This window comes from Caballeronia sp. AZ1_KS37, from assembly GCF_023631165.1.
Classification (GTDB): Bacteria; Pseudomonadota; Gammaproteobacteria; order Burkholderiales; family Burkholderiaceae; genus Caballeronia; species Caballeronia zhejiangensis.
The window spans coordinates 57,672-113,841 of record NZ_JALQDP010000002.1 but is presented as its reverse complement, the minus strand read 5'-3'; the positions used below and the strand labels follow the sequence as shown (position 1 = coordinate 113,841).

Annotated in this window: 54 protein-coding genes, 1 tRNA gene, 1 other RNA gene and 1 riboswitch (1 of these 57 running past the window's edge); of the genes, 29 read left to right on the top strand and 27 right to left on the bottom strand. The window is 64.4% G+C overall.

From position 1 onward, the window contains the following. Positions 1-103 (top strand): IS3 family transposase (locus tag NCS00_RS03685; protein WP_250439142.1); only part of this gene is annotated, 103 nt, incomplete at its 5' end. A 67-nt stretch (positions 104-170) separates the two neighbouring features. On the opposite strand, the gene NCS00_RS03680 is transcribed toward NCS00_RS03685, so the two are convergent. Then, complete coding sequence (locus NCS00_RS03680; protein WP_250439140.1) at positions 171-4,328, bottom strand: translocation/assembly module TamB domain-containing protein; 4,158 nt, start codon at positions 4,326-4,328, stop codon at positions 171-173. Between the two features lie 32 nt (positions 4,329-4,360). Next, complete coding sequence (locus NCS00_RS03675; protein ID WP_250439137.1) at positions 4,361-6,094, bottom strand: autotransporter assembly complex protein TamA; 1,734 nt, start codon at positions 6,092-6,094, stop codon at positions 4,361-4,363. A 333-nt stretch (positions 6,095-6,427) separates the two neighbouring features. Between NCS00_RS03675 and NCS00_RS03670 the strand changes: the two genes are divergently transcribed. The 4 genes from NCS00_RS03670 (at position 6,428) to panD (ending at position 8,825) form a co-directional block, all read left to right on the top strand. Continuing rightward, entirely contained in the window at positions 6,428-6,616 is a 189-nt protein-coding gene (locus NCS00_RS03670) for a DUF3460 family protein (RefSeq protein ID WP_174447747.1), read from the top strand. An 86-nt stretch (positions 6,617-6,702) separates the two neighbouring features. Next, complete coding sequence (locus NCS00_RS03665; RefSeq protein ID WP_034472990.1) at positions 6,703-7,530, top strand: segregation and condensation protein A; 828 nt, start codon at positions 6,703-6,705, stop codon at positions 7,528-7,530. 60 nt (positions 7,531-7,590) lie between these two features. Further along, entirely contained in the window at positions 7,591-8,424 is an 834-nt protein-coding gene (panC, locus tag NCS00_RS03660) for a pantoate--beta-alanine ligase (protein ID WP_008351071.1), read from the top strand. A 14-nt stretch (positions 8,425-8,438) separates the two neighbouring features. Beyond that, positions 8,439-8,825 (top strand): aspartate 1-decarboxylase, encoded by a 387-nt coding sequence (panD, locus tag NCS00_RS03655; protein WP_008351073.1) that lies wholly within the window; start codon positions 8,439-8,441, stop codon positions 8,823-8,825. A gap of 57 nt (positions 8,826-8,882) precedes the next feature. On the opposite strand, the gene NCS00_RS03650 is transcribed toward panD, so the two are convergent. Continuing rightward, positions 8,883-9,509 carry a ParA family protein gene (locus NCS00_RS03650; protein WP_008351074.1) on the bottom strand — a complete coding sequence of 209 codons (627 nt, stop codon included), beginning with the start codon at positions 9,507-9,509 and terminating at the stop codon, positions 8,883-8,885. A gap of 177 nt (positions 9,510-9,686) precedes the next feature. On the opposite strand from NCS00_RS03650, the gene NCS00_RS03645 reads away from it, so the two are divergent. Continuing rightward, entirely contained in the window at positions 9,687-10,106 is a 420-nt protein-coding gene (locus NCS00_RS03645; protein WP_034472911.1) for a PaaI family thioesterase, read from the top strand. Here NCS00_RS03645 and NCS00_RS03640 read toward each other — a convergent pair. Continuing rightward, positions 10,100-11,575 carry a cobyric acid synthase gene (locus tag NCS00_RS03640; protein WP_250439130.1) on the bottom strand — a complete coding sequence of 492 codons (1,476 nt, stop codon included), beginning with the start codon at positions 11,573-11,575 and terminating at the stop codon, positions 10,100-10,102. The genes NCS00_RS03645 and NCS00_RS03640 overlap by 7 nt on opposite strands. Before the next feature lie 56 nt (positions 11,576-11,631). Between NCS00_RS03640 and cobU the strand changes: the two genes are divergently transcribed. Genes cobU through NCS00_RS03620 form a run of 4 tightly spaced genes read left to right on the top strand, consistent with a single transcriptional unit; the run spans position 11,632 to position 15,017 of the window. Next, positions 11,632-12,180 (top strand): bifunctional adenosylcobinamide kinase/adenosylcobinamide-phosphate guanylyltransferase, encoded by a 549-nt coding sequence (cobU, locus tag NCS00_RS03635; RefSeq protein WP_008351080.1) that lies wholly within the window; start codon positions 11,632-11,634, stop codon positions 12,178-12,180. A gap of 4 nt (positions 12,181-12,184) precedes the next feature. Beyond that, on the top strand, positions 12,185-13,126 hold the full coding sequence (cbiB, locus tag NCS00_RS03630) for an adenosylcobinamide-phosphate synthase CbiB (RefSeq protein ID WP_175982790.1): 942 nt from the start codon (positions 12,185-12,187) through the stop codon (positions 13,124-13,126). Positions 13,127-13,131: 5 nt separating this feature from the next. After that, the gene (cobD, locus tag NCS00_RS03625) at positions 13,132-14,127 is read left to right on the top strand and encodes a threonine-phosphate decarboxylase CobD (RefSeq protein WP_250439122.1); all 996 of its coding nucleotides are present in this window, start codon (positions 13,132-13,134) and stop codon (positions 14,125-14,127) included. Further along, entirely contained in the window at positions 14,124-15,017 is an 894-nt protein-coding gene (locus tag NCS00_RS03620; RefSeq protein WP_250439121.1) for a cobalamin-binding protein, read from the top strand. The genes cobD and NCS00_RS03620 overlap by 4 nt, the downstream gene beginning before the upstream one ends. Here NCS00_RS03620 and NCS00_RS03615 read toward each other — a convergent pair whose 3' ends face one another. Genes NCS00_RS03615 through NCS00_RS03590 form a run of 6 tightly spaced genes read right to left on the bottom strand, consistent with a single transcriptional unit; the run spans position 15,018 to position 21,074 of the window. Beyond that, a complete protein-coding gene (locus NCS00_RS03615) occupies positions 15,018-15,587 on the bottom strand; it encodes a histidine phosphatase family protein (RefSeq protein WP_008351088.1) in 570 nt (189 codons plus the stop codon). Continuing rightward, positions 15,572-16,330, bottom strand: a complete 759-nt coding sequence (locus NCS00_RS03610; RefSeq protein ID WP_250439119.1) for an adenosylcobinamide-GDP ribazoletransferase — start codon at positions 16,328-16,330, stop codon at positions 15,572-15,574. The genes NCS00_RS03615 and NCS00_RS03610 overlap by 16 nt, the downstream gene beginning before the upstream one ends. A gap of 1 nt (position 16,331) precedes the next feature. Continuing rightward, positions 16,332-17,384, bottom strand: coding sequence for a nicotinate-nucleotide--dimethylbenzimidazole phosphoribosyltransferase (gene cobT, locus NCS00_RS03605; RefSeq protein ID WP_175982794.1), 1,053 nt, complete (start codon positions 17,382-17,384; stop codon positions 16,332-16,334). 11 nt (positions 17,385-17,395) lie between these two features. After that, positions 17,396-18,172: an ABC transporter ATP-binding protein gene (locus NCS00_RS03600; protein WP_008351094.1), complete on the bottom strand. Its 777-nt coding sequence runs from the start codon at positions 18,170-18,172 to the stop codon at positions 17,396-17,398. After that, positions 18,169-19,197: a FecCD family ABC transporter permease gene (locus tag NCS00_RS03595; protein WP_502799582.1), complete on the bottom strand. Its 1,029-nt coding sequence runs from the start codon at positions 19,195-19,197 to the stop codon at positions 18,169-18,171. The genes NCS00_RS03600 and NCS00_RS03595 overlap by 4 nt, the downstream gene beginning before the upstream one ends. Beyond that, positions 19,194-21,074: a TonB-dependent receptor domain-containing protein gene (locus NCS00_RS03590; RefSeq protein WP_250439117.1), complete on the bottom strand. Its 1,881-nt coding sequence runs from the start codon at positions 21,072-21,074 to the stop codon at positions 19,194-19,196. The genes NCS00_RS03595 and NCS00_RS03590 overlap by 4 nt, the downstream gene beginning before the upstream one ends. An 81-nt stretch (positions 21,075-21,155) precedes the next feature. Then, a riboswitch (cobalamin riboswitch) is annotated at positions 21,156-21,453 on the bottom strand. A gap of 267 nt (positions 21,454-21,720) precedes the next feature. On the opposite strand from NCS00_RS03590, the gene NCS00_RS03585 reads away from it, so the two are divergent. The 5 genes from NCS00_RS03585 (at position 21,721) to NCS00_RS03565 (ending at position 24,023) form a co-directional block, all read left to right on the top strand. Next, positions 21,721-22,089: an ATPase gene (locus NCS00_RS03585; protein WP_244807761.1), complete on the top strand. Its 369-nt coding sequence runs from the start codon at positions 21,721-21,723 to the stop codon at positions 22,087-22,089. Then, positions 22,086-22,400, top strand: a complete 315-nt coding sequence (locus NCS00_RS03580) for a cell division protein ZapA (protein ID WP_008351102.1) — start codon at positions 22,086-22,088, stop codon at positions 22,398-22,400. The genes NCS00_RS03585 and NCS00_RS03580 overlap by 4 nt, the downstream gene beginning before the upstream one ends. 105 nt (positions 22,401-22,505) lie before the next feature. After that, a non-coding RNA gene (gene ssrS / locus NCS00_RS03575) (6S RNA) lies at positions 22,506-22,687 on the top strand. A gap of 79 nt (positions 22,688-22,766) precedes the next feature. After that, positions 22,767-23,225: an EVE domain-containing protein gene (locus tag NCS00_RS03570; protein ID WP_008351103.1), complete on the top strand. Its 459-nt coding sequence runs from the start codon at positions 22,767-22,769 to the stop codon at positions 23,223-23,225. A 69-nt stretch (positions 23,226-23,294) separates the two neighbouring features. Then, positions 23,295-24,023: an SIMPL domain-containing protein gene (locus tag NCS00_RS03565; RefSeq protein ID WP_034472932.1), complete on the top strand. Its 729-nt coding sequence runs from the start codon at positions 23,295-23,297 to the stop codon at positions 24,021-24,023. Positions 24,024-24,075: 52 nt separating this feature from the next. On the opposite strand, the gene lgt is transcribed toward NCS00_RS03565, so the two are convergent. Beyond that, complete coding sequence (lgt, locus tag NCS00_RS03560) at positions 24,076-24,978, bottom strand: prolipoprotein diacylglyceryl transferase (RefSeq protein ID WP_008351107.1); 903 nt, start codon at positions 24,976-24,978, stop codon at positions 24,076-24,078. Positions 24,979-25,016: 38 nt separating this feature from the next. Further along, on the bottom strand, positions 25,017-25,934 hold the full coding sequence (locus NCS00_RS03555; protein WP_175982797.1) for a LysR family transcriptional regulator: 918 nt from the start codon (positions 25,932-25,934) through the stop codon (positions 25,017-25,019). Positions 25,935-26,041: 107 nt separating this feature from the next. On the opposite strand from NCS00_RS03555, the gene ilvD reads away from it, so the two are divergent. Beyond that, the gene (gene ilvD, locus NCS00_RS03550; RefSeq protein WP_008351111.1) at positions 26,042-27,715 is read left to right on the top strand and encodes a dihydroxy-acid dehydratase; all 1,674 of its coding nucleotides are present in this window, start codon (positions 26,042-26,044) and stop codon (positions 27,713-27,715) included. A 19-nt stretch (positions 27,716-27,734) separates the two neighbouring features. Here the strand turns inward: ilvD and NCS00_RS03545 are convergent, their stop codons facing one another. From NCS00_RS03545 to NCS00_RS03530, 4 genes are all read right to left on the bottom strand, one after another. After that, complete coding sequence (locus tag NCS00_RS03545; protein ID WP_250439115.1) at positions 27,735-31,682, bottom strand: autotransporter outer membrane beta-barrel domain-containing protein; 3,948 nt, start codon at positions 31,680-31,682, stop codon at positions 27,735-27,737. Positions 31,683-31,962: 280 nt separating this feature from the next. Next, the gene (locus NCS00_RS03540; RefSeq protein ID WP_008351113.1) at positions 31,963-32,301 is read right to left on the bottom strand and encodes a DUF2486 family protein; all 339 of its coding nucleotides are present in this window, start codon (positions 32,299-32,301) and stop codon (positions 31,963-31,965) included. A 60-nt stretch (positions 32,302-32,361) separates the two neighbouring features. Continuing rightward, entirely contained in the window at positions 32,362-32,778 is a 417-nt protein-coding gene (locus tag NCS00_RS03535) for a DNA polymerase III subunit chi (RefSeq protein WP_034472941.1), read from the bottom strand. Continuing rightward, the gene (locus NCS00_RS03530; protein ID WP_034472942.1) at positions 32,775-34,307 is read right to left on the bottom strand and encodes a leucyl aminopeptidase; all 1,533 of its coding nucleotides are present in this window, start codon (positions 34,305-34,307) and stop codon (positions 32,775-32,777) included. The genes NCS00_RS03535 and NCS00_RS03530 overlap by 4 nt, the downstream gene beginning before the upstream one ends. A 168-nt stretch (positions 34,308-34,475) precedes the next feature. Between NCS00_RS03530 and lptF the strand changes: the two genes are divergently transcribed. From lptF to NCS00_RS03515, 3 genes are read left to right on the top strand one after another with little or no spacing between them, the layout of a single operon-like run. Further along, positions 34,476-35,573: an LPS export ABC transporter permease LptF gene (gene lptF, locus NCS00_RS03525; RefSeq protein ID WP_008351116.1), complete on the top strand. Its 1,098-nt coding sequence runs from the start codon at positions 34,476-34,478 to the stop codon at positions 35,571-35,573. A gap of 4 nt (positions 35,574-35,577) precedes the next feature. Next, positions 35,578-36,726 (top strand): LPS export ABC transporter permease LptG, encoded by a 1,149-nt coding sequence (lptG, locus tag NCS00_RS03520; RefSeq protein WP_008351117.1) that lies wholly within the window; start codon positions 35,578-35,580, stop codon positions 36,724-36,726. Between the two features lie 27 nt (positions 36,727-36,753). Beyond that, positions 36,754-37,128 (top strand): sirohydrochlorin chelatase, encoded by a 375-nt coding sequence (locus NCS00_RS03515; RefSeq protein ID WP_008351118.1) that lies wholly within the window; start codon positions 36,754-36,756, stop codon positions 37,126-37,128. A gap of 257 nt (positions 37,129-37,385) precedes the next feature. Here the strand turns inward: NCS00_RS03515 and cobA are convergent, their stop codons facing one another. The 6 genes from cobA to NCS00_RS03485 form a co-directional block, all read right to left on the bottom strand. Further along, complete coding sequence (gene cobA, locus NCS00_RS03510) at positions 37,386-38,144, bottom strand: uroporphyrinogen-III C-methyltransferase (RefSeq protein ID WP_008351119.1); 759 nt, start codon at positions 38,142-38,144, stop codon at positions 37,386-37,388. Between the two features lie 26 nt (positions 38,145-38,170). Next, positions 38,171-39,484, bottom strand: coding sequence for a sulfate adenylyltransferase subunit 1 (locus tag NCS00_RS03505; protein WP_008351120.1), 1,314 nt, complete (start codon positions 39,482-39,484; stop codon positions 38,171-38,173). A gap of 27 nt (positions 39,485-39,511) precedes the next feature. Beyond that, entirely contained in the window at positions 39,512-40,474 is a 963-nt protein-coding gene (cysD, locus tag NCS00_RS03500) for a sulfate adenylyltransferase subunit CysD (RefSeq protein ID WP_008351121.1), read from the bottom strand. 65 nt (positions 40,475-40,539) lie between these two features. Then, positions 40,540-41,262: a phosphoadenylyl-sulfate reductase gene (locus tag NCS00_RS03495; RefSeq protein WP_250439112.1), complete on the bottom strand. Its 723-nt coding sequence runs from the start codon at positions 41,260-41,262 to the stop codon at positions 40,540-40,542. A 3-nt stretch (positions 41,263-41,265) separates the two neighbouring features. Next, positions 41,266-41,805, bottom strand: coding sequence for a DUF934 domain-containing protein (locus tag NCS00_RS03490; RefSeq protein ID WP_034472943.1), 540 nt, complete (start codon positions 41,803-41,805; stop codon positions 41,266-41,268). A 10-nt stretch (positions 41,806-41,815) separates the two neighbouring features. After that, on the bottom strand, positions 41,816-43,492 hold the full coding sequence (locus NCS00_RS03485) for a nitrite/sulfite reductase (protein ID WP_008351126.1): 1,677 nt from the start codon (positions 43,490-43,492) through the stop codon (positions 41,816-41,818). A 239-nt stretch (positions 43,493-43,731) separates the two neighbouring features. On the opposite strand from NCS00_RS03485, the gene NCS00_RS03480 reads away from it, so the two are divergent. From NCS00_RS03480 to NCS00_RS03470, 3 genes are all read left to right on the top strand, one after another. Beyond that, positions 43,732-44,673, top strand: coding sequence for a CysB family HTH-type transcriptional regulator (locus tag NCS00_RS03480; protein WP_008351128.1), 942 nt, complete (start codon positions 43,732-43,734; stop codon positions 44,671-44,673). A 52-nt stretch (positions 44,674-44,725) separates the two neighbouring features. Next, positions 44,726-45,886, top strand: coding sequence for an ABC transporter substrate-binding protein (locus tag NCS00_RS03475; RefSeq protein WP_008351129.1), 1,161 nt, complete (start codon positions 44,726-44,728; stop codon positions 45,884-45,886). 115 nt (positions 45,887-46,001) lie between these two features. Continuing rightward, positions 46,002-46,086 (top strand) — tRNA-Leu (locus tag NCS00_RS03470). A gap of 63 nt (positions 46,087-46,149) precedes the next feature. Here NCS00_RS03470 and NCS00_RS03465 read toward each other — a convergent pair. Both NCS00_RS03465 and NCS00_RS03460 read right to left on the bottom strand, forming a co-directional pair. Further along, positions 46,150-46,371: a hypothetical protein gene (locus NCS00_RS03465; RefSeq protein WP_144403830.1), complete on the bottom strand. Its 222-nt coding sequence runs from the start codon at positions 46,369-46,371 to the stop codon at positions 46,150-46,152. After that, entirely contained in the window at positions 46,344-46,772 is a 429-nt protein-coding gene (locus NCS00_RS03460) for a hypothetical protein (protein WP_250439110.1), read from the bottom strand. The genes NCS00_RS03465 and NCS00_RS03460 overlap by 28 nt, the downstream gene beginning before the upstream one ends. A 270-nt stretch (positions 46,773-47,042) precedes the next feature. Here NCS00_RS03460 and NCS00_RS03455 point away from each other — a divergent pair, with 270 nt between their 5' ends. The 4 genes from NCS00_RS03455 to NCS00_RS03440 all read left to right on the top strand — a co-directional run bounded on the left by NCS00_RS03455 (position 47,043) and on the right by NCS00_RS03440 (position 50,964). Then, entirely contained in the window at positions 47,043-48,560 is a 1,518-nt protein-coding gene (locus NCS00_RS03455; protein WP_250439108.1) for a hypothetical protein, read from the top strand. A 108-nt stretch (positions 48,561-48,668) separates the two neighbouring features. Continuing rightward, on the top strand, positions 48,669-49,766 hold the full coding sequence (locus NCS00_RS03450; RefSeq protein WP_250439107.1) for a TIGR03118 family protein: 1,098 nt from the start codon (positions 48,669-48,671) through the stop codon (positions 49,764-49,766). 185 nt (positions 49,767-49,951) lie between these two features. Continuing rightward, on the top strand, positions 49,952-50,665 hold the full coding sequence (locus NCS00_RS03445; RefSeq protein ID WP_008351140.1) for a pseudouridine synthase: 714 nt from the start codon (positions 49,952-49,954) through the stop codon (positions 50,663-50,665). Between the two features lie 122 nt (positions 50,666-50,787). Then, a complete protein-coding gene (locus tag NCS00_RS03440) occupies positions 50,788-50,964 on the top strand; it encodes a hypothetical protein (RefSeq protein WP_008351142.1) in 177 nt (58 codons plus the stop codon). Here the strand turns inward: NCS00_RS03440 and NCS00_RS03435 are convergent. Further along, positions 50,961-51,974, bottom strand: coding sequence for an NAD-dependent epimerase/dehydratase family protein (locus tag NCS00_RS03435; protein ID WP_008351144.1), 1,014 nt, complete (start codon positions 51,972-51,974; stop codon positions 50,961-50,963). The genes NCS00_RS03440 and NCS00_RS03435 overlap by 4 nt on opposite strands. Before the next feature lie 86 nt (positions 51,975-52,060). Between NCS00_RS03435 and NCS00_RS03430 the strand changes: the two genes are divergently transcribed. From NCS00_RS03430 to NCS00_RS03420, 3 genes are all read left to right on the top strand, one after another. Continuing rightward, positions 52,061-53,092, top strand: a complete 1,032-nt coding sequence (locus NCS00_RS03430) for a CDP-6-deoxy-delta-3,4-glucoseen reductase (RefSeq protein ID WP_008351145.1) — start codon at positions 52,061-52,063, stop codon at positions 53,090-53,092. Positions 53,093-53,368: 276 nt separating this feature from the next. Then, complete coding sequence (locus NCS00_RS03425; protein ID WP_250439085.1) at positions 53,369-54,553, top strand: acetylornithine transaminase; 1,185 nt, start codon at positions 53,369-53,371, stop codon at positions 54,551-54,553. Then, on the top strand, positions 54,550-54,972 hold the full coding sequence (locus NCS00_RS03420; protein ID WP_175982808.1) for a GNAT family acetyltransferase: 423 nt from the start codon (positions 54,550-54,552) through the stop codon (positions 54,970-54,972). The genes NCS00_RS03425 and NCS00_RS03420 overlap by 4 nt, the downstream gene beginning before the upstream one ends. A 61-nt stretch (positions 54,973-55,033) precedes the next feature. Here NCS00_RS03420 and NCS00_RS03415 read toward each other — a convergent pair whose 3' ends face one another. Continuing rightward, positions 55,034-55,744: a hypothetical protein gene (locus tag NCS00_RS03415; RefSeq protein WP_250439083.1), complete on the bottom strand. Its 711-nt coding sequence runs from the start codon at positions 55,742-55,744 to the stop codon at positions 55,034-55,036. 281 nt (positions 55,745-56,025) lie between these two features. Beyond that, positions 56,026-56,170, bottom strand: the 3' end of a protein-coding gene (locus NCS00_RS03410) for a hypothetical protein (RefSeq protein ID WP_250439081.1). Its footprint extends 497 nt past the window's final position; only the last 145 of its 642 coding nucleotides appear in the window; its start codon lies beyond the right edge, outside the window; it ends in the stop codon at positions 56,026-56,028.

Genomic DNA, 56,170 nt, shown 5'->3' with positions numbered 1-56,170 from the left:
CGGAATCAGACGCTACATTCACTACTACAATCACCACCGCATCAAGCTGAAGCTGAAAGGGCTGAGTCCTGTGATGTACAGAACTCAGCCCTTAGCGGCCTAGCCCAAAACTGTCCAACTTTGCGGGGTCAGTTCAATCGCGTGCCCTTTTTGCTTGAAGCAGACGATGCTCAGTCCGATTCCACTTCCGTCGCCGATGCCCCGAATGGCGCGCTCACGCCCGACGCCCCCGAGGCCGCCGATGGCTGCACAGTCGACGCCCGCGATGCCGACGAAGACGACGACCACAGCCTCGACCAGCGATTGAAGCGCCGCGTATAAGACAGATCGACGCCCTGATACGTCCCGCCGTACACCGTCACGGCCCAGAACCGCGACAGGTTCAGCGTCGCCTTGACCGCGTTGCTCGCCGATTGCAAGCCTTGCTCGTAGCCGATCACGAGCCGTTCGTTGATCGCCTTCGACAGCAGCACGACTTGCGGATCGGTCAGGCCCACTTCGCTCGATCCGACCGTGAACTCGTCCAGTCCGACCGTCTGCGCGATCTTCGCGCCGCCGCGGCTTCCGAGCAGCGCGAGCGCGCTCGTCATCGCGCTCTGCTGGCCGACGTTGTTGCCCTGATCGGTGCCGTGGCCGAACAGCAGCCACGAGAGCTTTTCGTTGTCTGGCACGCTCGGCTCGGAAATCAGCTTGGCGACCGGCGCCTGCACCGTGCCCGTCACCTGCACACCCGCCTCGACTTCCTGATTGCGCCGCATCGCGAGAATGTTGAGGCCGGGATTCGCCACCGGCCCGTTGAACGTGAAGAAACCGTTCTCGATGTTCAGCTTGCGCCCGAACGCCGTGTACGACGAACCCGGCGTCGTCACGCGCACGTTGCCGACCGCGCGCAGCGGCATGTTCGGCGCGCTCATCGCCGTAATCGTGCCCGCGAGGCCGAGGTCCGCACCCGCGCCCTTGAAACGGAAGTGCTGACCGAGATCGATCCCGATGTTCGCGCGCGGCGTGAAAGGCCCGACCGGCTTCTCGGTCTTCGCGGTGATCGACTGATTCTCGCCCTTGATCGTGCCATCGGGGCGCTCGATCACGACATCGTCGCCGAGAGACGGCGCGGACGATTCCGGCAGATCGATGAGCGCGTGATCGACGGTGAACTTGCCGTCGATCGCCATGCCGCCCTGCAAGCCCGCGTTCGCGATCGTCGCGCTGCCGGAGAGCATCAGCTCGCGATCCGGCGATGCGAACAGCTCCAGCTTGTCCGCGATGATGCTCGCGGTCAGATCGGGCTCCTGCTGATCGAGGCGCACCTTGCCGGTCGCGCGCAGCGTGCCGCTCGCGCCATGAAACTCGACGCGCTGAAAATCGACGAGATTCTCCGACAGCGCAATGCGGATGATGCCGTCCTTCAGTTGCACGCCCTGATCGACGACCGTCGCGGAAATGTTGTCGCCCGTCAGCGAGCCCGACAGATTCGGCTTCGCGACGATGCCCGCGATCACGAGTTTGAGCGCAATCCTGCCGCCGAGCAGATAGTTCGCGCCGAGCAGGCCGCCGGTCGTGCGCAATTCCGGCACGTTCGCGTTGATGGCGCCGGTCAGCGGCGCGTTGTCGTCGATGGTGAGCATGCCGTCGCGATTGGCGAGCGGCGTGTGCACGTTGGCATCGATCACGCCGATGCGGCTCGCCTGGGCGTGCAGCGACGCGTTCAGGCGGTTGCCGTCGGTGAAATCCGCGCGCGCGGCGATATCGGAAATGCCGAGCGCCGACAGGCCGCGCGTACCGTCGATCGTCACGTCGCCGGCGCGGCGCTTGATCTGCGCGTAGCCCGTCGCGGTCGCGCCGAGCGTGAAGTTCCAGTCGCCGTCGAAAACGAGATCGGTGCGGATCGGCGGCTCCGCGCCCGTCAGCGTCTGGCGCACGTCGAGCAGATGCGGCACCGACAGGTTCGTCAGCGTGCCGGCCGATTGCAGGCGGCCGTTCTCCATCGCGAACGATTTCAGATTCAGCACCGCGCCTTCCGCGACGAGCCGCGTCGCGCCGAGCACGAGACGCTCCGGACCGTAGCTCACCGAAAGCGGCGATTCGAGATTCAGCGACGGCGTGCCCTTGTTCGACAGCTTCGTGATCGCGCCGTCCCAGTGCGGGCCGTCGGGCGCGTCGGTGAACTTGCCGTTCGCGCCGAGCGCGAGATTCACGGGCTGGCCGCGCACCTTGCCGGTCGCCGTCACGTCGAGCGTGTGATGCGCGCGCGTGCCGTTCAGATTCGCGTCGAGATTCGCGATGTCGATGTCTTCCGTGCTCGCATCGCGCGCCTTCAGCGTGAAGACGAGCGCGCCGTTCGCGCCGTCGCGGATATCGGCGCGGCCTTCCGCGTGACCGAGCCGATTCGCGCCGAACACGAGGCCATCGGCCTGATAGTTCGCCGCGATGTTCGGATGCGCGATCGAGCCGGTCAGATCGCCGTCCGCCTTCGCCGTGCCCGCGATGCCGAAGCCGAGCCGTTCGAGCGCGGGCGCGTCGACCTTGAAGCGCAGCCGGTCGCCGGGCGCGCCGAAGCTGCCGTTCAGATCGACGTTGTTGCCCGCCACCGACAGCGCCGCCTTGCTCGGCAACAGCCGCATGCCCGCGACCTGTATCGTGCCCTCGCCCGTCAGCGGCAGATTGTCGTACATGCTGTCGGTGAGCTTGAAGGTCGCCTTGGTCGTGAGCGTCGGCGCGAGTTGCCCCGATGCCGCCAGCGTGCCGTTCACGCGCGCTTCCACGACACGCGCCGGCGCGGCCGGCTTGTTCGACGGCTTCGCGCCTTTCTTCGCCGGCGCGGGCTTCGGCGCGATCAACTGCTGTTGCAGCAGCAGCGGATTGAACTCGACGATTTTCGCCTTCAGGTCGTAGCTCGAATTCGCGTCCTTCTTCAGCACGCCGCTCGCTTCGACGCGGCCCTTCCCGACCGTGAGCTTCACGTCGTCGAGCGTGGTCGCTTGCGGATCGAGCTTCACTTTGGCCTGCGCGCGGATCGCGGCTTTCGGATCGTTCAGGTCGGCGGCGATGCGCTGCGTGTCGCCATCCAGCTCGATGCGGATCGGTCCGGCGAAATCCGTCGGGCGCAGCGTCGGCTCGATCGCGTTCAGATCGAGCTTCGCGACCTTGAGGTCGAACTTGCCCTTGCCGCTTTTGAGCGCGCCGCCGCCCGTCACCGACGCGTTCTTCAGGAGCCGCACATCGAGATCGGTGATGCTTTGCTCCGACGCGTCGAGCCGCACGTTCGCGTGCGCGTCGATGAGCGGCAGCAGCTTCTTGTCGATGGAACCGGGCTTCGCGTTCACGATCGACACCGGCCCGGCGACGACGAACGCGTTCGGGTCCGCGCCTTCGACGGGCTTCACTTCGGCGCGCACGGCGAGGTCGGCCTCGGGCGCGCCCGGCGCGAACGCCTGCGGATTGACGTGATCGAACGTGACGAGCGCCGACTTGAGCGGCACGTCCGCGAACGGCAGCGCCTCGACGTGCGCGCGTCCGTTGAGTTTCAGGCCGCTCGCATCGACGTCGGCGATCAGGTCTTCGAGCGAGCCCGAGAGCCGCGCGCTCACGTTCACCGTTTCGTTGTTGACCTTGCCGGCATAGCCCGCATCGCCGGAAAGCGGAAACGGACGCGCGCCGCCATCGAGCTTCGCCGACGCCGTCACCGCGCCGAACGGCGTGTCGAGCCGCTCTACCGCCGCTTCGTGATGCTGGCCGTCGCTTCGGCCGTGGAAAAGCAGGCGCGAGAATTCGGTCGTCGCCGTGCCCTGATGCAGACGCAGTTTCCCGACGGAAAGATCGTTGATCGCAAGTTGAATCGGAATGCGCAGATCCTTGGGCAGTTCCGTTTTCTTGCTCGGCTCGTTCGACGGCGCAATGCGCGCATCGACCGTCCCGATATGCAGATAATCGATCGTGAAGCGCAGCGGCTCGCGTGTGAGCGCCCAGCGGCCCGACACGCTATCGACCGCGATATCCGTGCCCTTGCCGTCCTTCCAGCGCACGTCGCGCAGTTGCAGGCCGGTCGCGATGGCGCCGCCGTCGAGCTTGCCGGTAAGTTGCCCCTTGAGCAGCTTCGTTGCCGCGTTCCATGCGTAGCGCGTGCCGCGCTCGGTCGTCAGCACGTAAAAGACCGTGCCGATGGCGATCCCGGCGATCAGCACGACGACGAGCACGAGCGCGCCGATCCACCGCGCCAAACGGCGCCAGCCGCTTTCGCGCGGCGGCGGTTTCTGCGCGCCGCCGTCGCCGCCGCCAACGTTTTCGGGCGGCGGCGCTTCGGCGTCCGCCTGCTTGTTCGGGTCCGTCATGCCGATTCAATGTCCTTCATCGTTCTCACGCATCAGAACGCGATGCCGAGCGTCAGATACGGTTTGATGCTCTTGTTCTTCAGCCCATACGCCAGGTCGACGTTGACCGGGCCGACGGGACTGCGCCAGCGCGCGCCGACGCCCACGCCCGGATCGAACACGCGCTCGCTCCAGTTGTCGGTCGCGGTGCCGATGTCGAAGAACACCGCGCCGCCCCAGTCGTGCGTGAACCAGTGCTGATATTCGCTGCTGGCCGTCACCATGTATTTGGTCGGCAGGATCGAGCCGGCCACATTGTTGCCGATGCTCAGATAGCTATAGCCGCGCACCGAGTTCGCGCCGCCCGCGCGGAACAGCAGCGAAGCCGGCACGCCGCTCGACGGCCCGCTCGTGAACACGCCGCCGAACTCCGCGCGAAACACGAGCAGATCGTTCTTGCCGAGCGGCACGTATTGCAGCGCGTTGGTGTACAGGCGCGCGAAAGTCTGATCGGCCATCACGCCCTTGACGGCGAAACCCGCCTCCGCGCGGATGATGTTGCCGCGGCGCGGAAACAGCGGATCGTCGACGTCGCGGCGCACCCAGCTCCACGCGGGCACGAGCGCACGCGCCGTCGACGGATTCGGCTCGTTCTGCGTCAGGCGGTCGTCGTAGAAGGTCAGCGAATACGTCGTGTCGATGTTCTGACGCGAGCGCGAACGCTGCACGCCGACGCGCCCGCTATAGATCTTCGTGCTCGAGACGTCGGTGATCGTGTACGAGCCGAACACGGCGTTGACCCAGCCGGACGAATCGGGCGGCATCGCGAGTTGCACGCGGCCGTATTGCTGCGTCTGGTCGAGCCGCCCGGAAATCGTGAACGGGTACGCCGCGCCAAACGTATTGAGATAGCTGTAGGCGCCCTGAATGTGGAAACCCGTGTCCGTCGCGTAACCCACGCCGTAGCGGATGCTGTTGTACGGATACTCGCTCACCTTCACATGCAGCGGTGTGTCGACCGGCTTGTTCACGTCGCTGTCCGCATCGATCGCGACGCTCGCGTAATACGGCGTGTTCTGGATCTGGCGCTGCAACTCGTTCAGGCGAGCGATGTCGTAGACCTCGCCTTCGCGGATCGGATTCACATGGTCGATGATCCACGCGGGATAGCGCTTCGGGCCGCTCACCTCGAGCTTGCCGAGCGTGAAGGTCGGGCCGCTGTCGAACGTCACGGAGAGATCGGCCAGATGCGCGCGCGGATTGATGCGCGCCTGCGAACGCACGATCTTCGCGCCGAGATAGCGTTTCGATTGCAGGGCCCGCAGCGCGGCGTTTTTAGCGTCGTCCCAGCCGCTTTGCGTGAAAGGATCGCCTTCGCTGACCGAAAAAGCGAAACGCGCCGCGTTCTCCTGCGCGCGATCTTCGGTCGTCACCGCGCCCGTGAAATTCAGTTGCACCGAGGCGACCATCGTGCGCGGGCCGGGATCGACGCTCACCTTGACGTTGCGCTTGTCGTCGACCGTCGTGACGTCCGTACGCACGATGGGCGTGAAATAGCCTTTCGTCGCGACGAGATCGCGCACGTCCTTCGGCGTCGCGGTGACGAGGAACTGGAACTGGTCGTCGCTGACGTCGTCGCGCTTGGCGAAACGGGAGAGATCGAGGTTCTCCTTCAGCAGCTTCTTGATGCTGCGCGGCGCGTCGATGTCGACGTCGTACTTGGCGCAAGCGGGCGCAGCGAAGCCGAAGGCGACGAGCGCCACAATCAGGGCCGGCCAGCGGCTCATGCCGCGCGGCCTTACGCGCCACGCGCGCAGCGGATCAAACGAACGCCCCGCCAAACGTGACCTCCGGCATCGGGAAAAAGTGGGATTCGAGGTAAAACTTGCAGCCGACGCAATCGGACGCAGGCGCTATTTCACCACATCGGCATGGACGCACGCCGCAAAAGCGGCCATCTCGCGCCGGACGTGCGCCGTTGGACGGCTGCGCGCCGCGTGGGTTCCGCGAAAGCTGCACGCGCGTGCGCCTTCCGGGCGACGAAACTGCCGCGCGCTTGCGGTAAAATTGCGCGCACAGGCAAAATCACAGGCTCACGCCTCGACCTCAACGGAAGCCGGATCATGTATCAGTCGGATATCACCCAGTTCATCAATCAGTTGAAAGAGCAGAAGCCCTCGCTGGAAGAAGAACAGCGCCGCGGCCGCGCGCTACTGTGGGACAAGCAGCCGATCGACCTCGACGAGCGCACCACGCAGCAGCAATCGCGCGTGAACCAGACGCCCTACGTCTATTACCAGAACTTCTGAACGTGAGCGCAGCAGGCCGCGAGCCGCAATCGTCCGCGCATTCGCCGTCTGAGGCAAAGCGCGACGAAGCCCGGGAAGACCGTGCCGTGGCGCTCGCCACGCCCGCAACCGATTCGACGCCCGACACCATCGACGGCGTCGCGATCGCGCACCTGTACGGCGAGCCGCTCTGGAAGCTGCCGACCGACCTGTACATCCCGCCCGACGCGCTCGAGATCTTTCTCGAAGCATTCGAAGGCCCGCTCGACCTGCTGCTCTATCTCATCCGCAAGCAGAACTTCAACGTGCTCGACATCCCGATGGCGGATGTCACCGCGCAATATCTCGGCTACGTCGATCAGATTCGCGAATCGAATCTCGAACTGGCGTCGGAATATCTGCTGATGGCCGCGATGCTGATCGAGATCAAGTCGCGCATGCTGCTGCCGGTCAAGAAGGCCGACACCGGCGAAGAAGCCGAAGATCCGCGCGCCGAACTCGTGCGGCGTCTGCTCGAATACGAGCAGATGAAACTCGCCGCGCAGAAGCTCGACCAGTTGCCGCAACTCGGCCGCGACTTCCTGCGCGCGGACATTTACATCGAGCAGTCCGCCGAGCAGCGCTTCCCCGACGTCGACATGAACGACCTGCGCGCCGCGTGGGCCGACGTCATCAAGCGCGCGAAGCTCGTGCAGCATCACAAGATCACGCGCGAAGAGCTTTCGGTGCGCGAGCACATGAGCGTGATCCTGCGGCGTCTGCAGAACGCGCGCTTCATGGAGTTCACGGAACTCTTCGACACCACGCGCGGCGTGCCGGTAGTCGTCGTGAACTTCATCGCGATGCTGGAGCTGTCGCGCGAATCGCTGATCGAAATCACGCAGGCCGAACCCTACGCGCCGATCTACGTGCGGCTCGCGTATTCTCCTGCCTAGTCTTTCTTATCTTTTTCCGCGTAGCGGCGCACCGGCCGCTCGACAGGAGACACCCGCTCGATGAAAGTCATCAGCTCCATCCACGAACTGCGCGACCAGTTGCGCGGCCAGAACCGAACCGCCTTCGTCCCGACGATGGGCAACCTCCACGAAGGCCATCTCTCGCTGATGCGTCTCGCGCGCCAGCACGGCGATCCCGTGGTGGCGAGCATTTTCGTGAATCGTCTGCAGTTCGGCCCGAACGAAGATTTCGACAAATATCCGCGCACGCTGCAGGACGACATCGAAAAGCTGCAGAAGGAGAACGTCTACGTGCTGTTCGCGCCGACCGAGACGGACATGTATCCGGAGCCGCAGGAGTATCGCGTGCATCCGCCGCACAATCTCGGCGACATTCTCGAAGGCGAATTCCGCCCCGGCTTTTTCACGGGCGTGTGCACCGTCGTCATGAAACTGATGTCGTGCGTGCAGCCGCGCGTCGCGGTGTTCGGCAAGAAGGATTATCAACAGTTGATGATCGTGCGCGCCATGTGCCATCAGTTCGCGCTGCCGACGGAAATCGTCGCGGCGGAAACCGTGCGCGATGAAGACGGCCTCGCGCTGTCGTCGCGCAACCGCTTCCTGTCCGCCGACGAGCGCGCCGAAGCGCCGCAGCTCGCCGCCGCGTTGCAGCGCGTGCGCGAAGCCGTGCTGTCGGGCAATCGCGATATCGCCGCACTCGAACGCGACGCGATGAACGCGCTCGCCGACCGCGGCTGGAAGCCGGACTACATCAGCGTGCGCAAACGCTCGAACCTGATCGCGCCGGGCGCCGACGAAACCGACGCGCCGCTCGTCGTGGTCGCGGCGGCCAAGCTCGGCGCGACGCGTCTCATCGACAATCTGGAAATCTGAAGGAAGGAAGCACCATGCAGCGCACCTTGTTGAAATCGAAGATTCACCGCGCGACGGTCACGCATTGCGAATTGCATTACGAAGGCTCGTGCGCGATCGACGAAGACCTGCTCGACGCCGCGAACCTCATGGAAAACGAGCAGATCGACATCTGGAACGTGAACAACGGCGAGCGCCTGACCACGTACGCGATCAAGGGCGAGCGCGGCAGCGGCATGATTTCGCTGAACGGCTCGGCGGCGCGCCGCGCGCAACTCGGCGATCTCGTCATCATCGCGGCGTTCGCGCAAGTCGACGAGGAAGAGATCAAGGCGGGCTGGAAGCCGAACCTCGTGTTCGTCGACGAGGACAATCGCATCAAGGGCAGCCGCGATCACGTCCCGACGCAGAACTGGACCTGATTTCCGGGCGGTTTTCGTCCGACGAAGCCGGCGTTCCTCAACGGACGCCGGCTTTTTTCATTTCTTCGACACCCAGTCGATGATCGGCTCCCACTGCTCCAGATCCTTTTCGACGCGGCTTTTGGCCACGTCCCAGATCGTGAGGCCGTGCGCGGCGAGCTGCACGTAGTTCTGCGTATCGCGCAAGAAGCCGAGCACCGGCAAATCGAGTCCTTCGACGAAACGATGCAACTGTTCGGCCGAGCGCGTGCGTGCATCGACGCGCATGCCGACCACGCCGACCTGAATCGCGCCCTTCCTCACCGCCTTCTCCTTCGATAGCCGCGTGAGAAAGTCCTGCGTCGCGAGGATGTCGAACATCGACGGCTGGAGCGGCACGATCACTTTATCGGCGAGATCCAGCGCGAGCGACAGGCGGTTGCCGTGCACGCCGGCGGGCGTATCGACGACGGCTTTCTCCAGACCTTTGGGCGGCTTCGCGGGAGAATCGACGTCGACGGCCCATTCCTCGATCTTCGGCAGCATATCGACGCGCAGCGAAAGCCACGCGTGCGACGAGCGCTGCTTGTCGAGATCCGCGAGCGCGACCCATTCGCCTTGCGCCGCGAAATAGCCGGCCAGATTGGTTGCGAGCGTGCTTTTGCCGACGCCGCCTTTAGGATTTGCCACCACGATCACGGTCATGAAGTGTCCTGGATTTTGTTGGGCGCGCTCGCGCAGTGTTTCCGCGCCGCGCACGATTTCGTCTTGACTAGAACAGGTGCATGATTTCGAGCGTTGATATTATCGGCAAAACTCGCGCGGCCGGCATCTCTCCCGAACGGCCGTACGCCTTCCTCCATTTCAACCGACCGAACGCTCATGACGCCCCTTCGCCCCGATGTCACGCTCGATTTTCTTCGCAATCGCCAGAAAGGCCGCCTGCCCGAGCTGCTCGGCGTGCAACTGATCTCGCTCGATCAGGGCCAGTTGAGCGGCGAACTCACGATCCGCCCGGAATTGCTCGCGCCGAATGGCTTTCTGCATGCGGCGACGGTCGTCGGCCTCGCGGATACGTGTTGCGGCTACGCGTGCATCGCGCATCTGCCGGAGAAGGCGCAGAACTTCACGACGCTCGAACTGAAGAGCAACCACGTTTCGACGGCGCGCGAAGGCAGGATCGTCGCGAAGGCGACGGCCGTGCACCTCGGGCGCAGCACACAGGTGTGGGACGCGACGGTCACGAACGGCGACGGCAAGCTGATCGCCATGTTCCGTTGCACGCAGATGATTCTTTATTGACCGAAGGCAGCTTGTAGCGCGTCCAGATCGAGCGACTGCGCGAACGAATCGGCGAGGCGATCCAGCGACGCCTCGCGCAGCGCCGGATAATCGAGCGGCTCGGCGTCTTTTACGCCCGCCCATGCGAGCAGCGCGGCGCAGGCTTCGGGCGTGTCGAAAACGCCGTGCAGATACGTCGCGGCGATCTGGCCGTCATCCGATACCGCGCCGTCGACACGCCCGCCGTCCAGCGCGACCAGCGGCCGCGCGAGCGCCGGTCCGCGCGTGCGGCCCATGTGGATTTCATAGCCGCGCACGGGCGCTTTGGCATCGCCGATGGTCAACCGTCCGGTGACATTCTCCATTTGCTTCTGCGGCGTTAGCACGGTCGAGAGATCGAGCAGCCCGAGCCCGCCCACGCACCCCGCCGCGCCTTCGACGCCATCGGGATCGTCGATCTCGCGTCCGAGCATCTGCATGCCGCCGCATATGCCGAGCACCTTGCCGCCGTATCGCAGATGCCGTTCGATCGCGCGATCCCAGCCGTTTTCGCGCAGCCATGCGAGATCGCGCTGCACGCTCTTCGAACCGGGCAGCACGATCAGATCGGCGGGCGGCGGCGCAACGCCCGCGCGCACATAGCTGAAGTCGATCTGACGATGCGCCCGCAGCGCATCGAAATCCGTGTGATTGCTGATGCGCGGCAGCGCCGGCACGATCACCTTCAGCGCGGGTGCATCGCCCCGCGTGTGCGGCTGGCTCGGCAGCATGTCCTCGGCGTCGAGCGTCAGGCCGTGCAGATACGGCAGCACGCCGAACACCGGCTTGCCCGTCTGCGCTTCCAGCCAGTCGAGCCCCGGCTTCAACAAGCCGATATCCCCGCGAAACCGGTTGATGACGAAGCCGCGAACGCGCGCCCTTTCGCTCTCCGACAAACACGCGAGCGTGCCGACGAGATGCGCGAACACGCCGCCGCGATCGATATCGGCGACGAGCACGACCGGGCAATCGACGCGCTCCGCGAAGCCCATGTTGGCGATATCGCCGTCGCGCAGATTGATTTCGGCGGGACTGCCCGCGCCTTCGACGATCACCGCGTCGAAGTCCTTCTGCAAGCGCTCGTACGACGCGAGCACGGCGTCGAACGCGATGCGCTTGTACGCGTGATACGCGCGCGCGTCGAGGTTCGCGTGCGCGTGACCGTGGATGATGACCTGCGCGCCGCGATCGCTCGTCGGCTTGAGCAGGACCGGATTGAAGTCGATGCGCGCATCGACGCCCGCCGCGATCGCCTGAAGCGCCTGCGCGCGGCCGATCTCGCCGCCATCGACGGTCACTGCGCTATTGAGTGCCATGTTCTGCGGCTTGAACGGCGCGACGCGCACGCCGCCGCGCCGGGCGAGGCGGCACAATCCGGCGACGAGCGTGCTTTTGCCGGCATCGGACGTCGTGCCCTGGATCATCAGCGTGCCGCGTGGCGTGAATGGCATCGGAGGATTCCCATGAAGAGCGACGCGCTATCTTAGCCCGTCAGTACAATATCGCGATGACCCCCGACCTCACTTTCATCCTCGGCGGCGCACGCTCCGGCAAGAGCGCGCACGCCGAACGGCTCGCCGCCGAAAGCGGCCTGCCCGTGACGTATATCGCGACTGCGCGCGTCGGCGACGCGGAGTTCGCCGAACGCGTGAAGCTGCATCGCGGGCGCCGGCCCGCACACTGGACGCTCGTCGAAGCGCCGCTCGATCTCGCGGGCGCGTTGCGCGAAGCGGATCGCGCGGGACATTGCGTGCTGATCGACTGCCTGACGCTGTGGCTCGCGAATCTGCTTTTCTCGAAAGAAGCGATGAGCGACGAAATCGCCGTTCTGCCCGACAGCGCCCGCGATGCCTTCGCGCAATTCGACGCGGCGCTCGGGCAGACGAAAGGCAAAGTGATCGTCGTGAGCAACGAAATCGGGCTGGGCGTCGTGCCGCTCGGCTCCGTCACGCGTCTTTATGTCGATGAACTCGGCCGGCTGAATCAGCGCGTCGCGGCCGCGAGCACACGCGCGACGCTGATGGTCGCGGGCCTTCCGCTCGCGCTCAAGGGTTAGCGCGATGCTCCTTCTCTCCGCCTACGCAATGGCGCTTCTCGCCGTGCTCGGCGTGATCGTCGATCGCATCTTCGGCGAGCCGCGCGCGCGGCATCCGCTCGTCGGCTTCGGCAATCTCGCGACGAAGCTCGAAGCGCGCGTGAACACCGGCTTTCGCGCGCGGCCGGCGGGCATTCTCGCGTGGTTCGCGCTGGTCGCGCCGCCGGTCGGCATCGCGTGGTTTCTGGTCGGCGCGCTGCCGTTCACGTATGCGTGTCTCGTGCATGTTCTGCTGCTCTGGTTCGCCCTCGGCGCGAAAAGCCTGCGCCAGCACATCGCGCCGATCGCTCGCGCGTTGAGTTTCGGCGATATCGATCACGCGCGCGTGCTGACGTCGCGCATCGTGTCGCGCGATACATCCCAAGCCGATGAAAACGCGCTCTCGCGCGCTGCGGTCGAATCGGCGCTGGAAAACGGCAACGATGCGATCTTCGGCGCGCTCTTCTGGTTCGCGGTCGCGGGCGGCCCCGGCGCGCTGATGTTCCGCCTCGCCAACACGCTCGACGCGATGTGGGGTTATCGCACGCCGCGCTTTCTGCGTTTCGGCTGGGCGGCCGCGCGCTTCGACGATGTGCTCAACTTCATCCCCGCGCGCCTCACGGCCGCGACCTACGCGCTCGCCGGCGACACCCACATGGCGTGGCACTGCTGGCGCACGCAGGCGCGCTCGTGGGACAGCCCGAACGCGGGGCCGGTGATGGCCTCGGGCGCCGGCAGTCTCAACGTGCTGATCGGCGGCGCGGCGGTGTACCACGGCGTGCTCGAAACGCGTCCGACGCTCGGCGCGGGCCATCCGGCGACGGCGAAGCATGTCGTCGCGGCGTTGCGGCTCGTCGAGCGCGCGACATTGATGTGGCTCGCGGTGCTATTGATGATCGCGGTTCTGAGCGTAACGACGAGTGGCTGACTGACATGACGCAATCCATCCGGCACGGCGGCAATCTGCGCGAGGCCGCGCGCCGCTACGCGATATCTCTCGATGACTGGCTCGATCTGTCGACCGGCATCAATCCGCACGGCTATCCGGTGCCGCCCGTCGCGCCCGATGCGTGGCGGCGCCTGCCCGAAGACGACGACGGCCTCGCCGAAGACGCCGCGCGCTACTACGGCGCGCCGCTCGCGTTGCCGGTGGCGGGATCGCAGGCGGCGATACGCGCGTTGCCCGCGCTTTTGCGCCGCGGCACGGCGGCCGTCGCGCCGCTCACGTACGGCGAATACGCGCCCGCGTTCGCACGCGCGGGCCACGCGCTCGCCACGCTCGACATCACGAAGCACGATTTGCCCGCTACGTTCGATCACGTCATCGTCGCCAATCCGAACAATCCGACGGCCGAGCGCGTCGCGCCCGACACGCTGCTTTCCTGGCACGAACAGCTCGCCTCGCGCGGCGGCACGCTGATCGTCGATGAAGCGTTCGCCGATACCGATCCCGCATCGTCGCTGGCGAGCGAGACGGCGCACGACGGGCTCGTCGTGCTGCGCTCGGTCGGCAAGTTTTTCGGGCTCGCGGGCATTCGCGCGGGTTTCGTGCTGGCCGCGCCCGCGCTCGCCGACGCGTTGCGCGACGCGCTCGGCGCATGGACCGTGAGCGGCCCGGCGCGACATGCGGTCGCCGCCGCTTTCGCCGATATCGCGTGGCAGCGCGAAATGCGCGAGCGTCTGCATCGCGATGGCGCGCGCCTTGCCGCATCGATCGCGATCTACGGTTTCGACGTGCGCGCGACGCCGCTTTTCGCGTGGACAGCGACGCCGAAAGCGCCCGAACTGCAACACGCGCTCGCGTTGCGCGGCATCTGGACGCGTCTTTTCGATCTGCCCGGCATGACGCCGAGCCTGCGCATCGGATTGCCAGGCGCGGAAGGCGACTGGGCGCGCCTGTCGCTCGCGCTGCGGGAGATTTGCGCGTGAGGTTGCGCCGTGCGATTGCCCTGCTGATCGGCTTCGCGGTGACGCAAGCGCATGCGATCACCGTCGTCGATGACAGCGGCGCGTCCGTCACGCTCGCGAAGCCCGCCGAACGTGTCGTCAGTCTCGCGCCGCATGTGACCGAGTTGCTGTTCGCGGCGGGCGGCGGCGCGCGCGTCGTCGGCGCTGTCACGTATAGCGATTATCCGAAAGGGGCGCAGGCGATTGCCCGCGTCGGCGACAACAAGGCGCTCGATCTCGAACGCATCGTCGCGTTGCATCCGGATCTGATCGTCGTGTGGCGGCATGGAAATGCGGCGCGTCAGCTGGATCGACTGCAGGCGCTCGGCGTGCCGATCTATTTCAGCGAGCCGAAGCATCTCGACGATATCGCGGCGAGCATCGGCAAGCTGGGCGCGCTGCTCGGCACGCAGAATGAGGCACGCGCCGCGTCCGATGCCTTCACGCGCGAGATTGCGCGATTGCGTGCGCGTTACGCGGAACGGCCGCGCGTGAGCGTGTTCTATCAGGTGTGGGACGATCCGTTGATGACGCTCAATCGCGACAACGTTTTCGACGAAGTGATCGGCTTGTGCGGCGGCGCGAACGTGTTCGCAGCTGAGAAACCGCGCGTGCCGACGATATCGACCGAAGCCGTGCTCGCGGCGAATCCGGAAGCGATCGTCACGGCGACACCCGGCGCGACGAAGCCCGATCGCCCGTTGCCCGCGCTCGAAAGATGGCGGCGCTGGACATCGATGACGGCGGTGGCGCGCGGCAATCTCTTCGGCATCGACGGCGATCTGATCAATCGGCCGACGCCGCGGCTTGCGCTGGGCGCGGATGAGCTGTGCCGCGATTTGGAAATCGCGCGCGAGCGGAGGACGAAGTAGTCAGGCGTTCCACCGCACAAGCAGCCACTGCCCGCGCACGCGCCTGAACCACGCGATCCCGCCGAAATCGAGCGGCCATTGCAACGCCGATTCACGCGCGACGCCGAGCAGATGCGCAGCAAGCACGCGCACGACGCCCGCATGCGCGACGACATGCACGGCCCGTTCATCGACACACGTCGCATCGAACCACGCGATCACGCGATGCGCGAACTGCGCGAGACTCTCGCCGCCGTGCGGACGCGCATGGGCGATATCGTCGGCCCATGCATCGATCAGCGCGCGATCGATCGCGTCCCACGCGCGTCCTTCCCACGCGCCGAAGTGCATCTCGGCCAGACGTGCGTCGGGATGAACGTCGCCGCCCAGCGCACGCGCGATCGAAGCGCAACGCACGAGCGGACTCGCGTGCCATCCATCGACGCATGGGGGCACGTTCAGCGCCTTCATGCGCGCCGTCAACGCGCTCGCCGATTCGCGCGCATCGCGCTGCAAAGGCACATCGGTTTGCCCGTAGCAAACGCCCGCATCGACGGCGACTTCCGGATGCCGGATCAGGACGAGATCCATGCGAGCCCTATGAGATAGATCGCGATCTCGAACACTTGCTGCGCGAAACCGAGGCAATCGCCCGTGTAACCGCCGATGCGCCGGACGAAGTACCGTCCGATGAACAAGCGCAGAACCATCAGCGCGACGATCGTCACGCACGCGAGCTTCCAGTCGGTCACGAAGAGCCACAGCAGGCCGAACGCGAGCGCCAGCGCGAACGACGACACGCTCATGCGCTGCGCGACCGGCTTCGCCTTGCCTTCGGCGCGCACGTAATCGAGCGTGACGAGATAGCTGATTGCGAACGCGCGGCTCGCGGCGTGCGCGGCGATCATCGTCCACGCGACGCGTTGCGGCGGCAATGCGGCGAGCGTCTGCCATTTCAGCGCGAGCGCGATCATCAACGCAATCGCGCCGAACGCGCCGATGCGCGAGTCGTGCATGATGCGTAACGCGTCCTCGCGCGTGTATGCGCCGCCGAAGGCATCGACGCAATCGGCGAGTCCGTCTTCGTGAAACGCGCCGGTCAAGACGAGCGTCGCGGCCATCGAAAGCAGCACCGCGATGCCCGCCGGAAACACGCGCAACGCCGCGAGATACACCAGCGCCGCGACGCCGCCGACCATCGCGCCGACGAGCGGAAAATAGCGCGCCGCCGCGTTCAGATAGTCGCGCTCGAAGCCGACCCAGCGCGGCACCGGCACGCGCGTGAAATAGCCGAGCGCGGTGAAGAAATAGCGCAGTTCGTCGAGCGGGCGCATCTCAGTCGGCTTTATTCGAGACGCCCGCCGACTCGAAGCTCGCCATTTCGTCGACGAACGCGACGGCCGCGCGCAGGATCGGCAACGCGAGCGCCGCGCCCGTGCCTTCGCCCAGACGCAACTCGAGTTGCAGCAGCGGCGCGGCACCGAAATGCGCGAGCATCCGGCGATGCCCCGTCTCGTTCGATGCATGTGCGAACACGCAATAGTCGAGCACGTCAGGCGCGATCTTCGATGCAACCAGCAACGCGGAAGTCGCGATGAAACCATCGACGAGTATCGTCATGCCCGCGCACGCGGCGGCGAGATACGCGCCCGTCATCATCGCGATTTCGAAGCCGCCGAAGGTCGCGAGCGTGTCGATCGCATCGCCTTCATCGCGATGCAGCGCGAGCGCTTTAGACAGCACCTCGCGCTTGTGCGCGAGTCCTCGCTCGTCGAGACCGGTGCCGCGCCCGACGCACTCGTCGATCGAAAGAACGCACAGACGGCTCATCAAACATGCCGCCGCCGACGTATTCGCGATGCCCATTTCGCCGAAGCCGATCACGTTCGTGCCGAGCGACGCGTGATGCCGCACGCGCGCCGCGCCCCGCGCGATGCCTTCGAGCGCGGTCTCGCGCGACATCGCGCGTTCGTGCGCGAAGTTGCGCGTGCCGAGCCCGAGCGACAGACGCTCGTATCCATGATCGATGGGAATCGGCGTCGCGACGCCCGCATCGACGACTTCGAGCGTCATGCCGACCGAGCGCGACAGCGCGTTGATCGCAGCGCCGCCCGCCAGAAAATTCGCGACCATCTGCGCGGTCACTTCCTGCGGATACGAGCTCACGCCCTCTTTCGCGATGCCGTGATCGCCCGCGAAGACGATCATCGCGGGACGCTCGATGCGCGGCTTCGCCGTGCGTTGAATCAGGCCCATTTGCAGCGCGATGTCTTCGAGCCGCCCGAGACTGCCGGGCGGCTTCGTCTTCGTGTCGATGATGCGGCGCAGTTCGCCTTCGATGGCGCGGTCGAGCGCGCGGGGCATCGGGATGCCGTTATTCGTGGACATCGGAATTCCTTTCATGAGCGAGGGATGGAAGGCACGAGCGCTTCGTGCTCGCCATCGCGAATCAACGCGAGCGGATAGCCGAATGCGGCGCTCGCGCGTTCGGCCGTGAGCACGTCGGCGACGAGTCCCGCATGAGCGCCGCCGTTGCCGTCGAGCAGAAGCGCGTGTGTCGCGAAACGGCGCGCGAGATTCAGATCGTGGCACGAGAAGATTACGGTGCGCTTGTGCGCGCGCGCCGCGTCGCGCAACGCGTGCAGGCAATCGATCTGATGATGCAGGTCGAGATGCGAAAGCGGTTCGTCGAGCAACAGCAGCGGCGCGTTCTGGCACAGCACGGCGGCGAGCGCGACACGCTGGCGTTCGCCGCCGGAAAGCGTCAGCACGTCGCGCGACGCGAACGATGCGAGACCCAACGTTTCGAGCGCGGCGTGCGCGGCGGCGCGATCCTCGTCGCTCTCCCAGCCCCAGCCGGTGAGATGCGGAAAGCGGTTGAGCAGCACGGTATCGAGCACGCTCGCGCTGAAGGCGTCGTGCGCGGCTTGCGGCATCAAAGCGCGTGCGCGCGCGAGTTCCGTCGCGCGCCATGACGCGAGCGCGCGGCCGTCGAGCGACACGCTGCCCGATGCGGCTTTCGCAATCCCGGCGAGCACGTTGATGAGCGTCGTCTTGCCCGCGCCGTTCGGCCCGGCGATGCACCACATTTCGCCCGCTTCGATCGACTGCGTGAGCCCGTCGATGAGCGTGCGCTTATCCGCGCGAAGCACGATGGCGTCGAGCCGCAAAATCATCGCGGCCTCCGCAGCAGCATCCACAGGAACATCGGGACGCCGATCAATGCCGTGACGACGCCGACCGGCAATTGCGCGGGCGCGATCACCGTGCGCGCGACGAGATCGGCGGCCATCACCGCGAGTCCGCCCGCGAGCGCGGCGGCGGGCACGAGCATGCGCTGATCGTTGCCGAACGCGAGGCGCAACAGATGCGGCACGACGAGCCCGACGAAGCCGATGGTGCCCGCCGTCGTCACGGCGGCCGCCGCCGCGATCGATGCGACGAGATACACGCGCAGACGCAAGCGCTCGACCGGCACGCCGAGCGCGCGCGCGGTCGTATCGCCGCGCAAGAGCACGTTCAGTTGCGGTGCGACGGGAACGATGACCGCGAGCACGACGGCGAGCGCGATCAGCGCGGGCCATGGCGCCGCCGCGCCGTTGAGATCGCCCGTCAGCCAGAAGATCATGCCGCGCAAACGGTTCTCGGGCGCGACGCTCAGGATCAGCGTGATGAGCGCGCCCCATCCCGATGCGATCACGACACCCGTCAGCAAGAGCCTCGGCGATGCGTCCTGTCCGCTTTGCCACAAGTCCTTGCGCGCGAGTCCGAGGACCAGAACGATCGATGCGAACGCGCCCGCGCAAGCCGCGATATCGACGCCCCACCACGGCAGCGACCCGAGCATCGCGGCAAGCGCGAAGGTTGCCGCGCCGCCGGATACGCCGAGCACGTACGGTTCCGCCAGCGGATTGCGCAACAGCACTTGCAGCAGCGCGCCGGCGAACGCGAGCAATGCGCCCGACGCGAAGCCCGCGAGCGCGCGCGGCAGACGCAAGGTCAGCACGATGTCATCGGCGATATCGGGCGTCGCCGAGTGCGCGTGAAAGAGCGCGCCGATCGCGCGCGATACGGGCAATGCGACGCTGCCCATCGCGAGCGACGCGACCAGCACGACGAGCGTCGCTGCGCCGAGCGCGATCCAGATCGCGGTGGCGCGGCTCGCGTTCATCGCGCGCGGACGTTCAGCCACGCGGCTCACGACGGATGCCAGCCCAACGTGATGTACGCGCCGCGTCGTGGCGTGTTGTACGAGTACGCAAGTTCATAGTCCTTGTCGAACAGGTTGTCGATGCGCGCCGTGACGTACCACGACTTCGAGATGTCGTAGCGCGCCGACAGATTCACGATGCCGTAGCCCGCGAGCGTCGAATCGTAATCGCTGCGTTGACCGCTCACGATCCATTCGCCACCGACGCGCCACGGCCCGATCGTGCGATGCGCCGTCAGCGTCGCGAAATGCCGCGCGCGCCGCGTCAAATCCTCGTGATTCGTTTCGTCGACGGGATTCTGGAACGTGACGCCCGCGCGCACATCCGTTGCGCCGACGTGCCCCGCCCACGATCCCTCGATGCCCTGCACCTTCGCGCGCCCGACGTTCTGCGCGACATAGTAGAAGCCGCCGTCGGACACGTAATCGATCAAATTCGAATAGCGCGTCTGAAAAAGCGTCACGCGCACCACGCCGAGCGCATTCGATGCGTACTGCAACGCCGCCTCGACCGAATGACTCCGCTCCGGCTGAATCGACGGATTGCCGCTCAGCGGATAGTAGAGATCGTCGAAGCTCGGCGCGCGAAACGAGGCCGAATAGCTCGCGCTCGCCTTCCAGTGCGCGTCGAAGTTATACGCGTAGCCCAGATAGTAGCTGTTCGCGCCGCCGAAATCGGAATACTGATCGCGGCGCAGATTCGCCTGCAACTCGTTCGCGCCGACGTGCCCCACGTAACCCGCGAACATCGAATTCACATGACGGTCGGGCGCGCTGAACTGATGGGAATCGAGCGTCTGATCGAGATGCTCGTAGCCGAAGAGCAGCTTGTGCGCGTCGCTGATCCGCACGTCGTTCTGCCACGTATATTGCCGGTTCTCCGAATCGAAACGGCTCGTATAGACGCCGTTCTGCTCGATGTTCGCGCGGTCCTGTCCCTGCGCGATCGTGAAGTGCGCCGTCCAGTTATCCGTGACGCGGCCGTTCGCAAACACCGACGCCGAGCGCACGCGATCGTGCGTTTCGTTGATATCCGTCGGCTGGCCATAGGCATCGTCGAAACTGTTGATGCCGTTCGATTGCAGGAAGCGCACGCCCGCGTCCCACTTGTCGCTGAACTTGTGACGCAGCGTCGCCGCGACGCTCTCGTTCAGATAGCCGTTCGCGTTCGGATTGGCGCCGGGCGCGATTCCCGGATCGATCGACGAGAAGCCGTCGGTTTTCTCGCGCGAGACGTTCACGCTGAAGGTCGTGCGGCCGTCCTTGTCGAGCGCGCCGCTCACGCCCGCCGATTGCCGCTGCGTGTGATAGCTGCCGTACTCGGCCTCGAAGTTGAAGCGCGGCGGATGCGCCTCGCCTTCCTTCGTGAAGATCTGCACGACGCCGCCAATCGCATTCGATCCATAGAGCGCCGACACGTTGCCGTTCACGACCTCGACGCGCCCGATCTGGTCGAGCATCAATTGCGATAGCTGTGCCGCGCCGAGCGACGCCGATTCGACGCGCACGCCGTCGATCAGCACGAGCGATTGCGACGACGCCGCACCGCGTATGAAAAGCCCCGAGTTCGAGCCCGGTCCGCCGTTGCGCGTGATCTGCACGCCGGGCGCGAGCGCGACGAGTCCGAGCGCGTCGCTTGCGTTTGCATCGGCGATGTCCTGCTCGTCAAAAAGCGATGTCTGCGGAATCGATTCGGCAAGCGGCTGCGGCGCGCGCGTCGATGTGACGACGACGGGCGCAAGCGTTTGCGTGCTGTCTTCCGTCTGGGCCGCCTGTGCAGCGCCGGCGAACGGCAAGGCGCCGATGGCCGCAACGAGCGCGCCATGACGGGAGAGACCGCTTCTGAGCGCGGCCAGTGGCAATACCATGTGTGAAGTGTTCCGTTTCGCGTGAGCGCGACCCCGCTCCCCGCGAGGACGATGCGCGACGAACGCACCGCGCCATGCGCGCCGATGCGTCGGACTCCGGCCGGTATCCGGGCTGGCGATCAATCGTCTCGCCTTCCCGCGCATGGCGCGCAGTGGCATCGACACGTTTCTTGCAGTCGCGCGCGTGCGACGAATTTCGACACGCTCGCGCGGCAAAAACGCGCATGAGACGACTTGCAACTTGCGTTGCGGTCGCTTACCGTTGCGGGGGCAGCACAGGTTGGCTCGTCGTCGATTGCGGCGACTTCGCTCCCTGTTTCCCGTTTGACTGCATCCACGAGATCCGCGGATGCGAGCACCAAAAGTGCGGCAAGTGTAGGAGCGCGGTTCGGGGCCGTCAAGAAAACCGCGCGGCCAGACTGGCGCGGCGCATGACGAATCGAACGAGAAGCGAAAGAGAAGCGGCCGGCCTGTCATCACGAGCGTTGCGGGGCGCTCGCGTTTTCTGCACACGAATGCATCGCGACATGCGCTTGATTCGAAGGATTAAGCGCTAGATCGCGTGTTGTTACGTCTCGAAACGAGACATTTATCGGAAGCTCCGTTGAACCGCGCTAAAATGCGAGGTCTTTAGAGGACGCAGCACATGCTCAACGAACTCGAATCACTGTCAGGAAACATCGGCCGGCTGATCCAGATCAGCGAGCGCCACAAGCAGGCGCATCAAGCGCTGCAGGAACAACTCGAACAGCTGCGCGCCGACTATGCGAACGTGCAGGCCGAGCTCGCGCAAGTGCGCGAAGAGCGCGATACGCTGCAGTCCGAACGCGATTCGCTGTCCGCGAAAATCGACGACGCGCAAATCCGCCTGAACGCGATTCTCGAAAAGCTGCCGCGCGGCAAGTCCGCGCAACATGCCGAGTCCGACAATCAACTCGATCTCCTCGAAGCCGATTCCCAGGAAGCACATGAAACGGAATTGCACGGCGAGCATCATCAGGGAGAGAAGGCATGACGACCACGCAGATCGAAGTATCCATTCTCGGGCAGCCGTATCGTCTCGCGTGCTCGCCGGAAACCGAAGGCGCATTGCGTGAAGCCGTCGCGCGCGTCGACGCCGAAATGAACAAAGTGCGCAATGCAAGCAGCGTGCGCGGCACGGATCGCATCGCGGTGATGGCGGCGCTTTCGCTGGCGTCGGAATTGCTTAAGCTGCAGGACAGCGTGCGTCACGGCGAGGCCTTCCCCGCCGAAGAAATCCGCCGCACGATGCACTCGATGAACGAGCAATTGGGCGCGGTCATTGCGCAACACGAAGCGCAATAAGGCAGATGCGCGTCGAGTCAATCAGCGCGCAATGTCAATCGAAAAAAGAAACCGCCGAAGTAGCGTGAAGAGGCTGCAGAAGGCAAACGATTGGTGTAGAGTGACGTTTCCCTGCCTGGTACGCCAAGGTCATATATTCCTTGAACCAATGCTACATTGGCACGGTTGCGGAACCTTGCAGCACGGGCGCGCGCGTCGCTAGTCCGATGTACCCGAAGTGTTGCTTACCGCGACCAATCTTGAACCCAGGTTCAGGATGCCGGCCTAGCGGCTGTGGCGGGGACCTCATTCAAGAAACGGCATCGGTTTTTCCGATGCCGTTTTCGTTTGTCCCTGCCGTTCGCTCTTCGATTCATGCACACGACCATGCGCTACTGGCTGATGAAGTCCGAACCGGACGAAGCGAGCATCGATCATCTCGCGCACGCGCCGAAAAAAACCTTGCCGTGGACGGGCGTACGCAACTATCAGGCGCGCAACTTCATGCGCGATCAGATGCAGATCGGCGACGGCGTGCTCTTCTATCATTCGAGCTGCCCGGAGCCGGGCATCGCGGGCATCGCGAAAGTGTGCTCGACGGCATATCCGGATCCCACGCAATTCGATCCGAAGAGCGATTACTACGATCCGAAATCGACGCAGGAAACGCCGCGCTGGATGCTCGTCGACGTGAAGTTCGTGAAGAAGACGCCGCTCATATCGCTCGCCGCGTTGCGCGAACATCCAGAGCTTGCCGACATGCAAGTGCTCGCGCGCGGCAACCGGCTCTCGATCACGCCCGTGACCGAAGCGCAATGGCGATTTATTACCGAGCACCTCGTCTAACAAGGAACTTACGACTTCACGACTGCGACTAAATCCCGTCGCACGTACGCGATGTCACGGAGTCCTTCGATGCTCAATAAGAAAACCGCCGCCGCCTTCGCCCTGCTCGCGATGTCCGGTGCCGCGCTAACGTTGTCTCAAACCGCCGCTGCGCAGACGGTGATGACGCAGCCACAGCCCTCGGGCGTGCTCTCGCTCTCCGCACAAGCGAGCGCGCAAGTGCCGCAGGATGTCGTCAACATCACGCTCTTCTACGAACAGGAAGCGGCCGATCCGTCGTCGCTCACCAGCACGCTCAATCAGCGCGCCGAGGCCGCGTTACGCGAAGCCAAAGGTGTCGACGGCGTGACCGCGAAGAGCGGCTCGTTCACCGTCTATCCGTCGACGGATCGCGACGGCAAGATTTCCGCGTGGCGCGGGCGCACGGAAGTCGTGCTCGAATCGCATGACTTCGCGGCGGCATCGAAGCTCGCGGGCAAGATGAGTTCGTCGATGCAAGTGGGTAGCGTCGCGTTCTCGCTGTCGCCCGAAGCGCAGCGCGCGGCCGAGCAAAAGCTCGTCTCGCAAGCCATCGATTCGTTCCGCAAGCAGGCGCAAAGCGCCGCGCAAGGCTTCGGCTACAGCAATTTCACGATTCGGGAAGTGAATGTCGGACGGAGCGGCGCGCAGCCGCGTCCCGTCATGATGATGCAATCGCGCGCGATGAGCGCCGATGCGAAGATGGCCCCGATCGCGATGGAAGCCGGCACGACCACGGTGACAGTCGACGTTTCCGGCTCCGTACAAATGGGACGCTAAACGTCGCTCCCGCTGTTCACGCGGGGCGGCGTTCGACCGCCCCGCTCTTTCCTCAAGCCTTTGCGGATTCGGGCGGCAGGCGCAGATTGCGCTTGTAGGCCCACACCATCATTACCACGCCGGCGACGATCATCGGCAGCGAAAGCCATTGGCCCATCGAGAGATTGAGCGCGAGCAAGCCGAGATAATCGTCCGGCTCACGCGCGAATTCCACGGTGAAGCGCGCGAGTCCATAACCGATCAGGAACAGCGCCGAAATCGCGCCGACCGGACGCTGCTTGCGCGAGAACGTCCAGATCACGATGAACAACACGAGCCCTTCCAGCGCGATTTCGTACAACTGCGACGGATGACGCGGCAGCATGTGGTAACGCTGAAAAATTTCCGTGAGGTGATACTGCGCGTCGAGCTGCGGATTCTTCGAGAGCCACACGGCGTCGTCGTTCGTCGAGTTCTGGAAGAGCATCGCCCACGGCGCGTTCGGGTCCGTCACGCGGCCCCACAGCTCGCCGTTGATGAAATTGCCGAGTCGCCCCGCCGCGAGACCGAGCGGCACCATCGGCGCGACGAAATCCGTCACCTGCAGCCACGTGCGCTTGCGGTGATACGCGAACAGCACCATCGCGAGCGTCACGCCGAGAAAGCCGCCGTGAAACGACATCCCGCCTTCCCATACCTTGAAGATATCGAGCGGATGCGCGGCGTAATAACTGGCCTTGTAAAACAGCACGTAGCCAATGCGCCCGCCCAGAATCGTGCCGAGCACGCCGTAGAACAGCATGTCGTCGATGTCCTTCACGGTCCAGCCTTGCGCGGCGACATAAGGCAGCCGCAGCCGCAACCGGCCGATGACGATGGCCGACACGAACGCCACCAGGTACATGAGGCCGTACCAGCGCACGGCGAGCGGTCCGAGATGAATCGCGATGGGATCGAAATTGGGATGTATGAGCATTCTGATGTGGGAATCTTTAAGCGGGCTACAGGGGCGAATCATACAGAACCGGCGCTTTCGGCCCTCGAACGGACGATTTCGATGAACCCGGCGAGCACCGGACTCACTTCCGCGATCCGCCATACCAGCCCCGTTTCCACGAAAGGACCGGGATCGAGCAGCGGACGATACACGACGCCCGTGCGCCTTAGATGACGCAGCGATTGCGGCACGAGCGCGACGCCCATGCCGGCGGACACGAGGCTCACGATGGTCTGCATCTGGATCGCCTCCTGGCCGATACGCGGCGTGAGCCCGGCCGCGCCATAGCAGCCCATGATGATGTCGTGCAAGCCGGGCGCGAGACGCCTCGGAAAGACGACGAGCGGCGCGGCGGCGAGATCGTGCAGGTCGACGGGTTCGTCTTCGCCCGAGTTCAGCTCTTGCGCCTGCTTCTCGGACATCGCGATCATCAGCGGCTCGCGCGCGATCGGCACATACTCGAGCGACGACGCGTAACGCGGCGGCAGCGGCGGAATGACGAGGCCCGCATCGACGCGCCCGGCGACGAGTTCGTCGATCTGCACGTCGCTCGTCGCTTCGGTCAGTTGCAGACGCACGCCGGGATGACGCGCACCGAAATCGCGCAGCAGCGCCGGCAGAAGCCCGTAATCGGCGGTGGAGACGAACGCGAGCGACAGCACGCCCGCCTCGCCGCGCGCGAGCGATTGCGCGAGCGGACGCAGCGCATCGGCGGATGCGAGCAGGCGGCGCACTTCCGGCAACAGATCCTTGCCGACGGGCGTCAGCTCCACGGTCCGTTTCGTGCGCACGAAAAGCGCGACCCCGAGCGATTCTTCCAGCGCGCGGATCGCCTGCGAGAGCGGCGGCTGCGTCATCGCGAGGCGCGCGGCGGCACGGCCGAAGTGCATCTCTTCGGCGACCGTCACGAAATAACGCAGGAGTCGTAGTTCCATTGATATGTTTTGCGACCTAGTAAGCCCTGAATAATATATTGGACAGACACATAGCGCGGTTGCATTCTTGCTGCATCAAATCAAGAACATCCCCTCAGGAGCACACCATGGCCTTCAATCGCCGCTCGAAGCACATCACTCAGGGCGTCGCGCGCTCGCCCAATCGCTCGATGTATTACGCCCTCGGCTACAAGGAGGAGGACTTCGACAAGCCGATGATCGGCGTCGCCAATGGCCACTCGACGATCACGCCGTGCAACGCGGGCTTGCAGCGCCTCGCGGACGCCGCCGTCGAATCGATCAGGAAATCCGATGCGAATCCGCAGATTTTCGGCACGCCGACGATCTCCGACGGCATGTCGATGGGCACCGAAGGCATGAAGTACTCGCTCGTGTCGCGCGAGGTAATCGCGGACTGCGTCGAGACCGCCGTGCAAGGCCAGTGGATGGACGGCGTCGTCGTGATCGGCGGCTGCGACAAGAACATGCCGGGCGGCATGATCGGCATGGCGCGCATGAACGTGCCGTCGATCTATGTGTATGGCGGCACGATTCGCCCCGGCAACTGGAAGGGCAAGGATCTGACGATCGTGTCGTCTTTCGAGGCGGTCGGCGAGTTCACCGCGGGGCGCATGTCGGAGGAGGATTTCAAGGGCGTCGAGAAGAACGCGTGCCCGTCGACCGGCTCGTGCGGCGGCATGTACACGGCGAACACGATGAGCTCGTCGTTCGAGGCGCTCGGCATGTCGCTGATGTATTCGTCGACGATGGCGAATCCGGATCAGGAAAAGGTCGATTCCGCGGCCGAATCGGCGCGCGTACTCGTCGAAGCGGTGAAGAGGGATCTGAAGCCGCGCGACATCATCACGAAGAAGTCGATCGAGAACGCGGTGGCGCTCATCATGGCGACGGGCGGCTCGACGAACGCCGTGCTGCACTATCTCGCCATCGCGCACGCGGCGGACGTGGAATGGAGCATCGACGACTTCGAGCGCATGCGCAAGAAAGTGCCGGTCATCTGCGATCTGAAGCCTTCCGGTCAATATGTCGCGACGGACTTGCACAAAGCCGGCGGCATTCCGCAAGTGCTGAAGATCCTGCTCGACGCGGGTCTCTTGCACGGCGACTGCATCACGATCACCGGCCGCACGATGGCCGAAGAACTGAAGGACGTGCCGAGCAAGCCGCGCGCGGATCAAAAGGTCATCTTCCCGATCGAGCAGGCGCTTTACAAGGAAGGGCATCTCGCGATCCTGCGCGGGAATCTCGCGGAAGACGGCGCGGTCGCGAAGATCACGGGCCTGAAGAATCCGGTCATCACGGGTCCTGCGCGCGTGTTCGACGACGAGCAAAGCGCGATGGACGCCATTCTCAGCGACAAGATCAAAGCTGGCGACATTCTCGTGCTGCGCTATCTGGGGCCGGTCGGCGGTCCGGGCATGCCGGAGATGCTCGCGCCGACATCGGCGATCATCGGCAAGGGGCTGGGCGAATCCGTCGGCTTCATCACCGACGGGCGTTTCTCGGGCGGCACCTGGGGCATGGTGGTCGGCCACGTCGCGCCGGAAGCGTTCGCGGGCGGCACCATCGCGCTCGTGCAGGAAGGCGATTCGATCACCATCGACGCGCACAAGCTGCTTCTGCAACTGAACGTGGATGACGCCGAACTCGCGCGCCGCCGCGCCGCGTGGAAGCAGCCCGCGCCGAAGTACACGCGCGGCGTGCTGGCGAAATTCGCGGCGCTCGCGGGGCCGGCGAACAAGGGCGCGGTGACGGGTTGACGCGCGACCGGCGCGCGCGTCACCAGATGTAGCGCGCGCCGAGCAGCCCTTCGTAGCTCCGATAACCGCCGTCGCCTTGCTGATAGCCGAGATTGCCCCACACGCGCCACTGTTTCGCGATCTGGCCTTGCGCGCCGAGCTTGAACTCCATGCGATTTCTCGGGCCGTCCTGCGACACGCGCACGTCGTTGAACGAAACCGAGGAAAGCTGCGTGTCGTGCCACCAGTTGATTTCCGCGAACGGCAGCCATCCGGGCGACGCCGCCGAGCCTGGCGCGTGAAAGATCCGCACGCCGACGCGCGTCGTGAATCCGCCGCCATCGTCGCTGTGAATCACCGTTCCGTTGTGCTCGACGTGATCGCCGGCGTGATAGTTCGTGTAGATCAACTGAAGCTGCGGCTCGACGAGCACCGGTCCCGTCGATGTCTGCCCGAGCGCAAAGGCCCAGCCGCCTTCGAGCGATCCCGCCCACACGCTGCTCGAATAATTCTCGCCCGGCAAATCCGCGCCCTTCACGGTGTTGTCGAAATGGGCGTACTGCAGCCAGGTGTCGACGTACGGGCCATCGGCTGACCAGGCATTGCCGCGCCACGTCGCGTAGACGCCCGCGCTCGCCCCGTTGACGTTGCCGCGCGCGGTCGCGGAACTGTTCTGCGCGGTCGCATCGGTGGTGGACGAGCCGTAGCCCGCCATCACGCCCGCCTGCCAGCGATGCCCGTCCGACACCCGATGCAGCAGGTCGATGCCCGCCTGCACGAGCGCGGTGTCCGTCGATTCGCCGATACGCCCGCTGGCCGCGTCGCTGTCGGTATGCGCGCCTCTCGTGCGCGCCCAGGCCGTCGCGTTATCGGCGTCCGGCGGTAGCGCGGCGTAGGAATCGGCGAAGCCTGCGCGATCGTGCAGTGTCATCGTGAACATCGTTTCGGCGGAGCGCTGATTGCCGAGGTAAGCGCCCGGCTCCGGGCGCGGCGTCGGCGCCGAACGCAGATACCAGTCGCCATCGTCCGGCGTCGCCAGGCCGCCTTGCCGCAGACTGTATTCGTACGGACCCGCGACCACGCGGCCGTCAAGCGTGAACACGCCGTTCGATTGCCCGTCCACCTGGACGATCTCGATGCCGTTCGCCGTTTGCGCGCCCGCGCCGCCCGCATTTGCGATTGCGACGCGCGTCTGCCCCGCCGTGCCGCCGTGTACGACAAGTCTGTCGGTCGCCGATCGGTCGCCCGCGAGCACCGTGGAGAGCGCCATACGGCCGTTGTTGCCGGTGTAATCGCCCGCGACGGTCAGCGTGCTCGCGGGCGCGGCGCTCGCCATGCGAATCTCGCCGTTGTTCGTGAGCGCGCCGCCGATGAGGAATTGTCCCGCCGGACCGCCCGCGAAACCCGGCGCGGCATCGGCTATGGCCAGTACGCCGTTGTTGAGCACCGCGCCGCCCACCGAGCCATAGCCGCCGAAGGTCGCGCTCGGAGCCACGCTTACCTGAGACGTATTCGCGAGCCGCGCGCCGTCGGTCAACACCAGCGCGCCGGCATCGACGCGCGTGGCGCCGCTGTAGGTTTGCGCGTTGGTCAACGTGACGACGCCGCTGCCTTGCTGAACGACATCGCCCGTGCCGCTGATCGTGTTGCGGAAGATCACGTTGTCGGCGCGGTCGAAGACGAGCGCGCCGTCATCGACGACGTTCCCGGCGACGCTGCCCGTCGTCCCGCCCGCGCCGAGCCGCAGCGCGCCCGAAGCGATCGTCGTCGTGCCGGTGAACGTGTTGTCGCCGCTCAGCGTCAGCGTGGCCGCGCCGCTCTTCGTCAAACTGCCTGCGCCGCCGATCGTGCCGCTGAACGTCGAATCGGCCGCGCTGTTCACGCTCAGCGCACCGCCGGCGAGCGTCACATTGCCCGCGCCGGCGAGATCGCTGACGTGCTGATCGAAGCCGCGCAGATCGAAGGTCGCGCCCGCCGCCACCGCGAGCTGCGAACTTCCCGCGATCACGTCGCGCGCGCCCGCGGCGAGCGTGCCGGCATCGATCAGTGTCGCGCCGGTATAGCCGTTCGCCGCCGACAGGATCAACGTGCCCGCGCCCTTCTTCGTCAACGTCCGGCCGTCCCAGCCGCTCGCGAACCGGCCAGTCTGGTCGTTGAGCGCGACATCGGCATTGAAGGTATCCGCCGCGCCTGCGAGCGTGAACGCGCCGTCGCCCTGTGCCGCGCCTGCGAGCCAGCGCAGGCCGAAGCCGACTTCGTAGTCGAGCCCGTTGTTGGTCTTCGCGCCGGCGAGCGTCAGATAATCGACGGGACTCGCCGTGCCGCCGAACCCGACGCTCGCGAAATCGCCTGCGATACCGCCGCTCGTATGGATGATGTCAAAGCGCGTGCTCGTGAGCGCGCTCGCGGAATCCGGCGCGCTCGCGCCGAAGCCGCTCACGTTCAGCGCGCCGCCGAGACTCGCGCTCGCCGCCGTGATGATCGGCTGGGCCTGTCCGATGGCGATCGTCAGCGCTGCGCCCGGCGCCTGGCTGAAGTTCGTCGCGACGTTCAGCGTCGAATCCGCGGCGATGGCGGTCGTCGCGCCAGGCTGCGTCGCATAGCTGCCCGCATTGAACGCGCCCGGCTGATTCAGCGCGAGCGTGCCCGCTTGCACGTTTACCGCGCCTTGCGACGATCCCGCTGCTGTCAGCGCGGCGGTGCCGCTGCCCGCCTGCACGAGCGTGCCCGTTCCCGTTATCGCGCCGTCGAACGAAAAGGCGTCGCTGCGGTTGAACCGAAGCAGGCCGTCATTGACGACATTGCCCGTCACGATGCCGGCCGCGCCGCCCGTGCCGAGCGTGAGCGAGCCCGAAGACCTTACCGTCGTGCCGCCGCCGTTCTGAATGACCGCGCCGCCGAGCGTCAGCGCGCCTTCGACATCGAGCGCCGCTGAGGATGTCCCGCCCATCAGCACCGTGCCGTTGAGCGTCCAGTCGCTGCCCGCGCGCGGGTTCAGCCGGATGAAGCCATGTTCGGGACTTGCGAAGAAGTTCCCCGACTCCGTGTTGGTGCCCGTCAGGATGATCGAATTGTCTGTGCTCTGGCTGGTGATGGCGTTGCCATTGCCGCTTATCAGCCGCGAACCCGCGCCGAGCGTCACGACGTTGTTCGGGCCGAATAGCAGAATGGCCGTTTCCGACCCGCTGGCAATGACGCCGGCGTTATCGAGCGTGCTCCCGCTTTGGAGCCGCACGCCCGCCCCGATCGTGCTGCGGATCACGCCCGTGGCGCCATTGCGTACCTCCATGGGAAGGCCGCTTCTGCCGAGAATGCCTTCGTGATAGGCATCGATGAGTCCGTCATTGTGGATCGCCGCCGTTCCGGCACTCACGAGGATCCCGCTGCCGTTATCCTGATCGCCCATACCCGAGCGGATGACCGCCCCGGCGTGATTGTTCACGGTCACGTTGCCCGTCGATCCGAGGAGAATGCCGTCCGTGCTGGCCGTCACCGCCGAGTTGGCGTTGAGCGTTCCGAAGTTGTCGACGGTCCCGCTCGCCGCGCCCAAGTAGGTAATTGCATGGCTGATACGCGCGCTGACATCGCCGCGATTGACGATATTGTTGGCCGCACCGTTGTTGTTGAAGAGGATGCCGTGCGTATGGCCCAGCGCCGCGCCGGACACCTGATTGACGAGCGATCCGGGCACGTCGAACACAACTGCCGCCGCGATGTTGTCCGTAGAACTGATGATCGAACCCGCGTTCGACATGGTTACGGGCGCAATGCCCTCGACGTTGATGGCGTTGCCCGATGAGGTCGTGATCGCGGTGCCGGGCTTGATCAGGTAGGACGTGTCGGTGGAAACCGTCTGCGTGGCCGAGCTTGGCCCGAGTGTCGTGACGGCGTGCGCCGACATCGCGAAAAGAAGGAGCACGGCGGCGTAATGAGGACGCCGTTCAGTAAAGAATGGCCGGTCCCGCCCGCGATATCGTTGTTTGCTCATGCGCTGGACGACTCCGTGCCACCGACGTCCCAAGGCGTGCATCACGACTGCGAGTCACGCACTCATCGCTGTATCTGGTCGAAGCATTGGCAGTATAGGTAAACGCCCGTCGAATTTCGGCGTCATCCTCTTTGTAACGATATGCGTGGCAGGCGAACATGATCAGTTCGCCAAAAGAAATAACGCAACAATCGAACGCGCGCGTTCGACTGGAGAAACAGGGTGTCGCCGGGATCAGGTTATCGCGTGCCGGGCGGAGATACCGTCGCCGCGATAGAACTCATTCGCCGCGCTGACGGCGCAACTCTTCCTCGACTGCATCGCGCACCCATTCGCTCATCCGGCCTTCGAGCGCCATCGCGACTTCGCGCGTGATCGCCGAGACGAGTTGCGTCGAATGTTCGCGCAGCACTTCGCGGCAGCGTTCTTCGATGAGCGCGCGCGCATCGCCTGTCAGGAAGTTCGTGAAGCGGCCGCGCAGCCGCTCGGCGATCTGGTCCGCGTCGTATTCGATCGCGGCGTTGATCGACGGCGCGCGCGCGTATTCCGGCTTGCCGGGCACGACGACATCGGTCAGCGTCGGAATGGAGGAATCGAAGGATTCGGGCTTGTCGGTCATCTCGGGTGGTCTCCTTTGTCACTGCCAGCGTAGCGCACGCAACGCGCGCTTTCTGTTCGCTCAACCGCCCTGATTGTGCGTCTCGATCGCATAGCCGCGATCGCGATAGAAGCGATAACGCTCGCGGCCCGCGGCGAGTTCGTCCCCCTCGCTGCCGACGATCTCGACGAGCCGCTCGAAGCGCGCGAACTGCGCGGACACCGGCGCGCCGAGATTCACCAGCACCTGATGATGCGGCGCTTCATCCAGATTCGACGTGAGCACGACAGGCGTGTCCTGCGCGAGCGCGCTCTTCGCCATGCAGTGCGGCACGAATTCGAGCGGCTGGAAGGTCCACAACTGCTCGTCGAACGCGGCGAGACGCTGCGGTTCGGCGAGCACGACGAGCGGCTTGCCGCTCGCATACACCTTGCGCGCGAGGCGGCAGGCGTAGGCGAGCGGATCGCCGACATTCGTATGGAAGTCGATGCGTGTCATGCGCCCGCGCGATCGATCAGGAACTGCGAAAGCAGCGGCACGGGACGGCCCGTCGCGCCCTTCGCCGCGCCGCTCTTCCACGCGGTTCCGGCGATATCGAGGTGCGCCCACGGATACGCCGTCGCGAAGCGCGACAGGAAGCACGCCGCCGTCACGCTGCCGGCCGGACGTCCGCCGATATTCGCGACATCCGCGAAATTCGACTTGAGCTGGTCCTGATACTCGTCGTCGAGCGGCAGGCGCCATGCCGGATCGGACGCTTCGCGCGATGCGTCGAGCAACTCGCCCGCGAGCGCGTCGTCCTTCGAGAAGAGACCGGTGTTGTGATGCCCGAGCGCGATGATGCACGCGCCCGTGAGCGTCGCGATATCGACCACGGCGGCGGGCTTGAAGCGCTCCGCGTAGGTCAAGGCGTCGCACAGGATCAGGCGGCCTTCGGCGTCGGTGTTGAGCACTTCGATGGTCGTGCCGTTCATCGCCGTGATGATGTCGCCCGGCTTCACGGCGTTACCCGCGGGCATGTTCTCGCAAGTCGGGATCACGCCGATCACGTTGAGCTTCAGGCCCATTTCGGCGACCGCGCGCATCGTGCCGAACACGGAACCCGCGCCGCACATGTCGTACTTCATCTCGTCCATCGCCTCGCCCGGCTTGATCGAAATGCCGCCCGAGTCGAACGTGATGCCCTTGCCGACCAGCACGATCGGCGCATTCTTGCCCTTCGTCTTGCTCGCTTCGACGCCCGCGCCTTGGTAATGCATGACGATGAACTGCGGCGGCTCGACCGAACCCTTCGCCACCGACAGGAACGAGCCCATGCCGAGCGCCTCGATCTGCTTCTGGCCGAGCACCTCGACCTTCAGCTTGAAGTCGCGGCCAAGCTTCTTCGCGGTCTGGCCGAGATAGGTCGGCGTGCAGACGTTCGGCGGCAGATTGCCGAGATCGCGCGTGAGATCCATGCCGTTCGCGATCGCGACGCCCTGCTTCACCGCGACCCTGGCGGCTTTCTCGTCCGCGGAATCGATGCTGAACACGATCTTCCTGAGCGAGCGCGCGCCGTTGTCGGGCTTGCTCTTCATCTGCGTGAATTTGTAGGTCAGCTCGCGCAGCGCGAGGATCGCGGCGCGCACGGCCCACACGCCGTCACGCTCCTGGACCGGCAGTTGAGCGAGCGTGAAGGTCGCCTGGCCGATCTTCGAGCCGAGCAGCACGCGCCACGCGGCGCGCACGGCTTCGCCATAGGCTTTCTGATTGAAGGCGTCCTGCTTGCCGAGCCCGACGAGCAGCACGCGCGATGCGCCGATGCCGGTCACTTCGGGCACGAGCAGCGTCGTGCCGGCGCGGCCGCTCATGTCGCCGGCTTTCACGACGCGCGAAATGAGGCCCTTGGTGGCGACGTCCATGTCGCGCGCGGCGCCCGTGAGCGTCTGCGCTTCAAAGATGCCGAGCACGATGACATCCGACTTTCCGGTAAGGAAACCATTTGCCTCGCCTTTGCTCCAATCACAGGCTTTTATGCTAAAGTCCATCGCGCTTATCCTCGGATAAAATCTAGGCTGAAGGATGAAAGCCGCAATTATCCGCTATTTTTTCCGCGGCGGTCACAGGCGCAAAGCGAGGATGAGCACGATGCCCTTCCCCTTCGCCACAAGATGCGTGCATGATTCCGCATCCCCGCCGGCAAATCGCAAAATTCAATGATCTTCGAACGCTCCCTGCAGCGCGAACTCGCGTATACGGCCGGCGCCGTGTTCATGGTCCTGCTCACGATCATGCTCACGACGATGATGATCCGCATCGTCGGCTTCGCGGCGCAAGGTCAGATCGACCCGAAAGACGTCGTCGTGCTGATCGGGCTCACCGTCATCGGCTATCTCGCGGTCATGCTGATCGTGACGCTGTTCGTCTCCATCCTCTTCGTGCTCACGCGCTGGTATCGCGACTCGGAAATGGTCGTGTGGCTCGCGTCGGGCGTGAGTCAGACGCAGCTCATCAAGCCGATCGCCGTGTTCTCGACGCCGATCATCATCCTCATCATGTTCTTCGCTTTCGTCGGCTGGCCGTGGTCGAATCAGCAGAGCAAGCTCATCAAGCAGCGCTTTCAGCAGCGCGATGAAGTGTCGCTGCTCGCGCCGGGCCAGTTCCGCGAATCGCCGGCGAGCCATCGCGTGTTCTTCATCGAGAAGATGTCGCAGGATCAGGGGCACGTCGAGAACGTGTTCGTCACGAGCACGGAAGGCGGCAAGGTCAACGTGATCGTTTCGAAGAACGGGCACACCGAAACGCGTCCCGACGGCGACCGCTTCATCGTGCTCGACAACGGCCGCCGCTACGACGGCGAGCCCGGCCAGCCGAACTTTCGGATCATGGAATTCGAGCGCTATGGTGTGAAGATAATGAGCCGCCAGGTCGTCAACACGCCGACGACCACGGGCATCTACACGCCCGATCTGCTCGCGGATCCGACCAAGGAAAATCTCGCGGAGTTCGCGTGGCGCGCGGGCTTGCCGATCATCGCCATCAATCTGATGCTGCTCGCCATTCCGCTTTCGTATCAAAACCCGCGCCGCAGCCGCACGATCAATCTCGTGATGGCCGTGCTCATCTATCTCACGTATTCGAACCTGCTGAACGTCGTGCAGTCGTGGATCGAGCAAGGCAAGCTGTCGTTCGGCGTGGGACTCGTCGGGCTGCACCTCGTCGTGGGGGCGCTCGTCGCGTTCATCTTCTGGCTGCGGATTCGCAACCGGCCGCTCTTCAGGCTCTCGTCGCTGACGGGTTCAAAGGGGGCCTGACATGTTGCGCATCTACGAACGATACTTCGCGCGCCAGATATACCTCGCGTTCATCTTCATCCTGTTCGCGTTCTCGGGGCTGTTCTTCTTCTTCGACCTGATCAACGAGCTGAACACGGTCGGGCACGGCAAATACAACTTCATGCTCGCGGTGCTGCGCGTCGGGCTGCAGACGCCTTCGCGCTTCTACGAGATCATTCCCGTCGCCGCGCTCATCTCGGCCATTTACGTCTTCGCGCAGATGGCGGCAGCCTCGGAATTCACGATCTTCCGCGTGTCGGGGCTTTCGACCGGCGCGGCGCTGCGCTCGCTGATGAAGATCGGCATTCCGCTGGTGTTCATCACGTACCTCATCGGCGAAGTGATCGGGCCATACACGGACCAGTTGTCCGAGCGCGTGCGGCTTGAGGCGCTCGGATCGTCGGTGTCATCGAATTTTCAGTCGGGCGTGTGGGTCAAGGACACGTTGACGGCGAAAGAGAACGGCGAACAGGTCACGCGTTTCGTCAATGTCGGCACGCTGAATCCCGATACGACGATCGCCAACGTGCGAATCTACGAGTTCGATTCGAAGTTCCGCCTGACCAACGTACGCATCGCCAAGACGGGTGTGTACGCGCCGCCCGGCCACTGGAAGCTCACCGGCGTGACCGACACCCGCCTGAACGACGCGCCGCCGCAGGCCGTCAATCCCGGCGACACGTTGAATCCGGTGTATCGCGCGACGCAGACCACGCTGCCGGAGTACTCGTTGCGCTCCGAGCTGACGCCGCAGATTCTGTCGGTGCTGCTGGTGTCGCCGGACCGGATGTCGATGTTCAACCTCTTTCGCTATATCCAGCATCTGACGGAGAACCATCAGGACGCGCAGCGCTATCAGATCGCGTTCTGGCGCAAGATTCTTTATCCGTTCGCGGTGTTCGTGATGCTGATTCTGTCGCTGCCGTTCGCGTACCTGCATACGCGCGCGGGCGTGGTCGGCGTGAAGGTGTTCGGCGGCATCATGATCGGCATGAGCTTCCAGTTGTTCAACACGCTGTTCTCGCATATCGGCAATCTGAATACCTGGCCCGCGCCGCTCACGGCGGCCGCGCCCGCGCTCGCCTATCTGGCGGTCGGGTTGATCGGACTGAAGTGGGTCGAGCGGCACTGACGTTTCTTCCCTGACGGAGAACGCGCGATGAAGAAGCACGGCATCATCCTGTTCGGTCACGGCGCGCGCGATCCGCGCTGGGCCGAGCCATTCGAGCGGCTCGCGCAGAAGTTGCGTGGTTCGCGCGGCGATCAGCCGGTGGCGCTGGCGTTTCTCGAGTTGATGTCGCCGGATTTGCCGGCCGCAGTGGCGCGGCAAGCCGCCGATGGATGCGATGCCATTACGGTCGTGCCCGTTTTTTTCGGACAAGGCGGGCATGTGCGTCGCGACTTGCCGGAGATCGTCGAGAAGTGCCGGAAGGCACATCCCGACGTTGCGATTTCCTGCGCGACGGCAGTCGGGGAAGATGACGCGGTGCTGGAAGCGGTCGCGGGGTATTGTTTGCGGCAGATGGGCGCGTAGATCAACGCTGGCCGTTCGGCCGAATGGCACCCTCCGAATCGAGCGCCTCTACTTGGATTGACTTTTCCGTATATCCGATTGGGCTCCGTATGAATCTGCTCATTTCCAAGTGGGCAATAGCCTCGCAGTACGCATTCCCGCGCCAGCAACTCGAAAAAGAAGAAAATCAAGCTCGTCGACTTTTGAATTCCGAGATCCAAAGCAAAAGGAGCGCACCGTCTCCGGTGCGCTCCTTACTTTGAGCCTGTCGAACGACATCAAGCCGCCGCCTGCATCCCCTTCAAGTGCACCTTCGGCTTCACCGCCGACGCCCGTTCGCGAAACGCCTCACCGATCATCAGCAAGCTCGGCTGCGACGGATCCAGCCACTCCTGCGCCTCGCCCAGCGCCATGCGCGCGAGCGTCAACGTCAGCGTGCGTTCGCGCGGCGTGCTGCACGCCTCGACGATCGCCACCGGCGTCGAGCCGGGACGTCCTGCATCGATCAACTGCTGCGCGATGTCCGGCGCGCTGTCGCGGCCCATGTAGAACACGAGCGAATCGGCCTTCGCCTGCTCGCGAATCTCGTCGCTGTCCGCCGCACGCGAATGCGTCGCCAGTGCGACGCTGCGCGCCACACCGCGCAAGGTCAGCGAGCGCTTGAGCGTCGCCGCGCTCGCGAGCGCCGCCGTGATGCCCGGCACCACTTCGAACTCGATGCCCGCAACTTCGAGCGCGCGCATTTCCTCGTCGGCGCGGCCGAAGAGCATCGGATCGCCGCCCTTCAGACGCACCACGACACCGTGTTCCAGCGCGGCATCGACGATCTGCTTGTTGATGAAGTGCTGCGCCGTCGAACGCTGTCCGCAGCGCTTGCCGACAGCAATCTTCTTCGCGTTGGGCGCGTAGTCGAGCATCGCCGGTTCGACGAGCGCGTCGTGCAGCACGACGTCCGCCTGCTCGAGCAAGCGCATGCCGCGCACGGTGATGAGATCCGCCGCGCCCGGCCCCGCTCCGATCAGATAGACCTTACCCATTGCAATCATCCGTCGCTAAATGTCGATCAAGCCGCGATCGAACGAATCATGCCGGCGGCGACCGTGTGATGCGTCGCTTCATCGATCAGCACGAACGCGCCGGTGCCCTGATGCGTATCGTACTCGTCCGCGACGATCGGCTTCTGCAACGTGAGCGCCACGCGGCCGATGTCGTTCATCGCGAGCGTGCTGCGATCGACCGAATGCGACAGCGTATGCACGTCCAGCACCTGCTTCACCGCGCCGATGCGCGCGAACACCGTGTTCGTCGTCTGTTTCAGCAGATATTTGCGCTGCGGCGAAAGCGGCTCTTCGTCGAACCAGCAGAGGTCCGCTTCGAGCTTCTTCGCCGGCTCGACCTTCGCCGCGGCGGGCACGAAGGTATCGCCGCGCGACACGTCGACGTCTTCCGTCAGGCGAATCGTCACCGTCTGGCCAGCGAACGCGCGATCCACCGGCGCGACACCACCCGGCACTGGCGCGATGATCTCGGCAACCGTCGCTTCGCGGCCGGCGGGCAGCACGGTCAGCGCATCGCCGACGCGCACTTCGCCCGCTTCGACGCGGCCCATGTAGCCGCGGAAATCGTCGGCTTGCGAGCCGTCCTGACGCGCGACCCATTGCACCGGGAAACGCAGCGCCTGATCGTTCGGCTGCGCGACCGGCAGCGATTCCAGCAGATCGAGCAGCGGCTCGCCTGCGTACCACGGCATGCGCTCGCTCGCCGTCACGATGTTGTCGCCCTTCAGCGCCGACACCGGCACGAAGCGCACGTTCGACAGCCCGAGCTGACGCGCGAGCACGACGTACGCATCGCGAATCTCGTTGAAGCGCGCTTCGCTGTACTCGACCAGATCCATCTTGTTGATCGCGACGATCACGTGCTGCAGACCGAGCAGCTTGACGATCGCGCTGTGGCGCTTCGTCTGCGGCAGCAGTTGCGCGACGCCGTCCTCGAACGTGACGCGCGTTGCGTCGACGAGAATGATCGCCGCATGCGCCGTCGACGCGCCCGTCACCATGTTGCGCGTGTACTGCTCGTGGCCCGGCGTATCGGCGATGATGAACTTGCGCTTCGCCGTGGCGAAATAGCGATACGCGACGTCGATGGTAATGCCCTGCTCGCGCTCGGCTTCGAGGCCGTCCGTGAGCAGCGAGAGGTCGATTTCATCGCCGACCGTGCGCTTGTTCTTCGCGCGCGAAATCGCCGACAACTGATCCGACAAGACGGCCTTGCTGTCGTACAGCAGACGGCCGATCAGCGTGCTCTTGCCGTCGTCGACGGAACCCGCGGTGATGAAGCGCAACACGCCCAGATCTTCAGCTTGATAGATGCTCATGACTCGTTTCTTCCTGTCGCGTGATGCTTAGAAATAACCTTGCTTCTTGCGCTGTTCCATCGCGGCTTCGGAAGCCTGATCGTCCATGCGCGTCGCGCCGCGTTCCGTGATTTCCGTCACGGCCGTTTCCGCGATGATCTTCTCGACGTCATCGGCATCGCTCGCGACCGGGCACGTGCAACTGATATCGCCGACGGTGCGGAAACGCACTTGCGCGATCTCGGCGGTCTCGCCTTCGCGCACCGGCGTGAGCGGCGTTACCGGCACGAGCAGGCCGTTGCGGCGCACGATCTCGCGGTCATGCGCGTAGTAGATGTTCGGCAGTTCGAGCTTTTCGCGCGCGATGTACTGCCACACGTCGAGCTCGGTCCAGTTGGAGATCGGGAACACGCGCAGATGCTCGCCGTTGTGCAGACGCGCGTTGTAGATGCTCCACAGTTCCGGACGCTGCGCCTTCGGATCCCACTGGCCGAATTCATCGCGGAACGAGAAGATGCGCTCTTTCGCGCGCGCCTTTTCTTCGTCGCGGCGCGCGCCGCCGATCATCGCCGTGTAGCCGTATTGCTCGATGGTTTCGAGCAGCGTCACCGCTTGCGCGGCATTGCGCGAATCCGTCTCGCGACGCAGACGCACCGTGCCCTTCTTGATCGAATCCTCGACATGACCGACGACGAGCTCCGCGCCGATCTCGGCCGCGCGGCGATCGCGGAAATCGATCACTTCCTGGAAGTTGTGACCCGTGTCGATGTGAACCAGCGGGAACGGCAGCGTCGTCTTGCGGCCCCCGCCGAGGCCGAACGCCTTGAGCGCGAGCGCCAGCACGACGACCGAATCCTTGCCGCCCGAGAACAGGAGCGCGGGCTTGCTGCATTCCGCGACCAGTTCGCGAATGATGTGGATCGACTCGGCTTCGAGCCAATCCAGGTGATCCATGCGAGTCGCCTTGTTGACGACCGGTGCGGTGACGTTAGAGTCGAGCGTCGTGCTCATGTTCGTCGATCCTTTTTCTAGCGGCGCTTCTATGAGCGCCGCGTTCAGTGACAGGGGGTAGTGCCTTAGATCGCGGAGCTTGGTGCTGCTTCGACGATCTTGATATTCGTGATGTGCAAGCCGCATTCCTTCGTATCGCGCGATTCCCACCACCAGCGTCCGGCGCGGCTGTCTTCGCCGGGGCGCACCGCGCGCGTACAAGGCTCGCAGCCGATGCTCGGATAGCCGCGCGCGTGCAGCGGATTCACGGGCACATCGAAGGCTTTCAGGTAATCCCACACATCGGTTTCGGTCCAGTCCGCGAGCGGATTGAACTTGGCGATGTTGCGCGGCTCGTCGCGCTCTTCCTCGTGCAGCTCGGCGCGCGTCACCGATTGTTCGCGGCGCTGTCCCGTCACCCACGCGGCGACATCGGACAGCGCGCGATTGAGCGGCTCGACCTTGCGGATATGGCAGCAGCTCTTGCGCAAATCAATGCTTTCGTAGAACGCGTTCAGACCGTGATCGCGCACGTAGGCATCGAACGCGTCCTGTTGCGGATGAAACTGCTCGATGTCGTAGCCGTAGCGCGCTTTCACGGTATCGAGCATGCCGAGCGTTTCCGCGTGCAAACGGCCCGTATTCAGCGAGAAGATGCCGATCTTCACATCGCGCGAAAGGATGGCGTGCGTCAGCACCATGTCTTCGGCGGCGAGACTGCTGGCTAGCTTGACGTTCTGGTGGCGCGCCGCGATCGAATCGAGCAGCGCATCCAGGCGTTCAACCTTGGCTTGCAATTCAGGCGTCATACATCAGGCTCCGAGCGCTGCGACGAGCGCCGCGCGACGACGGAACAGCGGTTCCGGATTGTCGGTCGCGCCCTGATACAGATTCGTGAACTCGGTGAACGCGTTGAGCGCGTCGTTGATGTCCTTGTCCGCGCGCACGGCGAACGCATCGAAGCCGCAGCGCGCGTGGAATGCAACCTGATCGCGCAGCACGTCGCCGATTGCGCGCAGTTCGCCCGTCCACTGATAGCGCTCGCGCAGCAAGCGGCCGATAGAAAAGCCGCGGCCATCGCGGAACACCGGGAAATCGACGGCGATCACGGAAATCTGCGCGAAATCCGCGACGATGTCGGCGGGTTCGTCGTCCGGCGCGAGCCACACGCCGATGTCTTCTTTCGCGCGCGACGCGACGATCGCCGGCTTGTGCTCTTTCCACAGCGCAAACGGCACGATGATCTTGCCGGCCGGCAGCGCATCGACGGCGGGCAACGTACCGTCTTCGGCGGCGCGCACAACGGTGAAACTGTCTTCGACGACCGCGCGGTTCTTGATAATCAACGTCATTTGCAGATCCTTAAGCGTGAGCCTGGCGCGATGCGTACACGCGCTCCTTGAACGGCGCCATGCCGATGCGGCCGAACGTCTCGATGAAGCGCTCGCCTTCGACGCGGTTATCGACGAAAGTGTCGATCACTTGCGCGATCACGTCGGGCATCTCTTCGGCCGAGAACGACGGGCCGATCACCTTGCCGAGATGCGCGCCGGTCGCGCCCGAGCTTTGCTCGCCGCCGAGCGTCACCTGATACCACTCCGAGCCGTCCTTATCGACGCCCAGAATGCCGATATTGCCGACGTGGTGATGACCGCACGCGTTGATGCAGCCCGAGATGTTCAGCGAAAGGTCGCCGAGGTCGTGCACGTAGTCGAGATCGTTGAAACGGTCCTGAATGGCGAGCGCGATCGGGATCGACTTCGCGTTCGCGAGCGAGCAGAAATCGCCGCCCGGGCACGCGATGATGTCCGTCAACAGGCCGATGTTCGCCGTCGCGAAACCGAGCGCCTTCGCGCGTTCCCACACCGTGTGCAGATCACGCTTCTTCACGTTCGCGAGAATCAGGTTCTGCTCGTGCGACACGCGGATTTCGCCGAACGAGAATTCATCGGCGAGCGCGGCGACGTCGTCCATCTGCTGATCGGTGGCGTCGCCCGGCGCGATGTGGCGCTGCTTGAGCGAGAGCGTCACGGCGGCGTAGCCCGGCACCTTGTGCGGACGCACGTTGCGCTCGACCCAGCGCGCGAAAGGCTTGCTGTCGATCAGATGCTTTTCATAGGAAGCGTCGGTGTCCGCGAGCTTCTCGTAGACGGGCGGCGCGAAGAACTTCGACACGCGATCGACTTCTTCCTGCGTGAGCGTCGACGGGCCGTCCTTCAAGTGTTGCCACTCTTCCTCGACCTGCTTGCTGAACTTCTCCGGCGACAGCGCCTTAACGAGAATCTTGATACGCGCCTTGTACATGTTGTCGCGACGGCCGTAGCGGTTGTACACGCGCAGCACGGCTTCGCAATAAGTAAGCAAGTGTTGCCACGGCAGATCGCGCTTGATGATCGCGCCGACGATCGGCGTGCGGCCGAGGCCGCCGCCCGCGAGAATGTCCATCACGACTTCGCCTTGCGCGTTCTTCTTCAGATACACGCCGAGATCGTGGACTTGCACGGCCGCGCGGTCTTCCGCCGAGCCGTTCACCGCGATCTTGAACTTGCGCGGCAGCCACGCGAATTCCGGATGGAACGTCGACCATTGACGCAGAACTTCCGCCCACGGACGCGGATCGACCTGCTCGTCGGGCGCGACGCCCGCGAACTGATCGGCGGTGATGTTGCGGATGCAGTTGCCCGACGTCTGGATCGCGTGCATTTGCACCGACGCGAGCTTGCGCAGGATTTCCGGCGTCTCTTCGAGCTCGACCCAGTTGAACTGGATGTTGGTCCGCGTCGAGAAGTGACCGTAGCCGCGGTCGTGCTCGCGCGCGATGGTGGCCAGCATGCGGAGCTGGTCGCTGCGCAGGTTGCCGTACGGGATCGCGATGCGGTGCATGTACGCGTGGCGCTGCATGTACAGGCCGTTCTGCAAACGCAGCGGACGGAATTCTTCTTCGCTCAATTCGCCCGACAAACGTCGGCGGACCTGGTCGGCGTACTGCGCGACACGTTCGTCGACGATGCGTTGGTCGATCTGATCGTATTGGTACATTCGGGGGCCCCAAGTTCTTGTGTAAAGCGCAGCGTCCTAGGTTACGCGGCGCGTCTCGTCCATCGAATATCCATTGAGTCGCTATTGCCCGAGCCGTTCAGACTGAACGCTCATTTGCTTATGACAGATAGAGATATGGATATTGGAAAAATTGGACTGATAGTAAAGAACCTGCTATATATTGCAAACGACTGAAAAATTACTTTGATATGCCCGGTAGTAATAAACAAAGGCTATAAATGAATCTGCATCAGTTTCGCTTCGTGCGCGAGGCCGTCCGGCAGAACTTCAACCTGACGGAAGCCGCCAAGGCGCTGTATACGTCGCAGCCGGGCGTCTCGAAAGCGATCATCGAATTGGAAGACGAGTTGGGCGTCGAAATCTTCACGCGGCACGGGAAACGCGTGAGGTCGCTCACCGAGCCGGGGCGCATCATTCTCGCGTCGGTCGAGAAAATCTTGCAGGAAGTGGAAAGCCTGAAGCGCGTCGGTAAGGATTACGCCGCGCAGGATCAGGGCAATCTCGTCATCGCCGCCACGCATACGCAGGCGCGTTATTCGCTGCCGTCCGCCATCGCAGAATTCAAGAAGCGCTTCCCGAAGGTCCACCTTTCGATTCTGCAAGGCAGTCCGACGCAAGTCGCCGAAATGGTCATCCACGATCAGGCCGATATCGCCATCGCGACGGAAGCGATCGCCAACTATAAGGAACTGGTGTCGCTGCCCTGCTTCCAGTGGCAGCATCTGGCCGTCATGCTGCCGGATCATCCGCTGTTGGAGCGCAAGACGCTGACGCTCGACGATCTCGCGCAATTCCCGATCATCACTTACGAGGCGTCGTTCGCCGGGCGCACGAAGATCAATCAGGCGTTCGCGCTGCGCAATCTGACACCGGACATCGTGCTCGAAGCCATCGATGCCGACGTCATCAAGACTTACGTCGAACTGGGGCTCGGCGTCGGAATTCTGGCGGATATCGCGTTCAATCCGGAACGCGATCGGCATTTGCGCGCGATGCCGGTCGGACATCTCTTCGGCACGAACGTCACGCGGCTCGCGCTCAAACAGGGCGCGTACCTGCGCAGCTATGTGTATACGCTCGTCGAACTGCTGTCGCCGTCGCTGAATCGCAAGCTGATCGAACAGGCGCTGTCCGGCGAGCACGAGAGTTACGAGCTTTGAATATCGGCGGCGCCCGCCGCCTAGAAAATCCTGCCCATTTGGAGACCATCCGATGACGTTGTCGAAGTTCACGCGCCGGCTCGCTGCCGGCGTCGCCTTGTCCGTAGTTGCCGCCGCCGCGCACGCCCAGTTGAAGGTCGGCATCGATCTGTCGAGCACCGGTCCGGCCGCCGCCATCGGCATCACCAGCAAGAACGCGATGCTCATGTGGCCGAAAACCATCGCCGGGCAGAGCGCGGAGTACATCATCCTCGACGACGGCTCTGATCCGGGCGCGGCCGTGCGTAACATCCGCAAGCTCATCAGCGAAGATCACGTCGATGTGATCGTCGGGCCGAACATCACGCCGGCGGCGCTCGCCGCGCTCGATCCCGTCGCCGAATCCGAAACGCCGATGATCACGCTGATCGGCTCGGCATCGGTCGTGGAGCCGCAGGAAGGCAAGAAAGTGTGGGCGTTCAAGATGGCGCAGACCGATCGCGCGATGGCCGACGTCATGACGCGCTACATGGCCAATCACGGCGTGAAGACGGTGGGTTTCATCGGCTTCGCGGACAGCTACGGCGATAGCTGGCTCAACGAGTTCACCAAGTTCGCCGATCTTCGGCATATCAAGATTGTCGCGAGCGAGCGTTTCAATCGCACCGATGCGAGCGTCACCGGCCAGATTCTCAAGCTGATGGCCGCGAAGCCCGACGCGGTGCTGATCGCGGGCGCGGGCACGCCGACGGTGTTGCCGCAGCGCACGCTCGTCGAGCGCGGCTACAAGGGCGCGATCTATCAGACGCACGGCATCGCGACGCCCGAGTTCATCAAGCTCGGCGGCAAGGACGTCGAGGGCACCCTGTTCCCGACGCAGCCGGTCGTCGTCGCGCGGACGCTGCCGGCGGATCATCCGTCGAAGAAGGCTGCGCTGGCGTTCGCGAATGCGTATGAGGAGAAGTACGGCAAGGGCACCGTGACGCAGTTCGCGGGCGATGCGGCGGGCGTGTATCCGCGTCTTCAGGACGCCGTGGCGCGCGCGCTGAAGACGGCCAAGCCGGGCACGAAGGAGTTTCGCGTGGCGCTGCGCTCGGAACTCGAGCATGCGCACGAACTGGTCGTGCCGAACGGCGTCGTCAATACGAGCGCGACGGATCACGTCGGTCTGGATCAGCGCGCGAGCGTAATGGGCGTCATCAAGAACGGCGCATTTACGTATCTCGCGCAGTAATGTCCTTTGTTCTGAAAACGCTGCTGTCGATGCTTGCCGGCGACGGCGTTTTCGGTCATAATCGCCGACTCGATTGGCTCGTTGGTTCGCTCTGTTCCGCTACGAGTCGATTCAGGCCCAGGTGGTGAAATTGGTAGACGCAGGGGACTCAAAATCCCCCGCCGCAAGGCGTGCCGGTTCGATTCCGGCCCTGGGCACCAGGATTGTTGAAAAAGCCGCTCCGTTGTGAGCGGCTTTTTTGCGTTTGGGGCACGGCTTCGGCGTCATTTCGGCATCTCGCCGGGTTTCGCGGCAATCTGCGTTTGAACGTTGCCTGAACCGCGCTCGACTTCGATGCACGGCTCGTCGCCCGCAGTCTTCCGATAAATCCAGCCCACGACGGGCGGAACGACGAACCTGGCGATCGCGTAAGCCAACACGACAGGCCAATACTCTCGAAAGAAACCCAGCACGAAGTTCAACATTTTTCCACCCACGCCTTCCATTCATTCACCGCGATCGAAAATACATAGTAGACCAGAGCATCCCGAAGAGGATGCATAGGCAGAATCGCCCGAACTTCCTCACTGAACGAAGCGACGAGCAAGTATATCCAGAGAAGCATCCCGATTAGAGAGGCGAAAATTCCCAGATTCGCGACAAGAAACGCCTGAGCGATTCGTCGCTCGGAGAACCATCGAGAATAGGCGCCGCGGCGAAGCTCACCCGGCAGCACCGTCAACGCAAGATTCAGACTGACGCTCGACGCGACGAGCGAAATCGGAAAGAAGTCATCCCTGCCCGGCTGCTTCAGCGCCGCCCTCAAGATGTATTCGATCGCGCCCATGAATAGCGGCAGTCCGACGATCAGTTGCCGCGCCGTCGCGTCGAAGCCCTTCGATTGCATTCTCATCGTCCTTATGTGCGTGATGACACGCAATTTCGCCGATGACGCGAGCGCGCGTACGTCGTCCGTCCGGCTATGTGCGCTCTCGCGTAGACGCGCACTGCCGCGTCAGCAAAAAATGGCCTCCATCGGCATTCGGAACCCCGGCGCGCGGAGCATCGCGGGGATGCTCGCACGCGCAGCGCCCGCATTTCGGGTTGCTTAGGACCCTCTCGATGTCGTGACCCGCTCGCGCGACGCGCCGAGCCATAACTCGAAGAAAGGTACGACATGAATCGACCTGATCACTCGCTGTCTCTCGACTCCGTCATCTGCAAGCGCTGCAACACCGTTTCCCCTGCCTCGGAAGACACCTGCCCCGCGTGCGGCGCCGATCGTCAGGGCGCGATTTTCACGAGCCGCGCGGCCGAAGCCGCCGTGGCCGCCGCGGCGCCGGTGCCCGCGCCGCTCGACATCCTCGACTGGGACGATAGCCACTGGCTGCAGCGCCTCGTGCGCCGCAGGATGCTGACGTCCTACCCGAACTTCGTCGAGCCCGATGCGCAGGATCAGCGCAAGCCCGCCCGCACCGGCATGGCGATGCTGGTCGGCGGGGTGATCGCCAGCATCGCGGTCGGCGGATACTTTTATGCGCGTCTGGACGACAACGCGCCGTCGCCGAGCGCGGAGCCCGGTATCAGCGCGGCGGGATCGATTCGCGACGGCGCCTCCGGCGCGCTCAAAGCCGATGCCGCGCGGCACGCATCGTTGGCGCGCTCCAAAGCCGATACGCCGAGTGCGCAGCCTGTCCCGTCAGCGACGACGACAACGACGATCGCGAAGAAGCCCGCGCCGATAGCGGAAACCGCGTCTGTCGCGCCGCGCGTCACGGCATCGAGCATGTTGCCGACGACGCCGCACGTTGCGGCGAACGCGGCTCCGGCGAGCAACGCGTCGCCAGCCATGATCGCAACTGCGAAGCCCGCGACGCCCGTTCCCACGACGAACGCAGCCGCAGCGACAGCCGCATCGGTCGCTGCCGTCGCGCCGCCGACCAAGCCGACGACGCCGGTCGTCGCATCGCTGCAGAAGCCTGAACCGCGCGTGGTCGCGACGATCGCCGCAGCGGCGCCGGTGCCGCCGAAACCGGTGACGCAAGCGCCCGCGCCCGTCGCCCGCGCGATCGAGCAGCCTCGAAATACCGCGCCCGTCGCCCGACAATCCGAACAGCCGCGCAGCACCGCGACGGTCGCCTCGATCGACAAACCGCCCACGCCCGCCACGCCCGCCGTTCAGCCTGCGCCGGAGCCGCTTCCCGCAGCCGTCGCGCGGAGCATCGCGGCGGTTCAGCAAGCGCTCGCCGGGCGCGACCTCGCGGCGGCGCGCCGTCACATGCGCGGCCTCTCGGCGAGCGAGCCGCGCAGTCCGGAAATCCAGCAGCTCGCGGCCGAATTGTCGCGTCAGGAACGTGCGCGCGACGGCGCGATAGCGAACGCGCGCGCCTGCGCCGCCAACATGGAAGCGGCGTGCGCGTTGCGCAACGCACGCCGCGCGGTCGCGCTCGACCCGCGCAACGGCCAGGCGCAGGCGACGCTGCGCCGCGCGCTCGCTGTGCAGAACGAGAGCAACACCGAGTACTTCCGCCAGGCGAGCGGCATCCCGAAGCCGGTCGTCCCGACGATGACCTACGACGGCCGTTGGAACGCGCACGCCCATCATTCGGGGATACCGGATGACGACGATTCGCGCTTCACGCTCTTCGGCCTGGGCGTGCCGGCCGTATCGAAGGGACGCGGCGACGCGCATTGATGTACTGAAGCGCCATTCAGCATGATGCAAACGGAATAAGCCGCAACGCACATCCGTTTAAAGGTGACGAACGAGCTGCCGGCGAACCGCGCCGAAGGAGTCACCATCATGCAAACCGGATTGTTGCGCCGTCTGGTGGTTTGCGCCGCCGCGGTCGTCTCGCTCGCGGGCATCGCCTCGTGCGGCGGCGGCTCGGACGACAACATGCCGACGGCGACACGTTTCAAGATGTCGATCGTCGTCTCCGATGGCGCCGTGTCCGCGCCTCACACCGACCCGAATCTGAAGAATGGCTGGGGCGTGGCGTTCAACCCGAACGGCTTCGTTTGGGTCGCCGACAACGGCACGCAGACGGCCACGCTCTACGACGGCAACGGCGTCGTTCAGTCGCTGGTCGTATCGATCCCTCCGAGCGCGTCCGGGCCCGCCAAACCGACCGGAATCGTCTTCAACAAGGGACCGGATCTCACGCTCTCGCGCAACGGCAAGTCGGGCGTCGCCGCGTTCGTCTTCGCGGGAGAAGGCGGCTCGATCACCGCGTGGGCGCCCGCCGTCGACATGACGCACGCGTTCACCGCCGTCGATTCGAGCGCGTCGGGCGCGATCTACAAGGGACTCGCGATCGCCACGACGTCGACCGGCGCGCATCGCCTTTACGCGACCGATTTCCATAACAACAAGGTCGACGTCTTCGACGGCACGTTCACGAAGATCGCCGTGCCCGGCGGCTTCAGGGACGCGCAGATTCCGGCGGGTTTCGCGCCCTTCGGCATTCAGACGATCGGCTCGAAGATATTCGTCACCTACGCGAAGCAGGACGGCGACGCCGAGGACGACGTGCCCGGCGCGGGCCTGGGCTTCGTCGACGTGTTCGACATCGACGGCAATCTGACGCAGCGCTTCGCGGCGAACGGGCCGCTCAACGCTCCGTGGGGCATCGCGCAGGCGCCCGGAAACTTCGCCACGTTCAGCAACGATATCCTCATCGGCAATTTCGGCGACGGCACCATCAACGCGTTCGATCCGAATACCGGCGCGTTCGTCGGCGCGCTCACGGATACCGGCGGCGCGCCGCTCGTGCAGCACGGTCTGTGGGGCATCGCGTTCGGCAACAACCTGAACGCGCAGCCGTCGAACACGCTGTTTTTCGCCGCCGGGCCGAACGACGAAGCCAACGGCGTGTATGGCCGCATCGACATGCAATGACGCGCACCCGACGATTCCCTGGGCGATGACGCTGGCCGCGGACGCATGGCCGTCCGAAAGCGCATCGCCACGCTCGGCGCCGCCCGCGGTTCGGGCGGCGCTTTTTTTGGCGATGCGAAGCGCGCCGGCGCGCGCGGACCGAAAGCGCGGCTTGCTAGAATGCGCGCTTCAACTCCGCTCATCCGATGGACCTCGAAACCCTCCTCTTCTCCCAAGGCTTCGGGTCGCGCCGCCAGTGCCGCGGCATCGTGGCCGAAGGCCGCCTGCGCATCGCGGGCATCGTGCGCGACGATCCGCACGCCCATCTCCCCGTCACGCCCGGTCTCGAATTCGAAGTCGACGATCATCTCTGGACGTATCGCGAGAAGGCGTACATCGCGCTCAACAAGCCCGCGGGCTACGAATGCTCGCGCGATCCGCAGCATCATCTGAGCGTGTTTCATCTGCTGCCGCCGCAACTCGCCGAGCGCGGCGTGCAGGCCGTCGGCCGGCTCGACCAGGACACGACCGGCCTGCTGCTGCTTTCCGACGACGGCGCGTTCGTGCACGCGTTCACGTCGCCCAAGCGCAAGGTGCCGAAGGTCTATCTCGCGACCGTGCGTCATCCGCTCGACGGTCTGCAACTCGCGAAGTTGCGCGAAGGCGTGCTGCTGCACGGCGAGCCGAAACCGAGCGCCGCGCTCGCCGCCAAACAACGCGGCGAACGGCTGCTCGAACTCACCGTGCTCGAAGGCAAATACCATCAGGTCAAGCGCATGGTCGCGGCCGCGGGCAACCGCGTGGAGAAGCTGCATCGCGAGCGGGTCGGCGGTTATGCGTTGCCCGACACGCTCGTCGAAGGCGCATGGCGCTGGCTCGAAGACGCCGATCTCGCCGCGTTGCGAAACACTTCGCATTGAGCATGCAAATCGGTGAATCCCCTCACCGGCGGACGCTGCGATGCAGCATGCCTTCCGCGTTTCGTACTCTTATACTGGTCTAACGGATACCAAAATGATTACGAAAAAAGCAGGAGGGCATCATGGTCTCCCAATCGGCCGTTGCGCTGGTAGCGTTCGTCGCGCTGTGCGCAGTCCTCATCGGGGTGCTGGGCTTCGTCATGCACATGCGCCACAAGTATTCGCCGAATCTCATCGGCGCATTGATCGGCGCGTTGATGTGCTTCGTTCTGCTCGAAACGATTCCGGCGCTGATCTAACGCCGCGCGTTCTGCTTTAGGAACGCGTCGACCGTCGGATGGCGCAGCACGTAGCCCAGTTCGCGCTTCAGGCGCGTGTTGGCGAGCCGCCGCGATTCGCGCATGAACGAAAGCGTGACCGGCTCCAGGCGCGTTTGCGCTTCGCTGCGCGAAATGCGCGGCACGCGCGTCAGGCCGTAGGCATCGGCCACGCGGTCGAAGTAATCCGCCATGCGCAAATCCGTGTCGTCCGACGCGTTCACGACGCGCTGCGCACGCCCGCGCGCGAGCGCACGCACGAGAATGGCCGCGAGATCGTCGGCGTGAATGTGGTTCGTGTAGACGTCGTCCGGTTCGGCGAGCGCGGGCATGCCCTTTTCGATGCGCGCGATCGGCAGGCGGTTGGCCGCGTAAATGCCCGGAATCCGCACGATCGACACCCGCCAGCCGCTTTTCACGCCCGCCGCGCGCAACTGCCGCTCTGCCGACACGCGCCGCCGCGCGCGTTCGTTCGCAGGCCGCGCAGGCCGCGTTTCGTCGATCCACGCGCCGGCGCAATCGCCATAAACGCCGGTCGTGCTCGCATAGACGAAACGCGTGCGCTGCCCGTCCCGGCGCTTCGCGGCCGCACGAAGACCGTCGGGTACAATGAAAGATGTTTTTCCGGCGCGATCCGCATGCAGCCAATGGCTTGCGGCGGCGCGCGCCACCGAGCGGCGCGGTCTGCGCAGCGCGGCGATCAGCGCGCGCGTGCGGCGGTCCGAGTCGCCGTCGCGCTGAGGCGGCGCGAGATGCAGCACGTCGCGTGCGAGGCCGGCGAGCCTTGCGAGGCTGCGGCGCACATCGAGATCGCCGGAAATGGGCGTCGCGCCGGCCGCGCGCAATTCGCCGGCGCGTTCGGGATGATGCGTGAGCGCGACGACGCGGGGCGCAGCGGCGCGCGCATGCAGAAGCGGCAACGCGCGCATGCCGACATCGCCGCATCCGACGATCAGGACGCGCGCGCGGCGAAGGTTTCGAGTGGCGATCATCGGAGCATTTTATCCGTCGCCTGAAACCCGCGTACGGCGTCCGAAAAGACTCACGAGACAACTCCACACATCGCAGAAATCGATCTATGGCTTTCAACGTAACGCTCCGGCAAAGCGGCCGGCAGTTTCAAGTAGAACCCGACGAACCGGTGCTGACCGCCGCGCTGCGCCAGGGCATCGGCCTGCCGTACGGCTGCAAGAACGGTGCGTGCGGTTCGTGCAAGGGCGCCGTCGTGAGCGGCGAGGTCGAGCAGGCGCCGCATTCGTCGTCGGCACTGTCGAACGACGAAAAGACGCGCGGCATGGCCCTCTTCTGTTGCGCGACCGCGCAGACGGATTTGACCATCGACGTGCGCGAAGTCGCGGGCGTCGGCGACGTCCAGGTGAAAAAGCTGCCGTGCCGCGTGAACGCGCTCGAACGCAAAGCCGACGACGTCATCGAACTGAAGCTGCAACTGCCCGCGAACGAACGCCTGCAGTATTACGCGGGCCAGTACATCGAATTCATCCTCAAGGACGGCAAGCGCCGCAGCTATTCGATGGCGAGCCCGCCGCATCACGAAGGGCCGCTCGAACTGCACATTCGCCACATGCCGGGCGGCACGTTCACGGATCACGTCTTCGGCGCGATGAAAGAGCGCGACATCTTGCGCTTCGAAGGCCCGCTCGGCACGTTCTTCCTGCGTGACGAGTCCGACAAGCCGATCGTTCTGCTCGCTTCGGGCACGGGTTTCGCGCCGATCAAGGCGATCATCGAACATGCGGTCTTCAAGAATCTGAATCGCCCGATGACGCTTTATTGGGGCGGCCGCCGCAAGAAGGATCTCTACATGATGTCGCTCGCCGAACAGTGGGCGCGCGAGGTTCCGAATTTCAAGTTCGTGCCGGTGCTCTCCGAACCCGACGCCGGCGACGCCTGGACGGGCCGCACGGGCTTCGTTCATCGGGCTGTCATCGAAGATCTGCCAGACTTGAGCGGCTATCAGGTGTACGCGTGCGGCGCGCCCGTGATGGTGGAATCGGCGCAGCGCGACTTCACGCAGCATCATCGGCTGCCGGAGGACGAGTTCTACGCGGATTCGTTCACGAGCGCGGCAGATCTCGCGCATCCCGTGTGAGCTTGCACACAACGTGCACGCGGACAAAAAATCCGCGTGCACGGTTTACAGGCGGCAACCGCTTAACGTATCCTTCGCGAATGCTCAAAACCCTGAACGCACTTCGACGTCGCCGCTCGCCGCTTCCCTAGGGATGCCGCTGGCTCGTCACGCATTGCGCTCACGGTTCGGTCTTGTCGAAGCGTACGAAATGAAGCCACGGAAATCCGTGGCTTTTGTTTTTTTCCGCATCGTTTTCCTCTTTTTCTCGCACTAGCCTTCGTGGAGCCCGCTGTCATGAATTTCAATGAGTACCCCGTTGATTCGCTGATGTACATCACGAACCGTCCCGAGATCGTGTTCACGCATGGCAAGGGTTCCTGGCTCTACGACAACACGGGCAAGCGCTATCTCGACTTCATCCAGGGCTGGGCGGTGAACTCGCTCGGCCACTGCAACGAAGGCATGATCGAGGCGATGGAAAAGCAGGCGCGCACGCTGATCAACCCGTCGCCCGCGTTCTACAACGCGCCGATGGCGCAGCTCGCCGGCCTGCTCACCGCGAACAGTTGCTTCGACAAGGTGTTCTTCGCCAACAGCGGCGCGGAAGCGAACGAAGGCGCGATCAAGCTCGCGCGCAAGTGGGGCAAGAAGTTCAAGAACGGCGCGTACGAGATCATCACGTTCGACCACAGCTTCCACGGCCGCACGATCGCGACGATGTCCGCGAGCGGCAAGGCCGGCTGGGACACGATCTACGCACCGCAAGTGCCGGGCTTTCCGAAGGCCGATCTGAACGATATCGCGTCGGTCGAGAAGCTCATCAACGAGAAGACCGTGGGCGTGATGCTCGAGCCGATTCAGGGCGAAGGCGGCGTGATTCCCGCGACGCGCGAATTCATGCAGCAACTGCGCGAATTGACGAAGAAGCACAACATCCTGCTCATCGTCGATGAAGTGCAAAGCGGATGCGGCCGCGCGGGAACGCTGTTCGCGTACGAGCTGTCGGGCGTCGAGCCGGACATCATGACGCTCGGCAAGGGCATCGGCGGCGGCGTGCCGCTCGCGGCGCTCCTGTCGAAGGCGGACGTCGCGTGCTTCGATGCGGGCGATCAGGGCGGCACCTACAACGGCAATCCGCTGATGACGGCGGTCGGCTACTCGGTGATTTCGCAACTCGTCGCGCCGGGCTTTCTCGAAGGCGTGCGCGAGCGCGGCGAGTATCTGAAGCAGGAACTGCTGAAGCTGTCGGACGAGCGCGGCTTCCAGGGCGAGCGCGGCGAAGGTTTGCTGCGCGCGTTGCTGCTGGACAGCGACAAGGGTCCGCAAATCGTCGAGAAGGCGCGTCTGAAGCAGCCCGACGGCCTCCTCCTCAACGCGGCGCGCCCGAATTTGCTGCGCTTCATGCCCGCGCTCAACGTGACGAAGGACGAGATCGACCAGATGATGACGATGCTGCGTTCGGTGCTCGATTCGCTGTGATCATCCGCACTTTCGATGCAGGCGATCGCGACGCCGTGATCGCCCTGTGGCGCGATGTGTTTCCGGAGTACGCGGACGCATCGCGGCCGCAGCGCGATCCGGCGCTGTCGATCGAGAACAAGATGCGCACGCAACCGGAGCTGTTCTTCGTCGGCTCGATGGATGGCGAAGTGATCGGCACGGTGATGGCCGGTTACGACGGGCATCGCGGCTGGGTGTATTCGCTTGCTGTCACGCCTGCGCTGCGCGGCCGCGGATACGGCAGTGCGTTGATGAAGCACGCGGAAGCGGCGTTGACGAAGCTCGGCTGCCCGAAGGTGAATCTGCAGATTTTGTCGTTCAAGACGGAGCTGCGCGGGTTCTATGAAAGGCTCGGGTATCGGATGGATGAAGTGGTGAGTTTGGGGAAGCGGCTTTGACGCGCGAACTCAGGCTGGACGCTTCGACAAGGCCGCTATCTTTCTCAGATGTCGACCAGGTTCAACAAGAAAAGCAGATTTGAGGCATCTCGTCGACGGCCGCTGCGCGTCTTTGCTTTCTTTGCGGATTGCGCGCCGCATCTTCTACCGACGAGCCGCGCACCTTCAACGACGGATTGGGTTCGATCGAAATGTTGCGAAAGACCACGTCCGTTGTGCCGCTTTCTTCCCTGTATTTCAGCGTCAGGTCTACGTTGTAATCAGTGAGCCAAACGCCGTCGTACTCCACGACGAATCCGCTCTGCGTCGCTACTGAGCAGTGGGTTTCGACTGCGGAGCCGGTGAGCGAAGCAAACACGTCGAACGCCGGTTTTGTGTTTCCGACCCGGCACTGCATGCGCTTTTCGCCCTTTCGGGAAGGCTGAGGAACGGACATATCAAATTCCGCCCCTTTGACCAGGGTCTGTGGGGTCGCGCGGATCGCAGTGCTATCTTTGAGGTTCGCCATGCCGATCTGGCTATCGCCCCACAGTTCCTGAGAACGCAGGTCCGCCATTCGGTAGTAGGTCCGGAAATAGGCCCATGTAACCGCACTATCTCCAGCGGTCGTGACGCTTTGCTCCGAAACGACACCATTGTCGTGACGGTTCACAAGAGTTGACGTGAAGGGCACACGCTTCAGTGGTGAGCGTGAATCGACCCAATCTGCTTCGATGATCAGTCGCTTGTAGGGAAGAATCTGGCTGCCCCTAGCGGGAAGACCGCGTTGCACCACCTCGCCATAGCTTCGAAAAGTATTGGCGCAGCATCGCGCCCTGCGGCGAATCCGGGTCGATACCTGATGATACAAGCCGCGAGTTGAAGTCCGCCAAGTCTCTCGTCTCGGCGGATACGGGTGCGATCGGTTGAGTCTGTCCTGTCGCCGTCGCTATCGAGAGGAAAGCGAAGGCAGCCAAGAGCCAACGTATGATTTTCAAGCGTTGCATATATTCTTATCTGATCTGAGAGGTTCGAATGTGAATGGCCGAGCGAAAGGCGATGCAAGGCTCGCGATCATTGCGAAGTTGAATTCGAATCCGTGTCAACTCTCGCGTCGGCACATTTGGCAGCGCGTGTCACAGCGACGGGTTCATCCATGTCATGGCCGTCGATAAGACGAACGGATATCCAGCACTGCCTGCCCTTCATCTCGAGAAAC

What these genes read in the sequence shown, in the direction of transcription:
- NCS00_RS03680 (WP_250439140.1), bottom strand. Translation starts at nt 4,328, where the DNA reads ATGACGGACCCGAACAAGCAGGCGGACGCCGAAGCGCCGCCGCCCGAA.
- NCS00_RS03675 (WP_250439137.1), bottom strand. Translation starts at nt 6,094, where the DNA reads ATGAGCCGCTGGCCGGCCCTGATTGTGGCGCTCGTCGCCTTCGGCTTC.
- panC (WP_008351071.1), top strand. Translation starts at nt 7,591, where the DNA reads ATGAAAGTCATCAGCTCCATCCACGAACTGCGCGACCAGTTGCGCGGC.
- panD (WP_008351073.1), top strand. Translation starts at nt 8,439, where the DNA reads ATGCAGCGCACCTTGTTGAAATCGAAGATTCACCGCGCGACGGTCACG.
- NCS00_RS03650 (WP_008351074.1), bottom strand. Translation starts at nt 9,509, where the DNA reads ATGACCGTGATCGTGGTGGCAAATCCTAAAGGCGGCGTCGGCAAAAGC.
- NCS00_RS03645 (WP_034472911.1), top strand. Translation starts at nt 9,687, where the DNA reads ATGACGCCCCTTCGCCCCGATGTCACGCTCGATTTTCTTCGCAATCGC.
- NCS00_RS03640 (WP_250439130.1), bottom strand. Translation starts at nt 11,575, where the DNA reads ATGCCATTCACGCCACGCGGCACGCTGATGATCCAGGGCACGACGTCC.
- cobU (WP_008351080.1), top strand. Translation starts at nt 11,632, where the DNA reads ATGACCCCCGACCTCACTTTCATCCTCGGCGGCGCACGCTCCGGCAAG.
- cbiB (WP_175982790.1), top strand. Translation starts at nt 12,185, where the DNA reads ATGCTCCTTCTCTCCGCCTACGCAATGGCGCTTCTCGCCGTGCTCGGC.
- cobD (WP_250439122.1), top strand. Translation starts at nt 13,132, where the DNA reads ATGACGCAATCCATCCGGCACGGCGGCAATCTGCGCGAGGCCGCGCGC.
- NCS00_RS03615 (WP_008351088.1), bottom strand. Translation starts at nt 15,587, where the DNA reads ATGGATCTCGTCCTGATCCGGCATCCGGAAGTCGCCGTCGATGCGGGC.
- NCS00_RS03610 (WP_250439119.1), bottom strand. Translation starts at nt 16,330, where the DNA reads ATGCGCCCGCTCGACGAACTGCGCTATTTCTTCACCGCGCTCGGCTAT.
- cobT (WP_175982794.1), bottom strand. Translation starts at nt 17,384, where the DNA reads ATGTCCACGAATAACGGCATCCCGATGCCCCGCGCGCTCGACCGCGCC.
- NCS00_RS03600 (WP_008351094.1), bottom strand. Translation starts at nt 18,172, where the DNA reads ATGATTTTGCGGCTCGACGCCATCGTGCTTCGCGCGGATAAGCGCACG.
- NCS00_RS03590 (WP_250439117.1), bottom strand. Translation starts at nt 21,074, where the DNA reads ATGGTATTGCCACTGGCCGCGCTCAGAAGCGGTCTCTCCCGTCATGGC.
- NCS00_RS03585 (WP_244807761.1), top strand. Translation starts at nt 21,721, where the DNA reads ATGCTCAACGAACTCGAATCACTGTCAGGAAACATCGGCCGGCTGATC.
- NCS00_RS03580 (WP_008351102.1), top strand. Translation starts at nt 22,086, where the DNA reads ATGACGACCACGCAGATCGAAGTATCCATTCTCGGGCAGCCGTATCGT.
- NCS00_RS03570 (WP_008351103.1), top strand. Translation starts at nt 22,767, where the DNA reads ATGCGCTACTGGCTGATGAAGTCCGAACCGGACGAAGCGAGCATCGAT.
- NCS00_RS03565 (WP_034472932.1), top strand. Translation starts at nt 23,295, where the DNA reads ATGCTCAATAAGAAAACCGCCGCCGCCTTCGCCCTGCTCGCGATGTCC.
- lgt (WP_008351107.1), bottom strand. Translation starts at nt 24,978, where the DNA reads ATGCTCATACATCCCAATTTCGATCCCATCGCGATTCATCTCGGACCG.
- NCS00_RS03555 (WP_175982797.1), bottom strand. Translation starts at nt 25,934, where the DNA reads ATGGAACTACGACTCCTGCGTTATTTCGTGACGGTCGCCGAAGAGATG.
- ilvD (WP_008351111.1), top strand. Translation starts at nt 26,042, where the DNA reads ATGGCCTTCAATCGCCGCTCGAAGCACATCACTCAGGGCGTCGCGCGC.
- NCS00_RS03545 (WP_250439115.1), bottom strand. Translation starts at nt 31,682, where the DNA reads ATGAGCAAACAACGATATCGCGGGCGGGACCGGCCATTCTTTACTGAA.
- NCS00_RS03540 (WP_008351113.1), bottom strand. Translation starts at nt 32,301, where the DNA reads ATGACCGACAAGCCCGAATCCTTCGATTCCTCCATTCCGACGCTGACC.
- NCS00_RS03535 (WP_034472941.1), bottom strand. Translation starts at nt 32,778, where the DNA reads ATGACACGCATCGACTTCCATACGAATGTCGGCGATCCGCTCGCCTAC.
- NCS00_RS03530 (WP_034472942.1), bottom strand. Translation starts at nt 34,307, where the DNA reads ATGGACTTTAGCATAAAAGCCTGTGATTGGAGCAAAGGCGAGGCAAAT.
- lptF (WP_008351116.1), top strand. Translation starts at nt 34,476, where the DNA reads ATGATCTTCGAACGCTCCCTGCAGCGCGAACTCGCGTATACGGCCGGC.
- NCS00_RS03515 (WP_008351118.1), top strand. Translation starts at nt 36,754, where the DNA reads ATGAAGAAGCACGGCATCATCCTGTTCGGTCACGGCGCGCGCGATCCG.
- cobA (WP_008351119.1), bottom strand. Translation starts at nt 38,144, where the DNA reads ATGGGTAAGGTCTATCTGATCGGAGCGGGGCCGGGCGCGGCGGATCTC.
- NCS00_RS03505 (WP_008351120.1), bottom strand. Translation starts at nt 39,484, where the DNA reads ATGAGCATCTATCAAGCTGAAGATCTGGGCGTGTTGCGCTTCATCACC.
- cysD (WP_008351121.1), bottom strand. Translation starts at nt 40,474, where the DNA reads ATGAGCACGACGCTCGACTCTAACGTCACCGCACCGGTCGTCAACAAG.
- NCS00_RS03495 (WP_250439112.1), bottom strand. Translation starts at nt 41,262, where the DNA reads ATGACGCCTGAATTGCAAGCCAAGGTTGAACGCCTGGATGCGCTGCTC.
- NCS00_RS03490 (WP_034472943.1), bottom strand. Translation starts at nt 41,805, where the DNA reads ATGACGTTGATTATCAAGAACCGCGCGGTCGTCGAAGACAGTTTCACC.
- NCS00_RS03485 (WP_008351126.1), bottom strand. Translation starts at nt 43,492, where the DNA reads ATGTACCAATACGATCAGATCGACCAACGCATCGTCGACGAACGTGTC.
- NCS00_RS03480 (WP_008351128.1), top strand. Translation starts at nt 43,732, where the DNA reads ATGAATCTGCATCAGTTTCGCTTCGTGCGCGAGGCCGTCCGGCAGAAC.
- NCS00_RS03475 (WP_008351129.1), top strand. Translation starts at nt 44,726, where the DNA reads ATGACGTTGTCGAAGTTCACGCGCCGGCTCGCTGCCGGCGTCGCCTTG.
- NCS00_RS03465 (WP_144403830.1), bottom strand. Translation starts at nt 46,371, where the DNA reads ATGGAAGGCGTGGGTGGAAAAATGTTGAACTTCGTGCTGGGTTTCTTT.
- NCS00_RS03460 (WP_250439110.1), bottom strand. Translation starts at nt 46,772, where the DNA reads ATGCAATCGAAGGGCTTCGACGCGACGGCGCGGCAACTGATCGTCGGA.
- NCS00_RS03455 (WP_250439108.1), top strand. Translation starts at nt 47,043, where the DNA reads ATGAATCGACCTGATCACTCGCTGTCTCTCGACTCCGTCATCTGCAAG.
- NCS00_RS03450 (WP_250439107.1), top strand. Translation starts at nt 48,669, where the DNA reads ATGCAAACCGGATTGTTGCGCCGTCTGGTGGTTTGCGCCGCCGCGGTC.
- NCS00_RS03445 (WP_008351140.1), top strand. Translation starts at nt 49,952, where the DNA reads ATGGACCTCGAAACCCTCCTCTTCTCCCAAGGCTTCGGGTCGCGCCGC.
- NCS00_RS03440 (WP_008351142.1), top strand. Translation starts at nt 50,788, where the DNA reads ATGGTCTCCCAATCGGCCGTTGCGCTGGTAGCGTTCGTCGCGCTGTGC.
- NCS00_RS03435 (WP_008351144.1), bottom strand. Translation starts at nt 51,974, where the DNA reads ATGATCGCCACTCGAAACCTTCGCCGCGCGCGCGTCCTGATCGTCGGA.
- NCS00_RS03430 (WP_008351145.1), top strand. Translation starts at nt 52,061, where the DNA reads ATGGCTTTCAACGTAACGCTCCGGCAAAGCGGCCGGCAGTTTCAAGTA.
- NCS00_RS03425 (WP_250439085.1), top strand. Translation starts at nt 53,369, where the DNA reads ATGAATTTCAATGAGTACCCCGTTGATTCGCTGATGTACATCACGAAC.